General features: G+C 58.5%; 55 protein-coding genes, 1 tRNA gene and 1 pseudogene (1 of these 57 running past the window's edge). 36 read left to right on the forward strand and 21 right to left on the reverse strand.

What is annotated here, in order from left to right; all coding sequences use genetic code 11:
* Positions 1–153: 153 nt before the first annotated feature.
* Entirely contained in the window at positions 154–528 is a 375-nt protein-coding gene (locus J0O65_RS13620) for a hypothetical protein (protein WP_215407502.1), read from the reverse strand.
* A gap of 162 nt (positions 529–690) precedes the next feature.
* On the opposite strand from J0O65_RS13620, the gene J0O65_RS13625 reads away from it, so the two are divergent.
* The gene (locus J0O65_RS13625) at positions 691–1,002 is read left to right on the forward strand and encodes a hypothetical protein (RefSeq protein ID WP_215407504.1); all 312 of its coding nucleotides are present in this window, start codon (positions 691–693) and stop codon (positions 1,000–1,002) included.
* A 14-nt stretch (positions 1,003–1,016) separates the two neighbouring features.
* On the opposite strand, the gene J0O65_RS13630 is transcribed toward J0O65_RS13625, so the two are convergent.
* The 3 genes from J0O65_RS13630 to J0O65_RS13640 all read right to left on the reverse strand — a co-directional run bounded on the left by J0O65_RS13630 (position 1,017) and on the right by J0O65_RS13640 (position 2,969).
* On the reverse strand, positions 1,017–1,223 hold the full coding sequence (locus J0O65_RS13630; protein WP_092798646.1) for a dodecin: 207 nt from the start codon (positions 1,221–1,223) through the stop codon (positions 1,017–1,019).
* A gap of 133 nt (positions 1,224–1,356) precedes the next feature.
* Positions 1,357–2,703, reverse strand: coding sequence for a type II toxin-antitoxin system HipA family toxin (locus J0O65_RS13635; RefSeq protein ID WP_215407506.1), 1,347 nt, complete (start codon positions 2,701–2,703; stop codon positions 1,357–1,359).
* A 2-nt stretch (positions 2,704–2,705) separates the two neighbouring features.
* Complete coding sequence (locus tag J0O65_RS13640; protein WP_215407507.1) at positions 2,706–2,969, reverse strand: helix-turn-helix domain-containing protein; 264 nt, start codon at positions 2,967–2,969, stop codon at positions 2,706–2,708.
* A gap of 421 nt (positions 2,970–3,390) precedes the next feature.
* On the opposite strand from J0O65_RS13640, the pseudogene J0O65_RS28360 reads away from it, so the two are divergent.
* The 5 genes and pseudogenes from J0O65_RS28360 to J0O65_RS13660 form a co-directional block, all read left to right on the forward strand.
* Positions 3,391–3,815 (forward strand): annotated as a pseudogene (locus J0O65_RS28360) (IS6 family transposase); the annotation flags it as partial.
* 254 nt (positions 3,816–4,069) lie between these two features.
* Positions 4,070–5,437 (forward strand): HlyD family secretion protein, encoded by a 1,368-nt coding sequence (locus J0O65_RS13645; protein WP_215407509.1) that lies wholly within the window; start codon positions 4,070–4,072, stop codon positions 5,435–5,437.
* 123 nt (positions 5,438–5,560) lie between these two features.
* On the forward strand, positions 5,561–7,660 hold the full coding sequence (locus J0O65_RS13650) for a peptidase domain-containing ABC transporter (RefSeq protein ID WP_215407511.1): 2,100 nt from the start codon (positions 5,561–5,563) through the stop codon (positions 7,658–7,660).
* Between the two features lie 108 nt (positions 7,661–7,768).
* Positions 7,769–8,119 carry a hypothetical protein gene (locus J0O65_RS13655; protein WP_215407512.1) on the forward strand — a complete coding sequence of 117 codons (351 nt, stop codon included), beginning with the start codon at positions 7,769–7,771 and terminating at the stop codon, positions 8,117–8,119.
* Between the two features lie 301 nt (positions 8,120–8,420).
* The gene (locus J0O65_RS13660; RefSeq protein ID WP_215407513.1) at positions 8,421–9,920 is read left to right on the forward strand and encodes a tRNA nucleotidyltransferase/poly(A) polymerase-related protein; all 1,500 of its coding nucleotides are present in this window, start codon (positions 8,421–8,423) and stop codon (positions 9,918–9,920) included.
* On the opposite strand, the gene J0O65_RS13665 is transcribed toward J0O65_RS13660, so the two are convergent.
* Positions 9,866–10,963, reverse strand: a complete 1,098-nt coding sequence (locus tag J0O65_RS13665; protein ID WP_215407514.1) for a Fic family protein — start codon at positions 10,961–10,963, stop codon at positions 9,866–9,868. The genes J0O65_RS13660 and J0O65_RS13665 overlap by 55 nt on opposite strands.
* A gap of 593 nt (positions 10,964–11,556) precedes the next feature.
* On the opposite strand from J0O65_RS13665, the gene J0O65_RS13670 reads away from it, so the two are divergent.
* Positions 11,557–12,090 (forward strand): hypothetical protein, encoded by a 534-nt coding sequence (locus J0O65_RS13670; RefSeq protein ID WP_215407515.1) that lies wholly within the window; start codon positions 11,557–11,559, stop codon positions 12,088–12,090.
* A gap of 1,027 nt (positions 12,091–13,117) precedes the next feature.
* Here J0O65_RS13670 and J0O65_RS13675 read toward each other — a convergent pair.
* Entirely contained in the window at positions 13,118–14,068 is a 951-nt protein-coding gene (locus J0O65_RS13675) for a sce7725 family protein (RefSeq protein WP_215407516.1), read from the reverse strand.
* A 44-nt stretch (positions 14,069–14,112) separates the two neighbouring features.
* On the reverse strand, positions 14,113–14,991 hold the full coding sequence (locus J0O65_RS13680; protein ID WP_215407517.1) for a sce7726 family protein: 879 nt from the start codon (positions 14,989–14,991) through the stop codon (positions 14,113–14,115).
* 1,110 nt (positions 14,992–16,101) lie between these two features.
* Here J0O65_RS13680 and J0O65_RS13685 point away from each other — a divergent pair.
* The gene (locus J0O65_RS13685) at positions 16,102–17,349 is read left to right on the forward strand and encodes a hypothetical protein (RefSeq protein WP_215407518.1); all 1,248 of its coding nucleotides are present in this window, start codon (positions 16,102–16,104) and stop codon (positions 17,347–17,349) included.
* Between the two features lie 667 nt (positions 17,350–18,016).
* Complete coding sequence (locus J0O65_RS13690) at positions 18,017–19,222, forward strand: reverse transcriptase domain-containing protein (protein WP_215407520.1); 1,206 nt, start codon at positions 18,017–18,019, stop codon at positions 19,220–19,222.
* Between the two features lie 321 nt (positions 19,223–19,543).
* Here the strand turns inward: J0O65_RS13690 and J0O65_RS13695 are convergent, their stop codons facing one another.
* Positions 19,544–19,873: a helix-turn-helix domain-containing protein gene (locus tag J0O65_RS13695; RefSeq protein ID WP_215407522.1), complete on the reverse strand. Its 330-nt coding sequence runs from the start codon at positions 19,871–19,873 to the stop codon at positions 19,544–19,546.
* Between the two features lie 71 nt (positions 19,874–19,944).
* Between J0O65_RS13695 and J0O65_RS13700 the strand changes: the two genes are divergently transcribed.
* The 6 genes from J0O65_RS13700 to J0O65_RS13725 all read left to right on the forward strand — a co-directional run bounded on the left by J0O65_RS13700 (position 19,945) and on the right by J0O65_RS13725 (position 24,978).
* Positions 19,945–20,811, forward strand: coding sequence for a hypothetical protein (locus J0O65_RS13700; protein WP_215407523.1), 867 nt, complete (start codon positions 19,945–19,947; stop codon positions 20,809–20,811).
* Between the two features lie 238 nt (positions 20,812–21,049).
* The gene (locus J0O65_RS13705) at positions 21,050–21,442 is read left to right on the forward strand and encodes a hypothetical protein (protein WP_215407525.1); all 393 of its coding nucleotides are present in this window, start codon (positions 21,050–21,052) and stop codon (positions 21,440–21,442) included.
* Positions 21,443–21,720: 278 nt separating this feature from the next.
* Positions 21,721–22,227: a hypothetical protein gene (locus J0O65_RS13710; RefSeq protein ID WP_215407527.1), complete on the forward strand. Its 507-nt coding sequence runs from the start codon at positions 21,721–21,723 to the stop codon at positions 22,225–22,227.
* A 759-nt stretch (positions 22,228–22,986) separates the two neighbouring features.
* Entirely contained in the window at positions 22,987–23,292 is a 306-nt protein-coding gene (locus J0O65_RS13715) for a helix-turn-helix transcriptional regulator (protein ID WP_215407529.1), read from the forward strand.
* Between the two features lie 89 nt (positions 23,293–23,381).
* A complete protein-coding gene (locus J0O65_RS13720) occupies positions 23,382–24,335 on the forward strand; it encodes a replication initiation protein (protein WP_215407531.1) in 954 nt (317 codons plus the stop codon).
* Positions 24,336–24,555: 220 nt separating this feature from the next.
* Positions 24,556–24,978 carry a toll/interleukin-1 receptor domain-containing protein gene (locus tag J0O65_RS13725; protein WP_285896797.1) on the forward strand — a complete coding sequence of 141 codons (423 nt, stop codon included), beginning with the start codon at positions 24,556–24,558 and terminating at the stop codon, positions 24,976–24,978.
* Between the two features lie 52 nt (positions 24,979–25,030).
* Here the strand turns inward: J0O65_RS13725 and J0O65_RS13730 are convergent, their stop codons facing one another.
* From J0O65_RS13730 to petA, 8 genes are all read right to left on the reverse strand, one after another.
* Positions 25,031–25,816, reverse strand: coding sequence for a hypothetical protein (locus J0O65_RS13730; RefSeq protein ID WP_215407533.1), 786 nt, complete (start codon positions 25,814–25,816; stop codon positions 25,031–25,033).
* Positions 25,817–26,511: 695 nt separating this feature from the next.
* Positions 26,512–27,579, reverse strand: a complete 1,068-nt coding sequence (locus tag J0O65_RS13735; protein WP_215407535.1) for a tyrosine-type recombinase/integrase — start codon at positions 27,577–27,579, stop codon at positions 26,512–26,514.
* 143 nt (positions 27,580–27,722) lie between these two features.
* Positions 27,723–27,798: transfer RNA gene (locus J0O65_RS13740), tRNA-Thr, on the reverse strand.
* Between the two features lie 26 nt (positions 27,799–27,824).
* Positions 27,825–28,337, reverse strand: a complete 513-nt coding sequence (locus tag J0O65_RS13745; protein WP_070258525.1) for a ClpXP protease specificity-enhancing factor — start codon at positions 28,335–28,337, stop codon at positions 27,825–27,827.
* Positions 28,338–28,474: 137 nt separating this feature from the next.
* On the reverse strand, positions 28,475–29,086 hold the full coding sequence (locus J0O65_RS13750) for a glutathione S-transferase N-terminal domain-containing protein (protein WP_010394154.1): 612 nt from the start codon (positions 29,084–29,086) through the stop codon (positions 28,475–28,477).
* A gap of 120 nt (positions 29,087–29,206) precedes the next feature.
* Entirely contained in the window at positions 29,207–29,971 is a 765-nt protein-coding gene (locus J0O65_RS13755) for a cytochrome c1 (RefSeq protein WP_101483497.1), read from the reverse strand.
* 36 nt (positions 29,972–30,007) lie between these two features.
* On the reverse strand, positions 30,008–31,420 hold the full coding sequence (locus J0O65_RS13760; protein ID WP_152254124.1) for a cytochrome b: 1,413 nt from the start codon (positions 31,418–31,420) through the stop codon (positions 30,008–30,010).
* A gap of 2 nt (positions 31,421–31,422) precedes the next feature.
* A complete protein-coding gene (gene petA, locus J0O65_RS13765) occupies positions 31,423–32,031 on the reverse strand; it encodes a ubiquinol-cytochrome c reductase iron-sulfur subunit (protein ID WP_215407537.1) in 609 nt (202 codons plus the stop codon).
* A 412-nt stretch (positions 32,032–32,443) separates the two neighbouring features.
* On the opposite strand from petA, the gene mscL reads away from it, so the two are divergent.
* Genes mscL through J0O65_RS13785 form a run of 4 tightly spaced genes read left to right on the forward strand, consistent with a single transcriptional unit; the run spans position 32,444 to position 35,169 of the window.
* Complete coding sequence (gene mscL, locus J0O65_RS13770; RefSeq protein ID WP_076565025.1) at positions 32,444–32,893, forward strand: large conductance mechanosensitive channel protein MscL; 450 nt, start codon at positions 32,444–32,446, stop codon at positions 32,891–32,893.
* Between the two features lie 41 nt (positions 32,894–32,934).
* The gene (locus J0O65_RS13775; RefSeq protein ID WP_215407539.1) at positions 32,935–34,095 is read left to right on the forward strand and encodes a Do family serine endopeptidase; all 1,161 of its coding nucleotides are present in this window, start codon (positions 32,935–32,937) and stop codon (positions 34,093–34,095) included.
* A gap of 21 nt (positions 34,096–34,116) precedes the next feature.
* Entirely contained in the window at positions 34,117–34,809 is a 693-nt protein-coding gene (locus J0O65_RS13780) for a DUF2461 domain-containing protein (RefSeq protein WP_215407541.1), read from the forward strand.
* Between the two features lie 15 nt (positions 34,810–34,824).
* Complete coding sequence (locus tag J0O65_RS13785; protein WP_251373742.1) at positions 34,825–35,169, forward strand: cupin domain-containing protein; 345 nt, start codon at positions 34,825–34,827, stop codon at positions 35,167–35,169.
* Positions 35,170–35,306: 137 nt separating this feature from the next.
* Here the strand turns inward: J0O65_RS13785 and J0O65_RS13790 are convergent, their stop codons facing one another.
* The 5 genes from J0O65_RS13790 to J0O65_RS13810 form a co-directional block, all read right to left on the reverse strand.
* Positions 35,307–36,359 carry an NAD(P)H-dependent glycerol-3-phosphate dehydrogenase gene (locus J0O65_RS13790; RefSeq protein WP_215407542.1) on the reverse strand — a complete coding sequence of 351 codons (1,053 nt, stop codon included), beginning with the start codon at positions 36,357–36,359 and terminating at the stop codon, positions 35,307–35,309.
* Between the two features lie 38 nt (positions 36,360–36,397).
* Complete coding sequence (locus tag J0O65_RS13795) at positions 36,398–36,859, reverse strand: SH3 domain-containing protein (protein ID WP_215407543.1); 462 nt, start codon at positions 36,857–36,859, stop codon at positions 36,398–36,400.
* Positions 36,860–36,943: 84 nt separating this feature from the next.
* Entirely contained in the window at positions 36,944–37,420 is a 477-nt protein-coding gene (secB, locus tag J0O65_RS13800; RefSeq protein WP_034753023.1) for a protein-export chaperone SecB, read from the reverse strand.
* A 160-nt stretch (positions 37,421–37,580) separates the two neighbouring features.
* The gene (gene grxC / locus J0O65_RS13805; protein ID WP_034753025.1) at positions 37,581–37,847 is read right to left on the reverse strand and encodes a glutaredoxin 3; all 267 of its coding nucleotides are present in this window, start codon (positions 37,845–37,847) and stop codon (positions 37,581–37,583) included.
* A gap of 31 nt (positions 37,848–37,878) precedes the next feature.
* Entirely contained in the window at positions 37,879–38,295 is a 417-nt protein-coding gene (locus J0O65_RS13810) for a rhodanese-like domain-containing protein (RefSeq protein WP_215407544.1), read from the reverse strand.
* A gap of 106 nt (positions 38,296–38,401) precedes the next feature.
* On the opposite strand from J0O65_RS13810, the gene gpmA reads away from it, so the two are divergent.
* From gpmA to J0O65_RS13895, 17 genes are all read left to right on the forward strand, one after another.
* Complete coding sequence (gene gpmA, locus J0O65_RS13815) at positions 38,402–39,148, forward strand: 2,3-diphosphoglycerate-dependent phosphoglycerate mutase (protein WP_215407545.1); 747 nt, start codon at positions 38,402–38,404, stop codon at positions 39,146–39,148.
* A 77-nt stretch (positions 39,149–39,225) separates the two neighbouring features.
* Entirely contained in the window at positions 39,226–40,689 is a 1,464-nt protein-coding gene (locus J0O65_RS13820) for a murein hydrolase activator EnvC family protein (RefSeq protein WP_215407668.1), read from the forward strand.
* 48 nt (positions 40,690–40,737) lie between these two features.
* The gene (locus J0O65_RS13825; protein ID WP_215407546.1) at positions 40,738–42,231 is read left to right on the forward strand and encodes a S41 family peptidase; all 1,494 of its coding nucleotides are present in this window, start codon (positions 40,738–40,740) and stop codon (positions 42,229–42,231) included.
* Between the two features lie 8 nt (positions 42,232–42,239).
* Entirely contained in the window at positions 42,240–43,001 is a 762-nt protein-coding gene (locus J0O65_RS13830; RefSeq protein ID WP_215407547.1) for a HesA/MoeB/ThiF family protein, read from the forward strand.
* Between the two features lie 93 nt (positions 43,002–43,094).
* Positions 43,095–43,547, forward strand: a complete 453-nt coding sequence (gene gspG, locus J0O65_RS13835; RefSeq protein WP_215407548.1) for a type II secretion system major pseudopilin GspG — start codon at positions 43,095–43,097, stop codon at positions 43,545–43,547.
* A gap of 12 nt (positions 43,548–43,559) precedes the next feature.
* Complete coding sequence (locus J0O65_RS13840) at positions 43,560–44,054, forward strand: GspH/FimT family pseudopilin (protein WP_046681998.1); 495 nt, start codon at positions 43,560–43,562, stop codon at positions 44,052–44,054.
* Complete coding sequence (gene gspI, locus J0O65_RS13845; protein WP_152254115.1) at positions 44,051–44,434, forward strand: type II secretion system minor pseudopilin GspI; 384 nt, start codon at positions 44,051–44,053, stop codon at positions 44,432–44,434. The genes J0O65_RS13840 and gspI overlap by 4 nt, the downstream gene beginning before the upstream one ends.
* A complete protein-coding gene (locus J0O65_RS13850; RefSeq protein WP_215407551.1) occupies positions 44,434–45,057 on the forward strand; it encodes a PulJ/GspJ family protein in 624 nt (207 codons plus the stop codon). Before gspI ends, J0O65_RS13850 begins: the two co-directional genes overlap by 1 nt.
* Entirely contained in the window at positions 45,054–46,022 is a 969-nt protein-coding gene (gene gspK / locus J0O65_RS13855; protein WP_215407552.1) for a type II secretion system minor pseudopilin GspK, read from the forward strand. Before J0O65_RS13850 ends, gspK begins: the two co-directional genes overlap by 4 nt.
* Positions 46,023–46,041: 19 nt before the next feature.
* The gene (gspL, locus tag J0O65_RS13860) at positions 46,042–47,271 is read left to right on the forward strand and encodes a type II secretion system protein GspL (protein WP_251373743.1); all 1,230 of its coding nucleotides are present in this window, start codon (positions 46,042–46,044) and stop codon (positions 47,269–47,271) included.
* Positions 47,268–47,801 (forward strand): type II secretion system protein M, encoded by a 534-nt coding sequence (locus tag J0O65_RS13865; protein WP_215407553.1) that lies wholly within the window; start codon positions 47,268–47,270, stop codon positions 47,799–47,801. Before gspL ends, J0O65_RS13865 begins: the two co-directional genes overlap by 4 nt.
* Positions 47,798–48,574, forward strand: coding sequence for a type II secretion system protein N (locus J0O65_RS13870; protein WP_215407554.1), 777 nt, complete (start codon positions 47,798–47,800; stop codon positions 48,572–48,574). The genes J0O65_RS13865 and J0O65_RS13870 overlap by 4 nt, the downstream gene beginning before the upstream one ends.
* A complete protein-coding gene (gspD, locus tag J0O65_RS13875; protein WP_215407555.1) occupies positions 48,571–50,820 on the forward strand; it encodes a type II secretion system secretin GspD in 2,250 nt (749 codons plus the stop codon). Before J0O65_RS13870 ends, gspD begins: the two co-directional genes overlap by 4 nt.
* A gap of 10 nt (positions 50,821–50,830) precedes the next feature.
* Positions 50,831–52,252, forward strand: a complete 1,422-nt coding sequence (gene gspE, locus J0O65_RS13880) for a type II secretion system ATPase GspE (RefSeq protein ID WP_215407556.1) — start codon at positions 50,831–50,833, stop codon at positions 52,250–52,252.
* Positions 52,253–52,262: 10 nt separating this feature from the next.
* Positions 52,263–53,483 (forward strand): type II secretion system inner membrane protein GspF, encoded by a 1,221-nt coding sequence (gene gspF, locus J0O65_RS13885; protein ID WP_215407557.1) that lies wholly within the window; start codon positions 52,263–52,265, stop codon positions 53,481–53,483.
* Between the two features lie 15 nt (positions 53,484–53,498).
* Positions 53,499–54,059: a type II secretion system protein N gene (locus J0O65_RS13890; protein WP_215407558.1), complete on the forward strand. Its 561-nt coding sequence runs from the start codon at positions 53,499–53,501 to the stop codon at positions 54,057–54,059.
* A 64-nt stretch (positions 54,060–54,123) separates the two neighbouring features.
* A protein-coding gene (locus J0O65_RS13895; RefSeq protein ID WP_215407560.1) for a patatin-like phospholipase family protein crosses the window boundary here: on the forward strand, positions 54,124–55,828 show its 5' portion. It continues 557 nt past the right edge of the window; 1,705 of the gene's 2,262 nt are visible here — the first part of the coding sequence; it begins with the start codon at positions 54,124–54,126; its stop codon lies beyond the right edge, outside the window.

Below are 55,828 nucleotides of genomic sequence, written 5' to 3' on the forward strand. Positions count from 1 at the left end.
CTTGCCTGGATTCATCTCGTAGACTGTGATAAGCAGTTTGCATGCCACACAAAAAAATTCAATCGAATCAACAGCTTACATAAAGCGGACTGAGTTTTCGGACGCCAGGTGTAAGAAAGGCCGACGCCGCTTGGCGGGCGCCGCCGGCCAGCCTCAGGTGCCCCGGTGATAGCCCAGGTGGCCGCCCGAATTGCGCGCGCAACCGCAACCGATGCGCGCCACTTCCTCGCCTTCCGTCAATTTCCAGTTGGTAATCGTCGTGTGTTGCCAGTCGATGTCGCTTTTCTTGACAGGTTTCACCGTCAGCGTGCGTTGCTCGACGTCCGTGTATTCCATCAGTTCCTCGTCGTCGGCGATGTCGAAATGGCGGTGGATCAGGGAAATGCCGAAACGGTCGAGCGCACCATAGCGTTGCAGCACGTCGCGCAGTTCGCGGAAGCAGGCGAGATCGTCGGGCAGCAGCGGATCGACGGCGGAAATATCGGCAACGGGCTGCCATTGCATGGCGTGGATGTTCAGGCTGTGCATGATAGGCTCCTGTGCCCCAGGATGATAGGCCCAGGCTGCCAGAGGGGCGCCGGCACGCCTGGCGAAATGCTCATCGTCGCCGCAAAAACGCTGTGGCGCTTGCGCCATATCAAAGGTGCGGCACATCGTATCTGGTCCGATCATTGCCCGGTAAAATAGGCCATGGCAAACAAAACCCCCACCTTCCCCGGCGCGCGCACGGGCCGCGGCCTGGTCCTGGCCGTGCTGCTGTCGAACCGCGACCAGTCCGGCGCCGAACCGCTGCAAGGCCGCGTCTCGCTGGCCGCCATCGTCAAGGCATTGAAACGCAAATATCACTGGCCGATCGAGACGCACAGTTTTCCAGCCAACACGCAGGACGGCCGCGCCAGCTGGGCGACCGTCTACAGCTTGCCGGACAAGGTGATTCAGGCCGCGCTGGACAACGGCGGCCGGGAGTGGCTGGAGAGCCGGGCAGTGCCTGGGCGGCGGTGAGTTGCCGACCTGCCCTATTCGAGCCGGAAGCCGACCTTGAGCGTGACCTGGAAGTGCGCCACCTTGCCATCGACGATATGCCCGCGCGATTCCGTCACTGCATACCAGTCCATGTGCTTGACCGTCAGCGCCGCCTTGGCAATGGCATCGCGTATCGCCTGATCGCTGCTCTCCGTCGACGTGCCGACCAGCTCGATCAACTTGTATGTGTGTGCGGACATGATGTTTCCCCAGGTAGGCAAGCCAGACAGCGGGAGCCTGCTTTGCGCAAGCACATGCTCATCTTGCGCCTAAATGTGCGGGACGTCATGGCGCGGTGCAGCAATGCGGCGCGCAAGCCGAGAGTCCTTCCCTTCAGGCTGGTGGCATCGATTGAAGGGTAGCTGCTGAAGCAAGCAGGCCGCCCAGAATTCTGTCGGCCACCTTTTCCGAAAACCCCACAGGCAGTTCGCCGCGCACTTTGTCGACAATGGCGGGTGTGCGGGCAATGAAATCGAGCAGGAGCGGTTCGGCGTCCGTGCCATAGCCGACCGCTTTTGCAGTGCTGTTGAAGTGTCGCCGCTGTATGCCATGCGCGAGGTAATGCCGGTTGTTTCCGAGTAGTGCCATCGCCATCTTGAGCTTGCGTTCGGCCCACTGGTTGGGTCCAGGACCGATCACAGGATAGGCGGACATCACATCATAAATGGGCGCCAGCTTGAACCGGCCGGCACCCGCGAGTAGCTGGATACTGAAGTTTTTAGCGTGACCATCGGGGGCGCGCAGCATCCAGAACAGAAGTTGGGAGGCCATCAGCGTATGCATGTCGGCAGCGCTCTGCTGCGATTGCTGCAGCAAGGTAAACATCTGTTTTAATCCCGGCCCGCCGTCATTTTCGTATTTCAGCAGCGGTGATGTTCCCGTTGCCTGGCAAAAATCCTCCTGAACCAGCCGGAACAGCTGCTTGCCATCGCTTGATCGCACGCGGTCAAAACGCTCGACGACGAGCACCCGCTGCGCGCCGAAGGTCGCAATCTGGGCATTTGCCGTGGGCAGCCCGTACTCCTTGAACAGCCGCAGGCATAGCCACTCGTTATCGACCGACGTGCTGAAGTCGGCTTTTTTTCCGCCTACCATCCCGATCGGAAGCTTGAAGATGTGCGTTGTAGGCGTAGCGCCACGCGGCTTCATCCATTTCCCATCCCACCACAAGAAGGCGTCTTTTTCTTGCGCGCCAGCCAGCGAAATGCGGAAATCATCGTTCGCGTCATCGGTGGCGCCGTGCCGCTCTGAGCTAACTACTTCGAGCAGGTGCCGCTCGATGCCTTCCTCGTCAAGGGCGATGCCATCGACCTGGGCCAGTCCTTCCGGTTTGCTGCCTTCGGGCAGCAGCTGCAAGGCGCCGACGCAGTCCCGGCCGATAGCCGCGAGCAGGTCGAACGGTTCGAGAGAGCCTGTCTTGAAGCGGGTCGCAACGCGTTTGCGAATGATGTCACTGTCCGGCAGCAAGCCCTCAAAGTAGTTTGCAACACTGGCACCCTTGAGCGGTTCGTTGCGTAGATTGAACGGCAGCGACAGCGAGATCGGTCGCCCCAGCCTTGAGCTTTGCCAGGACGCATCGTACTGGAGTTCGGAGTCGCCATTGGCCTTGACCGTCCAGCGTCCTACATAGTCGCCATTTGCCCAAAGATGGAGCGTCTGGCTGTGTGAGCGGCGGCCCATGATTACCACTCGGCCGAATTGCTTGTGGCGGAGGTATCGCGCTCGCCCAACTGCAGCTCCAGCTCGAGCGCGGAGCACCAGCTGAGTAACTGCCTGACGCTGATTTCGTCTGGATGGCTCTCCAGGTAGGAGATGCGATTCTGGCTCAAGCCGACACGCGTGCCTACAGTCGCCTGGGTGATCTTATGCCGTTTGCGCGTCGATGCGAGCAACTGGCCGAGCTGCGACGCCGTAAGGAGACGGTGGGTGGTGGGCGAGAAGGACATGTTTGGTATCCGTTATTCAGATATATCAATATTATCTGAAATGCGGATAAAGTCAAGATATCTGAATAACGGATGTATCAGAAATAGCGGAGGGACAGAGAAAGGGGGGAAGAGATAACGCACAGTTGGCCAGAAGATGCTGCAGATTCTTCTCGTGTTTCACCGAGGTATGTGAGGCACCAAGGCCGAGTATCACGGGACGGTCGGCATTGGCTGTTCAATCAGTCGTAGAAAATGTATTCAGTCTCATCCGGTTGGAGTTTCAGCAGAAGCCTGGTGTATCGTAAGTCCCGTTCGTCCTTGTGCAAGTCGAGTTTGGTACTTAAACGGAGCGTCAACTCTGGCGAATTTTATTCTGTCGCATTAGTTCTCTTCGGCGAGTCCATTAGGTAAATTACGGTATTTGAACGCTGGACGAATCGTGCTCGACGTCAAAGGGATGCGCTTTCTGAGCAAATTGATCTTTGTGTGCATTCGCTGGTACGCGGCTTGCCCACTGAGCTACCGACACTTGGAAGAGATTATGTTGGAACGAGGCGAGTCGGTCGGCCATTCGTAGATCAACCGCTGGGCTATTCGTTTCCTACCGCGTATCTAGAAGATGGCCCGCAACCACAAGCGCCTGGCCGGTGGCAACTGGCGCATGGATGATACTGAAATCAAAAACATGGGCGTCTGGAAATACCTTTCCCGCGTTTTCGACAAGCAGGACAAGATAGTCGATGTCTGCTAACGACATAGTGCGACATGGCTGCAGCGGAGCGTTTCCTATACGCGGCCATGAGAGCGAACGGTGATCCCGACAAGGTTACGATGGGGAAAAGCGACAGTAACAAGGCGCTTTTGTATTTCCTTGGTCATTGCAATCCGTAGGATCAATAGAGCGTCAAAAAGCGAAAAATTATGACAATTTGTAATAATTCTCGCAATTTTCAAATTGTAATCATTGCTTTTTCTGGCGAGAAATTTTGCAAAAAATACATTGCAAAAAATAATATTTAATTTTGCATTTTTTAATCTTTTTTCGCGGATAAATGAATTAAAATTCTTTGAAATTTCCAAATGGAAATATTGCAATAGAAAAATATTTAGGAATGGGAATGTCATTAGATTCGAGTCAGCGCGAGCAACAAGTAGAGTCGGTGCCATCAATCGCGACGCGTTCGGCATCGCAACCTCTTTTCCGACCTGAAATTCTCGCCGCGCAAGGAGCGCAGTGGCTTGGCGCGATTCGTCTCATACAACCGATTTCCAGTGGATTGATCGCTGTCGTCGCTGGTTTCATCGCCTTGTCCATGATCGGCTTTATTACGCTGGGCAGCTATGGTAAAAAAGCTCATGTTGCAGGCATGACTGTGGCTAGAGGAGGCAGCCTGAGTATCTCCGCAGCCAATGCTGGTATCGTCGTTCGAGCCATGGTGGTAGAAGGGCAGCAGGTACAGGCAGGCGAACCGCTGTTTGAGCTTTCCACAGAGCGACAGGGCAACAATGGCGAACTGAGCGCGCTGATAGCACAGCAATTGTTGGTACGTCGGGAGACATTGGAAGCGGAGCGCCGTACCCGTGTCACGCAAGGGGAGGAGAGGCGCAGAGCACTCGATGCTCGTTTAGTCAACTTACAAGCTGAATTGGAACAACTTGAAGTCGAGATGGCACTCGCCAAACGTCGCCATGGATTAGCACTTACCAGTGTCGAGAAATACGAAACGTTGCAGCGTGACGGCTTTGTGTCGGCTGCCCAAACACAGCAAAAGCAGGAGGACCTGCTTGATCTCGCTACGCGGCAAAGTGCGCTTTCCCGGTCGAAGGTTCAATTGGGAGCAAATCGACTCTCGCTGCAGGGCGAGCGCGATGATTTGTCGCGCAGTCTGGCCACAGAACTAAGCCAACTAGATCGTGCTCGAGCAGTGTTGGCGCAAGAAGTCGCGGAAAATCAAAGTCGAAAAGCAAGTCTAGTGACTGCACCGCGCAACGGCACTGTAACTACCATTACCTACCAAGCTGGCCAAGCAGTGAACGCCGGGCAAGTGCTTGCAACGCTACTTTCGGATGCTACCGACAACAGTAGCGGGGCGCTTGAGGTGCATCTGTATGCTGCTAGCCGCACCGCCGGATTTGTGGCAGCGGGGCAGCAGGTACTGATACGTTATCAGGCATTTCCATACCAAAAATTTGGGTTGCAAGACGGTGTCGTGACCGATGTGAGCAAAACGCCATTCGCACCTGCCGAGTTGCCAGCAAATATGGCTAGCACGATTCTAAGCAATGCCCAGCAAAGTATTCTCGGATTTAACGGCAATGAAGCCCTATATCGAATCAAGGTCCGGCTTGCCAAACAATCGGTCGATACCTATGGCAAGCAACAAGCATTGAAGCCAGGAATGACGCTCGAGGCCGACGTACTGCAAGACCGCCGCATGATATGGGAATGGATCGCCGAGCCGTTGCTTGCGATAGCGCATCGCTGACTGGCCCAAACATTCTTCAAACGATAAGGTAGCCATCATGTCAGTGCCTCATAAGGCTGGCAGGGACGCTGTCGTACTGAAAACTCGGAAACTGGAATGACGCTCTCATATGTCTGATATGCCATGAAATTTATCCATCAAACTGAATCGAGCGAATGCGGACTGACATGCCTTGCGATGGTGGCCAGTCACTTCGGACACCATGTCGAGATGTCGGATTTGCGACGTCGATTTTCGGTGAGTTTGAAAGGCGCTGCGCTAGCACAATTGATGCGCCACGCGGCAGCGATGCATCTCGCCACCCGACCGCTCCGGCTGGAGCTGGAGGAGCTTGGGAAGCTGCGCCGTCCTGCCATTCTGCACTGGAATTTAAACCATTTTGTTGTCCTGAAGAAAGTTCGTAAGAGCTTTAGTGGGAAACTCAGCGTGCATATCCTGGACCCCGCCGTGGGGGAACGGTGCCTTTCGCTCGACGAAGTTTCGCGTCACTTCACCGGCGTAGCGCTCGAATGTCTGCCCACCGAGAAGTTCAAAAAGAAAGACGAGACCCGCCAGATTTCGATTGGAGATCTGACCGGCAAGGTGTTCGGCCTGCGAGGCGCCATAGTCAAGGTCATTACGCTGGCGTTGGCGCTAGAAGTATTCGCCATCATGGCACCGCTGTTCAACCAGTTCGTCGTCGATGAGGTGATTGTTAGCGGAGACCGCGAGCTGCTCAAAGTCCTCGTGCTAGGTTTTGCCTTGTTGTTGATTACGCAAACCGCAATTGGTTTGGCGCGCAGCTGGTTTCTCATGCGCTGGAGTCTAGACGTTGGGTTGCAATGGACAGCCCGAATCTTCACGCATATGACACGGTTGCCTATCTCGTACTTTGAAAAGCGTCACTTAGGCGACATCGTCTCGCGCTTTGGCAGCATAGGTGCCATCCAGAGCACATTGACGAGTTTGTTTGTGGAAAGCCTACTCGACGGCTTCATGGCACTGTTCGCGCTGGCCATGATGCTCATATATAGCTGGAAGTTAACGCTGGTGGTATTGACCGGCGTAATGCTCTACGGCTTGCTGCGCTGGGTGTCATACCAGCCGCTGCGCGAGGCGTCGCATGAACGTTTGATTTTAAGTGCCAAGGAAAGCAGTAATTTCATCGAAACCATACGCGCCATCACACCATTGAAATTGTTCGGACGAGAGGCTGAGCGAACTGCGCGCTGGCAGAACCTCAAGCAGGATGTGGTGAACCGGGATGTCAAAACCCAGAAAATGGGAGTGATATTCAAAACCTTCAATACTGGAATTAGCGGTATTCAGGGACTTGTGATGTTTTACATAGGCGCCACCCAGGTCATGGAGAATTTGCTGACCGTCGGTATGTTGATGGCCTTCTCCAGTTACGCGGGCACCTTCAGCGGACGCATCACCAATTTGATCGACCTTATCGTGAACGTCAAGATGTTGGGAATGCACGCAAAACGGTTGGCTGACCTAGTTCTGGAGGAACCTGAACGCGATCCAGAAGTCAACATTGATGCCAGCAAGCTCGATCCCGGCCTCACACTGCGTAACGTTAAATTCCGGTATGCAGACGGCGAACCGTGGGTATTGAACGGTATTGATTTGCACATCCCCGCAGGCCAGCATATTGCCCTTGTCGGATCCAGTGGCGCCGGTAAGACGACGCTGTGCAAGATATTGTTGGGCTTGCTAGAACCGACTGAGGGAGAGGTCATCATAGGCCAGACCAACATCAAGCAGCTCGGTGCTCACGCCTATCGCCAACTGGTGGGTACGGTGATGCAGGACGACGTGCTACTGACAGGTTCTATCATCGACAACATTAGTTTCTTTGATGAGCAGACCAATTCTGAGCGAGTGGAACGCTGTGCGCGTATGGCGGCAATACACGAAGAAATCGCCGCTATGCCGATGGCCTATCAGACCCTGGTTGGCGACATGGGAAGCAGTTTGTCTGGCGGCCAAAAACAGCGAGTTCTTTTGGCTAGGGCGCTTTACAAACAACCAAAGATTTTGGCGCTCGACGAGGCGACTAGTCACCTTGATATACAAAATGAGAAGCTGGTCAATGCAGCGTTAGCCGCACTCAATGTGACCCGGATTATGGTCGCGCATCGGATCGAAACGATCGAATGCGCCGAGCGGGTGATCGCTATCCAAGCCGGGAAGGCGGTTGAGGTGCGAGCAGCTTTACTGGAAACCGCCGCCTGATTTCTTGCCGCATGACACGTGAAGTAATGGTGTTGGCGAATACCACTACTGCGAGAAAAAAGGACGAAAATTTATTCGCGCTTAGCGATAAAATGGTAAGGGCTAGCCATGAAAATTAGCCTGAACACTTTGGGAGTTGTTTCAATGCGTTTAATTTCTGAGATGGAAACTCAATTGGTTGGTGGCGGATCTTTTCTCGCGTCGGATAGTTTTGACGGCGGTGGAGCTGGTGGTAGCGGTGGCGGTAGCTGGAATTCGGTGGAAATCGTTGGTCATTCTTCCGGTCCCGATTGGGGTGAAGTAGGAGCGGGCGCTGGTTTCATCGGTCTCGGCGCCGCGATTGCCATCGGTGTCGCCGCGCCGGGAGCCTTGGTGGTAGGCGCAGTTGTCGCTTTGGCCTATTGGGGCGGCGTGATGATTGGCGATGGCTTTCAGGGCGACCATCCCAACTTTCCTTAATTAAGTAATGCGATGACCACCGAAATCGGTGGTCATCTTGATAATCAACTTCATTGAGCAGGAAACTCGTATGCACGAAGTGAAAATAATTCATATAGCAATTAGCGCTGTGCTGGTAGTGCTCGGTACCTTAGCAGTCAAATTTAAAGTGATTACGGTACCCCGGACTATGTCCTCGCTTTCGTCAAAAATCAGCATTTTTTTATGTCTTTTAGTGAGCGTGATATTCTCGATTCCATGGCTGATCCGTTTTCTGAGCCGTGTATGAAATTTATGCAGTACCGTATCGCAGCACACTGCGGTGCAAATTGGTATCCTTCCCGATCAATGTCCTCTTGGTCTACGCTTACTTATTGAATTAGCCATCGAAACGGCCGGCAATGTTGATGGAATTGGACAAAAAATAGGTCTTAGCGACTCACCGGTCGACCATTTTGAGCGCCAACATCGCAAAGAAAGAAAATTGATCAGCACTTCCTTAGCTGTCACTTCGTGTGAGCGATACGTCGTGGTATTGACTTTTGCGATCAAGTTACGCATAGACTACAAATTGACCATTATGAATTCGCAAAATCAGAAGCGCGCAGGTATTCCAGTACTTACACAAATCGGGGCAGGTAGTTATCATGCTAAAGGGATTATTTTCTCTGAAAACGTTATTTCAGTAGCAAGAATTTTCAACCAAGCGGGCTTTCTAGCAATGGTGGTGGGTGGCGCCGTACGCGATGTGATGCTAGGAATGCAACCGCGCGATGTTGACTTGGTAACGGATGCATCGGTCGAAGACTTGGCCTCGCTGTTTCCCCAGGCTCGGCGTAGCGGAACCCGTTTCATGGTGGTGGTGGTGAAAATGGGTGAGGAATTTATTGAAATCGCCACATTGCGGCGCAAAGACGGCACGATGGTGCTTGATGGTAGTGACGCGGCACGGGCTCCGGCGTCGTTATGGATGCTATTGAATGACGATAGTACCCAACGCGACTTTACGTTGAACGCCATATACTACGACCCCCTAGCGCAGCGCCTTTACGACCCCTGCGATGGTATAGCGGACATACGGCAGCGCTTGGTGCGCCCAATCAGTGGCCCTGTCGCATGCATAAAATATGACGCGCTCACCATGGTCCGTGCCGTGCGCTTTTCACGCTGCCGCAGGTTGGGGCTTGAGCCGCAAATGGAGGTAGCCATCCCGGCGCACGCAGCCTTGCTCGCCACCGTTTCGACCGACCGCAGGCTGTTAGAACTAATGAAGCAGCTCCGCTCGGGTCATGCGCTTACCTGCATGACACAGATTTGCCGGTTGCAACTGCATTACGGTTTGCTTCCCAGCTTGGACGCATTGCTCGAAGACAACGCTAGTGGTCGTTTCCTGACCATCGCGTTATCGGCCTTTGACGCGCAACCAGGACTCAGCTCATATGCTTCGCTCCTGGCAACCTTACTGTGGCCAGCAGTGCGAACGGCTCGCGCACTTCACGCATTGACAGGGGGCGGCCCCAATACGGCGCTAAAACGGGCTGGGCTGACGGTACTCGCCTCAGAAGGTGCTCCGCTCGATCTAGAGCGCCACTTAGGTCCGCAAATCACCTCGATATGGCAGATCCAGGGCTTGCTCGAAGACCCTATCAATCAAGACATTACAACCTTGCCTCTGCAAGCATCGTTCCGGCCAGGTCTTAATCTGTTAATGCTGCGCTGCGAAGCGGGAGAAGTGCCTGCGAATGTGGGGCAGCTATGGCTGGCTCACTATGCAGTAAGGGAGCGCACACTGTCCGAGCAGGCGATATCCGAATCGGATTGAACCACGATAGGCCCCGCCACGGGCTTCCGGCTTAGTACGTTCGCATGAAGGAGCCGTGTCAATCCTCCAAAATGCCCCTTGCTAGCGCAGCGTATCCAGTAATAGCACTCTACCCGGCTCAGCGCATGCCAATCGATATCCACACCCAGCGGTTCGAGATATTTCGAGACCAGCACCATCCCCATCCTACGATTGCCGTTAACGAACGGATGGATGCTTAAAAAATCTACCATTAATCTGCTGGCAAACTCCAGCGCTGGTTTCAGTTGCGTGGCTGGGTTGCTAAGCGCGCAGCGCAGCAACGCATCCAGCGCTTGCGGCAAGGACTTTACATCCACGAACAACGATGCACGGCGCAGGTTAATGCGACGATACACGCCGAAGTAACGTGGGAGTGACGGGCATATGGACCGATGAGAGGCCAACATGGCCTTGCATGACATGGAGGACAACGGCGCAGGGTCTGCCTGCGTCCGCTTGAGTCGAGAGAACTCGCGATTAAAATCTGTCACAACTTGGCCGGAATACGTACCAAAATAGGTCCTCTTCCAAGGAATAAGAAATAATTTTGCTGCACGATAATGTCTTCGCAGTGCTGGTCCGCCGCCTAGGTACTCGAGTGCGTGCAATGAACTCACTTGTTCCAAGATATCGGAATCAGCTGGCACTGAGTTGATCGTTTTGGGTGCTCCAGGCAACGCGGCAATAAAATCTTCGTTCTCGCGCGCCAGCAATAACAACGCATAGCCAGATTCGCGTTGTAGCAGCACTGGACCCGCCTCTAGCGCAGCTTGCAAATCGTCACGAGATAATAGGCGCATACGGATACCCAATCGGCGTCCAATAAACTGCAACATTCGGATATCTGGGCCGACTGCAGGGACGGGCGCTATGTCGACCACACTGTCCAGTCGGATGGAGGCGCCTGACCATTTTAGATATCCGCATAGGCAACTGATGGCAGCTGAATGCTTTTCACGAAATTCCAACGTACCCAGTCGCTCCCGATATAAAAGATTGCCGCTTTCAACAATTTCACGCATTAATCAGCTCACATATTATTAAGTTAGGTATGATATTATCAAATCGCCATCTTGATCGTATAGCTCGAAATTCGGTTTTATTGCGATATTTACCTGGTGTGACGACAGAAGCCGATCTACTAATGCTGCACTTGCTATAAGTCAATATATGTTGACATGCTAGAATATTTTATGTATTGTGCATCTGCCACTACGTGGCATTGCTTTTCTGCAACTTAGGCTACACGCCCGAAATTCTACAAGCACCCGGCATGGTACGGACTCTCGATGAGTGGCGCTTCCATGAACTGGCGCATTTTCCGCACCGCTTCAGCAGCCTATATTCAAAATTTTTTTGGGGTAGCCGCTTCTTTTTTCCTGTGCATCTCCCCCTTTGTGTCGACAGTTTTTCTTTCTGACGCTTCGCTTTCATACCTATCCAAAATTTCTTGCCTCTGTCTGGAGCATGCCGTGTACTGCTCCACGGCTTGTTTCGCTTGTGCATGTGCAAAGGTTTGCCCGAGTACGGCCGGGTTGAAGGGGGAGTCCCTCTTCTAGTCGCACAGAGCTTCCGTCAAATCTTAGTTAAGCCTGTATTACTAGAGAAGGAAAGCATGTTTTTTACCCCAAACCAAATAGCCCATCTTGCCGTTGCGTTTGCGCAAGAACACTGGGATCAGATCAAAGCCAAGTCGGCAAAATATGGATTGCCTTGGGAAGATGGTCGCCAAGAATTCAGTCTCATCATCCTGGAAAAAGGTAAGGAGTTCGACCCAACGAGGGGTACGCTATGCCAGTTTATTTTCGGGCATTGGGAAAAGCGAATGCGACGACAACTTGGCACTTACACGTTCGCAATCTCGCTCGACAGTGACGACATCATTGGCGAACGTACACGCGCGTTGATTGAGAATATCACTGTATCAACCGACGACGATAGCGAAGAAGGAACGTTCCTGTCGGATGAGACTACCGTAGCCAAGTTGCTATCGGTCGCACGCTTTATAAGCGGCAAGTCTACCTCTGATCTTGCGCAGATTTTGGGGGTTACATCACGACGAGTACGTCAGATGCTGCAGCAGTTACGCGAAAAGAAAACGATCCCGCAACGGCTTCAATTTTGCGTAGAGCTGGCTTGCTACAGTTAATCAACAGAGCCTGTTCTCCTCATGACAAGGTTCCTCACAGGTTTAGGCCAGTCTTGTAGCTGTCTGACACATTAGCCAGGCCAAATGGCTGGGACGATGTCTGCCGTCCCCATCTCTGAATATGAAAAACCAGTGTTGCGCCACCAGTGACTTGTCGTTTTTACCGGTAGAGCAACGCGGGAAACTGCATGAGAGTTGTGCTCGGCTCTTGAAGCCGGGTGGGGGACAAGCGCCGAAAGGCGCTTGCGTATTGACTGCACGTCATGGGCGGCGTCGATACAGAACAGTATTCTTGGGCTGGGGCAGTGCCCTGGCGTTGTCGGACATGTGCTGGACAATGTGGCGCTGACCATTGAAGGTTGGCCTGTTGTCCGGCGCTTAAATTTCGAGGCGATGGATGGATCAGCAACAACCGCAAGCAGTACAACACCAGATGGCAGGTTCTCAATCTTGGCTGGGCTTCATGCCGCTTGAGCTGGAACGGCGAACACATGTCGACACCGCATGTGCTGCTTACCACCTTGGGAGAAAACCGCAGACATTGCGGGTATGGGCGTCCGCCGAAAATGGGCCTCTGCGGCCGGTTCGTGTGAACGGCCGTCTGGCCTGGCCGGTAGAGGGTATCCGGCGCGTTCTTGGCGCTTGAGAGAAGGGTGTCGCACCTGTGCATGGTGCGACAGGCCGCTGGTTAGTCCGGCTTGATTGATCAAGCCGGGTTACACAGGGGTTACATGGCGTCCAGAAAGCAAAAAGCCCAATCCTGAGGATTGGGCTAAGTGCTTGAATTTATTGGTGCCGACTGCCGGTTTCGAACTGGCCACCTGATGATTACAAATCGACTTCAATGCCCTGTAATCAATAGAAGTTTTCAATAAAATCAATGACTTAACATACTCTGCTGTACCGCATTTTACTACTATTTACCGCAGTCACTGCAGCAAAATTGCAGCAAAAATAGTAAGTAGAAGGTAGTAAAGGTAAGCTTTGCTGGACTTGCTGTTACCAACGATTGGATAGTTGGGCGTAGTCAGTTTCCTGTTAGTAAAAAATCATGAATGCGTGCGATGTGGTGCTGAATTTGCCGCTCTTTGTTCTTGGGCAAGCCGGGAAAATGGGAGCCATTGTGGTCTTTCATGTAATCATTGACGGCTGCGTTTGCCCCGAACTCTGCTACGCGACTTCGATATTGACTAGCGAATTTCGAGATGGCTTGCAGAAATTTTTCCCCAGTTGTACCGATGTTTACATCAGTATCATCAGATACAAAGTGCTGGACCCAGAGGTTCCCGTCAGTTGCCTTTTTGTAAGTGATGTGAACCGCTACTGCACCAGGAGGGCCGCCTCCGAGTTGCACTTCTGGACCAGTAATCGTGTAGTCGCCAAACCCGGCTCCATGTTCGTTGAATGACCTGTGCCGGTCGGTGAAGAGTTCTTCCCCACCGTAGTCAGCGTTGCGCGGTTGTTTATTGAAGTGGTCGAAAACATGCACCTTCTTGGCATGAGGAAGCAATGCTAATTGAGAACTTAGCACTTTGCCCTGCAGTGCGATATGGTAGGCCACGTGTGGGATAGCTGCTAGCGAGTTAAAAGCGGCATCGGGAAGACCTGAGTTCAGGTAAAGCAGGGCGGTGTCACGTTGACCATATTTTGCTAAGAAGCTCAATACTGCCGAGTGCGTTACTCCTGGGCGACATAAAAATCCGGGTATGAGCGTTGGGTGCGTGGCAAGCGCGCCATCAATACTCGTTACCCATGTCGGCGGCGGCCCTCCCTTTAACTCGCCTTGCGATGGATTCGTAATTACGATAGCTTTCTGCGCTCTATTACCGACTTCCTCAATAGCTCTGATGAGTGCTGCTGGCTTGGCGACTACAGGTTCAATAATTGGCACAACCAACCCGGACGACAGGTAATTTTTACTACTGCTGCGAATGGCAAGCAATTCTGACGCACGACCAAAAACGTATGGAAAGTACATTGGATGACTCCGGACGGTTTAGTGAACTCACCACCAGACTCTCATCAGTTTATGGGTAGCTGAACCGGTTTCGCCAGAGATTCTAAGAGCGAAATTCGTTGACGTCCGGAGAGCGGAGTCGCATACCCTAAAGCGCGTAGAGACGACGGTAATCTGGAAACAAAGTCTACATGACATTTGCCAGTTGTACGAGCTTTAAGAGCTTTGACAAAGGATGCGTGAGCTTGCTTAGCCGTTAGCTGTTTAAACAACTCTTCACAATAACCAGCAATTAGCCCATTTGGCATCGTAGGGACCTCGCCAATATATGATTCAATAGCGCGGATATACTCATCTCGGCGCATACAGCGGAAAATGGTTCGGGGGTCAACGTTTTCGGCATTAGGACTTGCTTTGCGATAAGGCGTAAGAGCATGTTTATCTGAAAGTATTATTAGTCCGATGCGTGGGTCAAGTTCACCTTCATAGCGGCTAATATGACCAGGGTGAGTAACCACGTAAACCTTGTCAAAGGCCTTGAGATAGTCACTGGTCTGCGAGGAAAGGCGTCTACTGGAATCGAATTCGGTTTTGATTTCATAAGCAGTTGTCGTGCCATTCGCGACCACGACATCGGCGATTGAGCTGCCGATGCGCAGCTCAACCTGAAAGCTTGCTGTACGGGGGCTGTGACGCTTAAAGACCAGTCGCGTTGCTAGCTCATTCTTGTAGACATACTCGTTTCGGTAATTGGCCGAAAGCCTGCTCCATCCGCGCTCAAACAATTCACCCAACCGCAGGGCGGCGACATCATCACCGACCTGTACATGAGTAAGTAGCAAGTCCGTCAACGCCCGTGCGTCTCCTGTTCTGGCAAGCTGAGTAAGCATTGGTCGGGTATAAGCTCGGGAGAGCAGGCGAAGGGAGTCGAGCGTTGTGGTCATGTTTGAAGGGGGTAACGAATGTATCCAATCCCACAAATTGTTGATAAGCAATCGACATCAATGCACTGTAATCAACAGGAATTTTCAATAAAATCAGTGGCTTAACATGCACTGCTATGTTGAATTTTACCACGCTTTACCGCCCTCACTGCAGCAGATTTTCCGCAAACGTGGCATGCACGGTACCTAGTGGTAAGGTGCTCGAGCGGGTAGTGAGTTACTGCGTTGTCGCAAGCGCGGCGCATACCTACTTTTGAGGTTGCTGTGGCTGCAGTACAGGTTTTCCTAAATTTCCCCCACCAGCACTTGAATGGTTTTCAACGGTACTTTTGAATGTAACGATTCACATCGGCAGCAAATTGAGCCGTTTCTTGAGGCAATAAATTGGCTAGATTTTTACCGTGCACCCTGTTTACATATTCGTCGCATCGACTCTGTCTTTAACTGTTCAGCTTCGTCTTTCGGGAAACCGAGGTCAACGAACACATTTCCCACTGCTGGAGTGATGTGACCGCAAGCTGTATCGACAGCGATTCCCAATTTCATATCATCCGCGCTTATTGTTAACTGCCCTTCGGCAGGGAGTCCCCAGGAAGGACTCTCGCAGAATACTCCACTAGCCGCTGGTGGCGTGGCGCGAACATCAATTTTTTTCGTCATATCCTACCCAGTGAAAAGTCATCTCTGCTACATGCCCTTAAACCATCAGGTACCATATTTTTTCCTGCGTATTTTGGAGTGTAATTTTCAGATTTGATAATGAAAAAACGGCCTTTCACCCCAAGGCTTAGAGTACTCGACTTGGCCTTTCTGCTGTGCCAGCTGCATTGAAGCCGGGAATTTCGGGACATTGGTATCAGGGATGTTTGGTCACGGGAACTTCCTCGGTTTTGAATGTGAACCAAGTATCGCTTGTGATGACCCTCAGGTCAACGCTTGCTTAGCAATCGACCTATACTCTCTGCAGTCGCCGTCATTGCATATAGTATGTGTGGGTCGAAATTCTTCAATCTTATGAGGAGCCCTTAGAAAACTCAGAACAGGTGCTCAAGGGGTAGTGGTTTGAGCTTCCGGTGTTATGCCTTGATTGTTAAAAATTTAAAGGATGATATGTTTACAATACTTTATCCGGAAATTGTCGATGAAGTTCTTAGTATGCCGGGTGGTATTCACGGATTTCAAATGAAAGATGAGCCTGTGCCATTTTTCATAGTAAAGATGTTGCACCAGTACCTCCTGACCGCAAAGATGAATAGTGGCTTTAAGGTTTATGTTATTCCGTTAAAGGTTTCGGGTATGGCGACTGTTGGTTTAATGACTGCGTTCTTTGATGACCCAGACAATCCGTTGACGATTTGGACTGCTTTGGCGGACGACCGCGCTTCCAAGGAGATTGTGGCTGCCCTATTGAGTGGGAACTTGCGGGTTTATCTTTTTGATGAGCATAATCGTGAATTTCTCGGCTACGCAGCTTCTGTTGAAGTCCCAGTCAAGACACGGGAACTTCTTGGCGGTTCGGGGTTTTATGTGCTTTCCCACCAGATTATTCACGAGCTGACCAATGATGCCGCTACTTGGTTCGGTATTCGCTCAAATCTGGATGATGCTGACGCTATTTCGATAAATTTCGATGAGCCACTCTATCCTGATGCCGTCGATGTAATAGATGCACGTCGAGTGAATTATGCTTTTCACGGAGCGAAAGGTTTCGGTCACACGACACTAATAAAAACAGAGCCCGGTCAATTTCAAGAAATTGACATAATTCTTTCTCTGCAACGAATATTTTCCCCATCGCAAATTTATCACGCTCCGAAGAGAGTTTACGACAAGGAAGAGATTGCAGACATAATCGTCATAACTGACGAAGTCTGCATCATAATCCAAGCGAAGGATTCACCTAACACCGAAAAAATGCTTAGAAATAGTTTAGATAGAAAGCGACTTAAGGCAATAAAGCAAATAAAAGAAGGTGTCAGCCAAGCATCAGGTGCGATAGGGTACCTCGATAAAATTCAGCCACTTAAGATGATTATTGACGATGAAGAGATAACTATCGATTTGGCTAAGAGAAGCATTCTATCTTTAGTAATAGTTCGTGAATTGTTTAATGATAGTTTTGAGGAATATAGTAAGAGTCTTTTCGAATTATTCGACAAAATTAATTTGCCATGTGTCGCGTTAGATTATGCGGAGCTTAATAGGTATACGTCTTATTGTGAGGATGCGAACGAGTTTGTAAATGCCTATTTCGAAGTTTTTAACTTTGCTCTTGATAATGGAATATTTCCTCGGCTACGGTTTGGAAAAAATGACTTGTTTAAACGAGACGGCGCTTTTAAATTTGGCACTGTGTGAGCAGTGGTGTGAACTGGGATGGATTTGAACCGTTCGCAGCATAGTTGAGATACAATCTAGTGGTGGTAGCGGCCAAAGGCATCTCTGCGGCTTGCACTGCACGTTTCCGGTATGCAAAATGGCGCCAATGCGAGCAATCGCGTTATCGTCAGCGGCGGTGTCAGGTTCAGGGTGGACTCGCAAGAGGCGCACTGCGAATCGGATGTCGTCGACATATCGGTGGATTCGTCTTCTACTCCCGGTTCATTTGGGAAGGCGAATAACGAACGTGTGGAGCGGGCGAGAAGCAGGGGGGCGGTCGCGCCGCGAGCGCAAAACGCTCCCCAGCCGTTGAGTTCGAGGTTTATTAACCGCGCGTGGCGGAAAGTCGCTGCGAGCATCGCGCTAGTCATTGCTTTAGGCTTGCGCGCCGACCTGGATTGTGGTATTATGGTAATGGGTGAAAATTTAACCGTTTCGTGCGGTTTGGTTTTGGGGCCAAAGGCATCTCTGCGGCTTGCACTGCACGTTTCCGGTATGCAAAATGGCGCCAATGCGAGCAATCGCGTTATCGTCAGCGGCGGTGTCAGGTTCAGGGTGGACTCGCAAGAGGCGCACTGCGAATCGGATGTCGTCGACGCCTCGTCAAGCCGCTGGTCCGGGAGAGTCAATACCAGCGTGAGAGCTGATGTCCAGTAACGCCCGTCTTCAAACCCTATCGTTGGCCGCTCTGAGCCAAGCGTGGTCCGATATCCTCCGCAATACTCGACCTCTATCCAGAAACACGGCTGGCGTAGACGGCGTCACTGTGAATGACTTTGCAGAAAACCCCAAGTATTCTCTCCAAGGCCTGGCGCGAACCCTCGCAAGAGGAAATTTTCAGTTCAGTGAGCTACGACCAGTTTTAATTAAAAAGCCGAATGGGAAGGACAGGCTTATCTGCGTCCCGACCGTCAAGGATAGGGTGGTGCAGAAAGCGCTTCTCAATTTCTTGTCGGAAAAGTACCACGGCAAGCTTGCAAATTCCATAAGCTACGGTTTTATCAAGGACCGTTCTGTGAAGGATGCCGCAGCGATTGCTTGTGTAGAACGCGCGCGAAACGCATGGGTTTTTAAAACTGACATTACGGCCTTCTTTGACACGGTCGATAGGGGCATTCTCGAAAGCGTGCTTACAAAGGTGATTCGCGAACGCAGCTTGCATGGATTACTCATCGACGCAATGCACTGTGAGGTACGGCCGCCGTCAAGCGGTGCAAGCCAGCGCAGGATAGCGACACTCGGAATTAAACTTGGTAAGGGACTCCGCCAAGGTATGCCATTGTCACCTTTTTTTTCCAATCTGTTGTTAGGTGCATTTGACAACCAGGTTGTGAAGGCTGGTATTCCAGCTGTGCGATACGCCGATGACCTGATATTCTTTAGTAGTAGCTGGGCGGACTGCGTGCGTATCGCTGATTTTTGCCACAAGCAATTTGCGAAAATCAACTTGACCATTCCTCCTCTTGACTCCCCTGCGAGCAAGTCCGTTATTTATGCACCGCATGAGCCGGCGGAATTTTTAGGATTGGAACTTGCCCCGTGCATACATGGATTTGAGTTAAGGTTGTCCGAAAAGCAACGAGAGCGAATCAGGGATGAGATGCTTTGCTACGGGTCAATAAAAGAGCTGCTGAGTAGGAAAGTCACATTACGAACTCTTGGCGCGGTATTGGTTGCTAAACGTAATGGATATCTTGCCGCGTATGAGAACTGCGCGAATATCTCGGATGTTGAAGCACAGCTGAAAGGCCTCGAACGTAAATGTCTTGTGAAAATTTATCAAAACGAATTGAAGATGGACTTGCCTAAGCTCGGCGCCGAGGCTCATACTTTTTTGGGGCTTGGAACGTAAGCACGGTAGCGATTCGATGTGTAGTCAACATCGTCGCGGTCAAATAGAAAAAGAGAGAAAGGCTCGCTTTTAGGGTCTCGGGACTAAGCAATCGTCAAGCTGGGATTATTTTTCCATGCGGCAATATTTTTCGCAACTGGTGGATTGAGAGGAGCTGTTGCGGTAGGCGCATTAATTATTGAAATGATAAAAAATGTCCTACTAGGACACTTCTCATGACGTTTTCGCTCGGGTGAGGGGATGCTGCAATTGTGAGTACCCGGTCGCTAAACCGTGTGAAAGATTGGCAAACAGCGCTGGCGCCCTGGTTGCCGAGAAAGTTTACTGCGCCGCTTCGATGTGGGACATGACCCGCATGCGGTCGTCTTCATTCAATCGGTGCCACGCCATCACCCACTCAGCCAGCTCGGGACTCTCGCAGTAAAAATAGGCGGTGGGCACGTCTAATACCTTCGCAAGCAAGGCTGCAGTCCCAAAAGGAGGCTCATGCACTCCGGTCTCGTAACGACTAATGCGCGCGCTTGCCGTAGTCTCATCTAAACCGATGGCGACCCCTAGCTTATCTTGTGGAATCTGAGCGCGCAATCGGGCCTCCCGTAATCGGACCCCGAACAACGACTTACTCCACTCAAACTTACCTATCTTGCGCATTCTTCGATAATCGTAGAATGCGCTTGCGATTTCTCTACGAAATACGTAGAATTTTCCTGCAGGAAATTTTGGTGACTGAATTCATAACTGCTTTGGTTGAGCAGTCTCATGCGGGGAGTTATATGCAACTAAAGAATTTATTGGGTATTTCAGCGGTGGCCGCAGCTCTGGCCGGCTGTGCGAGTGGACCTGACTTGACCAAGGTGTCCGACCTAAAGGTTTATCCTGACAATCGTATCGGCTATACGTTGCTGAGTAACGGCACTCAGCCGGCCAGGGTTTGGTCGACAGGCGAGACGATTCTGGCTCTCCGGTTTGGTTCGCGGATTATCAACGCTAAGGATTTGGATTACGTCACCGCGCAGCGGACGAACAAGAAGTACGTACCGTTGCACATCACGGCCCAATTGAAATCGGGTGAGGCCATGGTTGCCGATGTTTCCGATTGGGGGATGAGCGCCTATTCCGATATGACCGTGGAGTGGCTGGCATGTGGTAAAGAGAAAAAGTGCGTACCCCTCTTCCCTGGAGCTGGCTCTGTCAAATTTACTCGGCCAAGCAATTTCCTGGCGTTCTTTAGTGAAAACGGGTTTGAATCACTTCTCATGCCGGGCACCAAATTGCAGGACCTTGTAACCTACGAACATAGCAAGGCATTGCCGCCCCATTCCGACTATCGGCTGAACTTTGTGGACGTGAGCCAAGCCATGGACCTGAGCGCGGGCATCGAGGCCGCGCGAGCTAATAAGGAGAAGCTCGATAAATGTAATGCTGCAGCCGTCGCAGCCAGGAATCGCGAGCGAAAGCTAACGGAAGAAAAAATCATCGCCACGACGCCGCCTGCGGATGTCCAGAAAAAGCTGGCCGAATGGCGCGCTACTTTGCGCAACCAGACTTCGGATATGGTCGGCTGGGACGCCGGATGTACCTCTCAATAGGAGTGGTGTCGCTATCTAACCGTCATGGTTCTGCACTGCTGGGAACCTGGCCCGGTTCGCATCATTAGAAAGAAAACCATGAAAGAAACTTTTCGCAGTATTCATCGTTTCAGTGTCTTTGAAGGCATCTTTTTGACTGATGACGGCGTCAGGTTCAGTGTCTCTCGCCACCTGCTCGAAGAGCCGCCGCATCTAGGCAAGGTCATTACTTCGTAGAACTGGCATAGGGAAATCAAACATGGCGCAGCTAGTCGTCACAGACATTGAACTGAACGGGCTTTCCGCAGCAGGCGTAGTGGTCTTGAAAGCCGTTATAGCCTACGCCGGCGCGCGCAAAGATGTCAGAGGCCATCGTTTATCGGTCGACGACTTCTGCACGATGGTTGGCATGGGAGCGCTTTCTGCTGAGGCAATACGATTGCTGCTCGATGATGTCCGGAAAGCGCGAGCAATTGTGGAGGTCATCGACACCGATAGCCGAAGCGGTGAGGCTGTCGCGCGGAAGACATCGCCAATGCTGGACTGGACATCGGTGAGTGATTCGGCGGTAGTCTTTGAGTTTTACGATTTTGTTCTTCTTCAACCCGTCGTGGACCAGGTGTTGAACTTGGCTGCGCCTCAGCGACGATAACGAACGCGACCACGTCGCGGTCGTCAACAGCGACATTCCCAGTGCCCAGGTTCGCGGCCTCAGCAAGCGCGCCAGCGTGGTGCCTGCGCAACCGACCGTATAGTCCACAACGTCGAATCTGCCAACCTCAGTTCGAAAGCCGTTGACCGCACATACTCGCGGCTGCTACGGTCAGAAGGGTGTTGCTTCCTCCTGCCAATAGAATGCCCCTGGTCCCCCGCCAGGTTACAGAAGAAGTTGAAGGAGAGCACTTTCTGATACTCATGGAAAAATGCCTTATGTCCGAACCTTCGAATTCAAGACCACGTGAGCTACACCCGGATTTTCCGAACGAGCCGATTATCGCCGCCGTGGGCGGCGCCCAACTCAAGCTGGCCCTTTGCCGCGGTGATGATGGCATGTATCGAAGCCCGCGCCGGTCGCCAGAAGAAGTCATGCATCGATTTGAAGTTGCCGACGACCTCGCAGACCAGCTCGTGACCTACTTCAAGCGCAAGAAGAGCGAATATCCGGGGTGGACTGCCGAGAAGAACTTTGAGCGGATTCGCCTCGCGTTGATAAACAAAGCCAGTGAGGGGAAGTGGCCTTTCACTGATGCCGAGCAAGCGTGGATTATGTGCCGCTTACGCGAGCGCAGCGTCGAACGTGAGTTACCGATTTTTTCGGCGTCTCAAATCCGTATTACTCCGCGGCGGACACCGGAAGATATCAAACGGGCAAAGGAAGAGGGCCGATTTGCAGAGATGACCCCGGGCCAATCTGGATATGACGACAATAAGAACTAAGCGTAATGCACAGTGAGTATTTTAGCGTGCATATGGCCGACACTGTGATACCGCATAGGTGAGCATTGAATACGGTGGCGAGGCCGCCTCACAGCTTTAACTTGGTGAAATAAATTTTAAATCTGAGATTCAAACATGAAATTGGCTCATTATACCGAGCGGGGATAATACGGGATAACGGTCGTTTTCACGCTATCCCATAGTAAGGACTGATTGCACGCAGCACAATTTTTTCGGAGTTGTACAAGGGCTTCGTGGCAAGCACAACCTAAGATACAAGTTACTTCCAGTCGAGCTTATATCCGTGGACATAGGTGTTTTGAGGGCATGCAACCAAGTAAAAGCTGGCGCATTGCATGCGCGGCGACAGGTCATATGCGCCTTCCAGAGGACGCATCATCGCTTAAGTTTTCCTCTTCCGTCACAGCTTGAACCGTGGCTGGGCCACTTTAATGAGTGACCTGCTCTGGGGCAGGCCACTTACCCCGAAAACTACGTTGCCGACCTGTAAGCCAAAGTGGACCTGGCCTTCAATTTCTGGAATCGTTCACCAGGGGATGCCTGTCGACACCCGGTTCGCTGGCGGACATTTTGGGCGAAAAGAAGGCAGGCACACGGTTTGATTTTCTATGGCAGCCATCACGGTAAGCCAAGTGATGGGCATTAGCGGCAACCAATCAGCGGTAAAGTGCAGAAATATGGGGTAGCTATCGAGATATACTATCTGCAGTCGTCGTGATTGCATACTCTCGCTGACACATGAACCAACTAATCACCCCGCGTGAACTCGCAAGTCTTTTGTCTCTTAAAGAGCAGACCATCTACAACCGCCATAGCAATGGCGCTAGTCTGCCCCCAGCCGTCAAGATTGGTAGCCGACTGCGGTTCCGACAATCTGATGTCGACGCATGGATTTCTGACCAGGTGGAACTGCCTCCCAAGGCACCGAAGGCCGAGCCAGCAGCAACTTTAACCCGTTCCCGCGGTAGGCCAACGAAGGCTCAGCAAATAGCAGCACGCCAACTAGGTATGGCTGCACCGCGTCAAAACACTCGTATCGACTAACTCGCGCCGCGCGCAGCGCGAGGACATACACGTAATCTGAGGACATCATTTTTTAGCTGCAAGCGGCACGCCCACTTCTGGAGCGTGCCATGGCATCTGCCGCCCTTGTTGCGCTTGTTCAAGCGCATGCACCTAAGCGCCCGTACTGCGCTTTTGTTAAAAATCATGCAATCGTTCGGCGACGTGAAGTCGCGCTCGAGGCACCGTACCTGCAGCTTAACCCTCCGGCACATCGTTCCTGGATAATCTTGGACCTGGACCGGAGGGGAGCTGTTCATGCATGGGAAGACGCCGGCCTTCCCGTGCCGACTTATTGCTCAATCAATCGGGAAAACGGCCATGTCCATATTGGCTACGCGTTGGCTGCACCGGTTTGTACGTCCGCCGCTGCACGATTCGCGCCACTGCGCTATCTTGCCGCAATCGAGTATGCCTACACCGCTAAGGTGAGGGCTGATGCCGCCTTTACGGGGCCGTTGGCGAAGAACCCCTTGCACCCTGCTTGGCAACTGTGGGAGCCGGCCAACGCGCCCGTGTATGAGCTTGGCTATCTGGCGGAATTCGTGGACCTCTCTACTAAAAGGCTTCCCAGGGTTGCTGGAGTTGGGCGCAACTGCGACTTGTTTGAAACGCTACGCTATTGGGCCTACAGTGCTGTACGTGAGTTCTGGCGTCCACGCGGGCTGGAGCAGTGGATGGCAGCCGCCCGCCTTCAAGCGGAATCACTGAACACGTTCAAGGAGCCTTTGAGTTCGTCAGAGGTTGCGGGAATTGCCCGCAGCGTTGCCCGATACGTCTGGCGGCATAACACCCCCGCCACGTTTCGGGAAGTTCAGTCAGCACGCGGACGCCTTGGTGGCGTGGCTTCCGGTGCTGCTCGTCTTGTACGCAACGAGGATAAGCGCGCCAGTGCACGGTTAATGGCCGTCAAAGGCATGAGCATCCGTGCGATAGCTGAAGAGCTCAATGTTGGCAAATCTACAGTGGCGAGATGGGTGTCCCACGAAGCCATATCAGGTAACAGCACCCATGCAGGCGAGTAGTGCTAAATGCGGGAGGGGCGGGGGAGGCTCGCGAAGAGCTCTTGGCGCTGGCAAGTGCATCAAGTGCGAGGGGCGTAGCCCAACAACAAAAGCGCGGCGTGTCTCATAGTATAGGTGCCGATTCCAAAGTATTGCACTGGGCTGTTTCCAGCTCGAGTCATTCGGAGACGCTACGGAAATCACGGCGTAAAGGGAAACGCGAGCAGCGCAGCAACCTGACCTGCGTGACGTTTTCTTATGTCACGCTTGGGACGACCGACAGGGGGCAGCCAAAGAGTTGCACAAATTGCTCGTGGAGGCTGGTGTAAAAGTTTGGTTCAGCGAGAATGACCTGGCGCTTGGCGTGCCGATGATGCGCGCCATTGACAAGGGCTTAGCGAACTCGCGAATCGGGCTTGTCCTTGTGACCCCAGCGCTGCTGGCCAGCCTTCCAAGAGAGGGCGTCGCCGACAAGGAGCTTGCGGTACTGCTGATGCGTAATCAGCTCGTTCCAATCGTGCACAACACGACGTATGGTGCCCTCCTCAATGTTAGCCCTATGCTCGCCTCCCGAAGCGGCCTGAGCACTGAAGAAGATTCAATGGCGGTGGTCGCAGCAAAAATCGCCGAGCTGGTGGCTGTCCAGTTGCCAGGCTCTTGCTGAAATTGCAGAAAGTGTCCTAGTAGGGCACTTTCTGCACCATGATGCGAAATTTTCAGAATGCGACGGTAGACAGCTCCAGGGTTTCGGTGTTGAGTGTGAAAACCTTCATGAACCCGTGAAGGATTTGTGAGTCTAGTTCCTTCACTTGTCGAGGCCATCCTGATTCCGCATCGTGAGTGAATGCCTTGCGAAGTCGAGCGCCGATGGTTTTTGCACCTGGTGCTGTAATGACAAAGTAGACTTGCACAATGCGTTTGTCGACGAACATGGTCCGCATACTGGCCACCACTTTGGCGAGGTCTTTGTCGCTGCGCCAACTGTTTTCTACTTCGACCCAAGCTAAGCCTGTTGTCAGCTGTAGAAGTACATCAGGTACTTTTCCCTGTACGACGCCTTCATGGCTGTAGGCTAGTTGTCTCAATGGTGCCAAGCCGGCTCGAATCTCCAGTTCGGACCATGCGCACGTGTCTGAGAGCAGGCCGGCAGCAGCGGCATACACTGAATTGCAAGCTGTGCGGTGGCTATGCGCATGGCGCAGCCAATCACGAGCGTGCGCCTTGCCAAACGGGAGAGGGTCTCCGTTCTTGGCCAGCCATTCGGCTCCAGCGGCAGTGACGGCTGTTAGCTGCTCCCCATTGACGCTATCACCATCTCGCTTGGTGACGATGTAGCCGCGTTGATGAAGCCAGCGAAGTGTCCGACCTGCCATCTTCTTCGTGCTTCCATCACATTGCCTCCAAACTATTTTTGCAATTTGCCGCGTCGTTGCGTAGCCCAGGTGTGCCAGCGCCCTTAGTGTTAGTGCCCGATACAGCATTCCCTGCTCTCGTTTGTTCATTTCCCGCTCCAGAGTGTATGTATCTCCGTATAGCGCCACCAGCGGGAACATGAGCGAAACAGCTTTTCGGTGAGTTCTCCGACCTCACCCTACGCCCACTGACGTGGGCTGCGCGGGGGGATAAATCCCCCCTTGCGGCGGGACGAATTCGGCTTCACGGGCTGGACGCCCTACCGAATTCTTGGACCTAGGGGTCCACCACGCCTGCGGTCCCTCGCGCGCTCGGGCAACCATCTACAGCCGGCGCTCCACCTGTGGGTGTCGCGGTCCTGGCGGACGCACCTCCTTCCCCATTTGCCGTCAAGCCGGCAACGGGGGCCCTGGTCGGTTCCCGTCTGTAGGTGGTTGCCCGACCGCGTCGGGACCGGGGCTGTACGCCCCCGAACTCAAGGTCGGCGCCGGGGCGCCTAGCGGCCGAGGGCCGCTCCCTGTCGTCGGCTCCCCCAGAGAGCATGCTTGGCCGTGGGCGGCCAGGCACCACTCCGCGCGAGAGCGCTCCGTGGCCCTTTCGGGTGCTGCTTCGGCGCATGGCGCCTGCGCGTGCCCAGGCCTTCGGCCTGGCACTTGCGCTCCTGCCGAGGTCTCCGTATGTCCTACAGCACTGCAACTACTCAAGACGGCTTTGTAGGCCGTCCAACTACGCCGCTCACTTCGCTTTCTGACAGCCGCCGGATGCGGGCTAAAGCTGTGCGGATTCAGCAGCGACCTGCTTCCAGGAGTTTGCCCCTGGCTGCCTTGTCAGCGGAAGCTATGTTGTTCGTGCGAGCAACCTCTGCCTCTCGACGTAGCGTCACAAGCTCTTCTTCGGTCGGGTTGTAGTACCGCATGGCCATCTGTATTGTTTTCCACCCCATCAGCTTTGCTAAGGTGGGCGCCGTGACTAGCGGGGCCAGTCGGGTCGCTGCATCGTGACGCAAATCGTGAAAATTCAAACCTTTGATACCCGCCTTCTTGCAGGCGACGCGGAATGCGGCACCCAGAGCCGCAGAATCGTAGAAACTGGTAATTCTTCCGGTTTTTCTTGAGCACGGGTAGGATCTCAGTGCGGTTTCCGCTTTTTCTGAAAGTGGAACGACCAGGCCTGCACCGTTCTTCGTTCTCGCCACATATATCACGTGGCGGTCGAAGTCGATGTCCTCCCAGCGTAGTTGGATAAGATTCCCAGCGCGCATGCCGGTCTCAATAGCCAAAATAATGCACAAATCAAAGGCGGGCGCTTTGGATGTACGAGCCGCCGCTAGCAGACGGGATTCTTCGTCCTCGACTAGGCGGCGGTTTCGGCCAGGTGTCGTAGGCGGCATACGCACCAGTTGGATGAAGTTACGGACCTCAATTGACCATTCCTTGCGAGCAGTTGTGAACACAGCGGAAAGGTAGGCCAGCTCAAGTCGGACGCTGTTGTTGGCGGCGCCCTCTGATAACCGCTGTTTCCTGTAACGTGCAAAATCGACGCTGCGCAGCGTAGAAAGCGGCCGGAGTGCAAGGGAATGGCGCAACAATCTACGCGCTGTCACCAGTTCCGTGCGGCACGAGCGTTTGGTTGGCGACATCTCATCTCGATAACGTTCAACTAGGTCGCCCAATGTGGTGCGCTCAACTTCAGTCCGGTCAGTGAAGACCCCGCGCGCCATTTCGGATTCGACGATAGCGGCCCAGGCTTCAGCTTCTCTCTTCGTCTCTAACGTCTTCGTTTGGGATGGGTACCCCTTCCGACGAATGGTGACTTGCCATTGATGGGGGCCGCGGTTCAGAATACTTGCCATGTCATGCTCCTATGTTGAGGTTGGAGCAGAGGTATAGCTTTGCCGGAGGGGCATGATTGCAGCAAAAATGCAGCAAATATCCCAGAAACGGCAAAGGGCTATAGATGAGATATCTATAACCCTTTGATTTTACTGAATATTCTTGGTGCCGACTGCCGGTTTCGAACTGGCCACCTGATGATTACAAATCAACTGCTCTACCAAATGAGCTAAGTCGGCAAAAACTGCGCGTTGCGAATTATACGCTATTTAATGCGTGTCAGGGTCGGGCGGCCGCCTTTTTTTGGTGGCTCGTCGTCGCCGGGCGTGGCGTTGTCGCGTTGTTCGGGGGAGCCGGTCGGCACGGACGACAGGGTGGGACCGCTGGCGGCGGGGGCGAGCACCGGTGGCGGGACGTCGGCGGAGGCCGGGCTGTCCGTCGGTTGCGCGTCCGGGTCATCGTTGCCCAGCACGGGCTCGAAAGCCATGCCCTGGCCGTTTTCGTTGGCGTAGATGGCCATCACGTTGTCGACCGGCACGTAGATTTCGCGCGAGACGCCGCCAAAGCGGGCGTGGAAGCGGATGGCGTCGTTGTCCATCTTCAGGCCGCTGGTGGCGCCGAAGCTGATGTTGAGCACGATTTCGCCCTTTTTCACGTATTCCATCGGTACCGTGGTGCGCGAATCGACTTTGACCGCGAGATAAGGCGTGTAGCCGCTGTCGGTGCACCACTCGTAGATGGCGCGCAGCATATAAGGTTTGGTTGAGATTTCAGACATGGTAGGCACGGTGAGGCGGGAGCGCCCCCGTCAGCATGAGGCGGGCGCACCGGTAGTTCAATGAGGCAGAGCAACTAGCCAAACGGCGCGCTAATTGACTCAAGATGTCCCGGCAAGCGTTGCTTGCCGGGAATATCTTAACGACGCATCACTTTTTCGGATGGCGTCAGCGCTTCGATATAGGCAGGACGCGAGAAGATGCGTTCGGCGTATTTCATCAGCGGTGCGGCCGTCTTCGACAGTTCGATGCCGTAGTGGTCCAGGCGCCACAGCAGCGGCGCGACAGCCACGTCGAGCATCGAGAATTCGTCGCCCAGCATGTACTTGTTTTTCAGGAACAGCGGCGCCAGGGTCGTCAGGCGGTCGCGGATTTCCGCGCGTGCCTTGTCGTGGGCCTTGTCGTTGCTCTTGGCGCGTTCGCTTTCCAGCACGTGCACGTGCACGAACAGTTCTTTTTCGAAATTGAACAGCATCAGGCGCGCGCGGGCACGCATCAGCGGATCGGCCGGCATCAGTTGCGGATGCGGGAAGCGCTCATCGATGTACTCGTTGATGATGTTCGATTCATACAGGATCAGTTCGCGCTCGACCAGGATAGGCACCTGGCCATACGGATTCATGGTCGAAATGTCTTCCGGTTTGTTGAACAGGTCGACGTCGCGCACTTCGAAGTCCATGCCTTTTTCAAACAGGACCAGGCGGCAGCGTTGCGAAAATGGGCAGGTTGTACCCGAATAGAGAACCATCATTTTTTATAGTTCCTTAGAAACAAAGGGGGTGAAGCCGCGAACGGCTCACCCCAGGTCGCTTGTCCACTCATGCGGACAACGCAGAAACAGGCATAAACCGGCCTATGGCCGGCGCCTCACTTATTTGACTTCCTTCCAGAACGACGCGTTAAGGCGCCATGCCAGCAGAGCAAAGACCGACAGGAACAGCAGCACCCACACGCCCAGGCGCTTGCGTGTCTGCTGTGCCGGTTCGGCCATCCACTCCATGTAGCCGACCAGGTCGGCTACCGCATTGTCATACTCGATCTTGTTCAACGTGCCTGGCTTGACCTGCTCGAAGCCGGCAAATTTGTGAATCTTCTTGCCAGCTTCGTGCGGATCATTCTCTTCCACGAACTTGGCAGTCTGGACACCTTGCAATTCCCATAATACATGCGGCATGGCAACATTCGGCAAGACCATATTGTTCCAGCCGGTCGGCCGAGTGTCGTCTTTATAGAACGTACGCAGGTAAGTATACAGGTAGTCGCCGCCTGTGCCAGCGGAAGATGATTTTGCGCGCGAAATTACCGACAAATCCGGCGGTACGACGCCAAAGAAGGCCTTGGCGTCCTGCGGCGCCAGGCTGGTCGTCATCAAGTCGCCGACTTTATCGCCGGAGAACAACAGATTCTGCTTGATCTGGTCTTCCGTCAAGCCCAGGTCGCGCAGGCGGTTGTAGCGCATCGACACGGCGGCGTGGCAATTCAAGCAATAATTGACGAACAATTTGGCGCCATGTTGCAGCGCCGCCATGTTGGTCTGGCGGTCAGGAGCCTTGTCCAGCGGAAAGCCGCCTTCGCTGGCGAGAGCCATGGCGGGCACGAAGGCCAGGATGGCGAGCAGTTTTTTTGCAATCTTCATATGATGTATGTCCTTTGAGCGTGGCGTGAGAGCGGCTTAGTGCGGGTGGAACGTCACACGCGACGGCACGGTCTTGAACTTGCCCATGGCACTCCACCATGGCATCAGCAGGAAGAAGCTGAAGTAAATCAGGGTGCACACTTGCGACACGATGGTTTTCGTATCCGTTGGCGCCTGGGTCCCGAGGTAGCCGAGGATCAGGAACGACAGGCCGAAGATGGCATAGATGTATTTGTGCCAGGTCGGACGGTAGCGGATCGATTTCACGGGGGAATGGTCGAGCCATGGCAGGAAGGCCAGGATCACGACGGAACCGCCGAAGAACACCACGCCCCAGAATTTCGCATCGAGCACCTGCGGCAGCATGCCGATGATGGCGACGATGGCGATGCCGGCGATGATGGATTTGACGGTCGTCGACAGGCGCGACTTGAGCCAGATGAACACTACGTAGGCGGCCACGACACCCATCAGCACGTACATGAAGTCGGCCGTGGTGGCGCGCAGCACCGAGTAGAACGGCGTGAAGTACCAGGTTGGCGCGATGTGCAGCGGGGTCTTCAGCGAATCGCCTGGCAGGAAGTTGTTGTATTCCAGGAAGTAACCGCCCATTTCCGGCGCGAAGAAGACGACGGCGCTGAAGATGACGAGGAAGATCGACACGCCGAACAGGTCATGCACGGTGTAGTAGGGATGCGAAGGGATCGAATCGACCGGGTGGCCGTCGGCGCCCAGGTTTTCCTTCACTTCGATGCCGTCCGGGTTGCTCGAACCGACTTCATGCAGGGCGATCAAGTGCGCTGCAACCAAGCCCAGCAGTACCAGCGGGATGGCGATCACGTGGAAGGCGAAGAAGCGGTTCAGGGTGGCGTCGGAAACGACGTAGTCGCCGCGGATCCACAGCGACAGGTCAGGGCCGATGAAGGGGATGGCGCCAAACAGGTTGACGATCACTTGCGCGCCCCAGTACGACATCTGGCCCCATGGCAGCAGGTAGCCGAAGAACGCTTCGGCCATCAGGCACAGGAAGATGGCGAAACCGAACAGCCAGATCAGTTCACGTGGCTTGCGGTACGAGCCGTACAGCAGGCCGCGCGTCATGTGCAGGTAGACGATGATGAAGAAGGCCGAGGCGCCCGTCGAGTGCATGTAGCGCACCAGCCAGCCCCACGGCACTTCGCGCATGATGTACTCGACGGAATTGAAGGCCAGGGCCGCATCCGGTTTGTAGTGCATGGTCAGGAAGATGCCGGTGACGATCTGCAGCACCAGCACGAGCATGGCCAGCGAACCGAAGATGTACCAGAAATTGAAGTTTTTCGGGGCGTAGTACTTGCCCCATTGGTCGTTCCACAGCTTGGTCAGGGGAAAGCGGTCATCGACCCAGCCCAGCGCTTTTTCGGCGACGGGAGCGTCTGCCGGGAATTTCGTTTCTTTGAAAGCAGCCATGATCAAGCCTCGCCTTTCTCGTCTTTACCTATCAGCAATTTGGTGTCGCTCAGGTACATATGGCGCGGCACTTGCAGGTTGTCCGGCGCCGGCTTGTTCTTGAACACGCGGCCAGCCATGTCGAAGGTGGAGCCGTGGCAAGGGCAGAGGAAGCCGCCTTCCCAGTCATCGGGCAGCGACGGTTGCGGGCCGGGGGTGAATTTCGAGGAAGGGGAGCAGCCCAGGTGGGTGCAGATGCCGACGGCGACGAGAATTTCAGGCTTGATCGAGCGCGCTTCGTTCATGCAGTACGACGGCGTGAATTCGGCGGGATTGCGCTGGGAATTGGCATCGGCGACTTTGCCATCGGTCTTTTTCAGGGACGCGATCATTTCCGGCGTGCGCTTCAGGATCCAGACCGGCTTGCCGCGCCATTCGACGGTGCGCATTTCGCCGGGTTGCAAGGTGGTGATGTCTACTTCGACCGGCGCGCCAGCCGCTTTCGCGCGCTCCGACGGCTGGAAGGTGCTTACCAAGGCTCCCGCGGTTGCCAATCCAACTACACTGCCCGCCGCGCACGTGGCGACGAGCAAGCCGCGACGGCCTGAATCGACCTGCTTTTCGTTACTCATGCAAACCCCAATCAGTCAAAATGCGAATCTTTATTATGAGTGGCAGCCGCGAAAAACCGTCGCCGAAGCTCTATCCCACTGATTGCCGCAACCCGCATCTTCGTACGGTAAAGTGGCAACATCCCTGCGGAACTTCGGACTATGGCGCAGCCCGTGCCAGTTTCTTGTTGATTATCCGGAAGTGAAAAAGTCACTTCTGGCAACCGCAAATTATAAGTGAAGCAAACAACGAATAGAACAAAAACGTTGCTTGTACCATAATTTATATACTTTTGCAGGAGGTGGCTAGTTCTTTCGAACTAGATGCGCCCGGCTGTACCGGAATTGGTCTCGCCGGCAACCACAAGTTGGTGTCTCCAGGAATCAATAGTATGATCGGCATGTTTTTTATACATATCCGAAGGAGAAATTCATGGCAATGATGCAAGAATTCAAAGAATTTGCAATGAAAGGCAACGTCGTCGATCTGGCGGTCGGTGTCATTATCGGCGGCGCCTTCGGCAAGATTGTCGACTCCCTGGTGCAAGACGTGATCATGCCGCCCATCGGCCGCATTTTCGGCGGCCTCGATTTCGCCAATTACTACCTGCCCCTGAATGGCCAAGCCACGACGATGACCCTGGTGGAAGCGAAAAAGGCGGGCGCCGTGCTGGCCTACGGTAACTTCCTGACCATTCTGCTCAATTTCATCATTCTTGCCTTCATCATCTTCCAGATGGTGCGCCTGATGAACAAGGCCCGCCGCAGCGAACCGGTCGCGCCGGCGCCGGCACCGGCCACGCCGGAAGACATCGTGCTGCTGCGTGAAATCCGCGATTCGCTGCAGCAGAACGCACGCAACAGCAACAATCTGGCAAAATAAGCCGTTCCGGCACGGGCCGGCTGACCTGGGCAGAAAACTGTATGCGACGATTCTGGTTATTGTTTGCGCAAACCGTGACGATCGCGTTGGCGCTGTACTTTGTGTATGGCGCGCTGCGCCCGGCCAGCCGGGTACAGCAACTGGGCTCAGCCGCCAAGCCGGTGCCCGTGGTGGAAACGGCGTCCAGCAGCCTGGCGCCCGGTTCCTACCGCGACGCGGCGGCGCGCGCCATGCCCGCCGTCGTCAACATCCTCACCCTGCAAGTGCCCAAGCGCGGCGCCCATCCGCTGGCGCGCGATCCCTTCTTTAAACGTTTCTTCGGCGACCGCGACCCGGACGGCGAGGATGACGAGGACTTGAAAAACAGCCTAGGTTCGGGCGTCATCGTCAGCCATGAAGGCTATGTGCTGACCAACAACCACGTGGTCGAAGGCGCCGACGAAATCGAAGTGGTGCTCACCGATGGCCGCAAGGCGCCCGCCAAGGTGGTGGGCCTGGACCCGGAAACGGACTTGGCCGTGATCAAGATCAAGCTCGACAAGCTGCCCGTCATCGTACTGGGCCAGTCGGAATTGGCGCGCGTGGGCGACGTGGTGCTGGCCATCGGCAACCCGTTCGGCGTGGGCCAGACGGTGACCATGGGCATCATCTCCGCCCTGGGCCGCAACAACCTGCACATCAACAGTTTTGAAAACTTCATCCAGACGGATGCCGCCATCAACTTCGGCAATTCGGGCGGCGCGCTGGTCGACACGCGCGGCAATCTGATCGGCATCAATACGGCGATTTACTCGCAAAGCGGCGGCTCCGTCGGCATCGGCTTCGCCATTCCCGTCTCGACGGCGAAAACCGTGATGGAAGCCATCATCAAGGATGGCCACGTGGTGCGCGGCTGGATCGGCGTGGAAACGCAGGACATCACGCCCGAGCTGGCGCAAAGCTTCAACTTGCAGCGCTCAAGCGGCGCCATCATCGCCGGCGTGGTGCGCAACGGCCCGGCCGACAAGGCGGGCATCGTGCCCGGCGACATCCTGCTGACGGTGGACGGTAAGCCCGTCGGCGACACGACGGAAATGCTCAACCTGATCGCCCAACTGCCGCCCGGCGGAAAAGCTAAAATGACGGTGCTGCGCAAGAATCGCGAAGCGGCGCTCGACGTGATGGTGGGCAAGCGCCCGCTCCCGAAAGAGCTTTCCAAATAGTTGCTGATCGGAATTTGACACATGCATGTGCGTGATTTGACCCAATTTTTACGTGAACTGAGCGACAACAACAACCGTCCCTGGTTTGTCATGAACAAGCCCCGCTACGACATCCTGCGCGAGGAATTCCTCGCGCTGGTGACGTCGCTGATTGGCGAGCTCGGCAAGTTCGATCCGGCCGTGAAATACTGCAATCCGAAGAAGGCCTTGTTCCGCATCAACCGCGACGTGCGTTTCGCGCACGACAAGAGCCCGTATAAAACGCGGTTCTCGGCCGCCATCGCGCCGAACGACATGCGCCGGCCCAGCAAGGCGGGCGGTCCCACGTACTATCTGCAGATCGATGGCCAGGGCAATCTGCTGTTCGGCGCCGGCGAATACATGCCGCCGCCAGGCCGCCTGAAGGCGCTGCGCGAACACATGGTCAACGACGCGCCAGGGTTTTCCAAAGTGCTGAAAAATAAGCGCTTGAAGGCCCGTTTCGGCACCATCCAGAACGAGGGCAAGCTGCAGCGCCCGCCCAAGGGTTTCGCGGCGGACGCCGAACATATCGAATTCATCAAGCTGAAGAGCTTTTTTGTCTGGACCGAAGTGCCGCTGCCCGTGAACGAGCCCGAGAAACTGCTGCCGACCCTGGCGGAAGGCTTGAAGGATGCGTGGCCGCTGGTCGAATGGATGCGCGGCGCGAACGAGCCGGAGGACGTCACCGAGTAATTGCTGAAGGAGCACATGATGGCACTGGAGCACGCAAGTTCAGGGCAAGTGATCGAGGTGCTGCGCAGGGATGGCGACGACCTGTCGCAGTTTTCCGCCATCGCGCTGGCCAAAACGGATGAACTGGAACTGATCCGCATGTGTATGCCCAAGGGCAAGACCATGCCCGAGCATCATCTGCTCGGCGAAACCACCTTGCTGTGCCTGCAAGGGCAGGTGGCGGTGGAAGCGCATGGCGGCGTGCACCTGCTGGGGCCGGGGCAGATGCTGTATCTGCTCGGCGGCCAGGCGCACGCCCTGGAAGCGCGCGAAGACAGCCTGGTGCTGTTGACGATATTGATGGCCAAGGCGGGACGCTAGGTACACTTAACCAAACCTACTGCGCGGCGCGGGTCGCGGCCTGCGATGCTCACTGTGCTAAAGCACAGCTCCGCTTCTCAGCCACAACTCATCCCGCTCGCTACGGTTTTGTTAGGCCTTATTACTCGTACACGTGCTCAGGCCGCCTCGGCGCGCGGATCGCGCGACAGCAGCTGCTGCACCATCACCTGCGGCACATCGCCATCGAACAGCACGCCGGCCACCGCGTTGGTGATCGGCATGTCGACGCCCATGCGGCGCGCCAGTTCGCGCACGGCCTTGGCGCAGGGCACGCCTTCGGCCACGTGACCGAGTTCGGCCACGATGGTCTCCAGCGCCTTGCCTTGCGCCAGGCCCAGGCCGACGCGGCGGTTGCGCGACAGGTCGCCCGTGCACGTCAGGATCAAGTCGCCCATGCCCGTCAAGCCCATGAACGTTTCCGTCTGGCCACCCAGGGCCGTGCCCAGGCGTGTGATTTCCGCCAGGCCGCGCGTGATCAGCGCGGCGCGCGCGTTCAAGCCCAGGCCCAGGCCGTCGGCCACGCCGGTGGCGATGGCCAGCACGTTCTTGACGGCGCCGCCCACTTCCACGCCCACCAGGTCTTCGCTCGCATACACGCGGATGCCGCCGCCATGCAAGGCCGAGACGACGCTGGCGCGCAAGGCCGCGCTGTGCGAGGCGATGGTCAGCGCGCACGGCAAGCCGCGCGCCACTTCCTGCGCGAACGAGGGGCCGGACAGGGCGCCGCCGGGGATGGCATCTCCCAGCACTTCCTGCACGATCTGGTGCGGCAGCAGGCCCGTGCCGCCTTCAAAGCCCTTGCACAGCCACACGAGGTTGGGGATGGCCTTGTCTTTCAATTGATGCAGCATGGGCCGCAAGCCCGCCACGGGGCAGGCGGCGATCAGGAGACCGTGTTCGCCAGCGGCATGCGCGACGGCGGCGTCAAAATCGGCGCCGATGCGCAGTTGCGGCGGCAGGGGGAAACCGGGCAGGTAGGCGTTTTCGCCGCTGGCGGCCATGGCGGCCATGGCCTCGCCATTGCGGCCCCACAGCAGCACGTCGTGGCGGCCGGCCAGGGCCATGGCCACGGCCGTGCCCCAGGCGCCGGCGCCCAGCACGGTGATCTGGCGGGGAGCAGCCTTGGCGGCCGGGACGGAATCGGGGGTGACTTCAGGGGAAACTTGCATGCAACCTCAAACGGGACGGTGGGTGGCGCGGGACAGCGTTACAGGCCCCACACTTCGCTGGTCTTGACGTAGCCGCTCTGGCCATCCTTGTGGCGCACCTTGACCCAGCCGGAGCTCGGTTGCTCGCTCATTTCCAGCAGCACGCCCTTGTCGACGAGGATGAGGGGGGAGGCGTTGTCGTCGGGGCTGGCGCGTACCTTGAGGTTCGCGGCGCGCGCCACGACGTTGCGCTTGGCCGACAGGCCTTTCGCTTCCGTCCAGGCCATTTCGCCGCTGGCGTCGCGTACCTTGACCCATTCGCCGTAGCTGAGCACGACTTCCAGCGGCATGCCGCGCGGCGCCACGTACAGCTTGCCGCCCTTGGCCGATGGCGCGTCGTACAGGATCACGGGCGTTGCGCCCACCGTTTTGAAATCGACGGCATGGCTGGCGGCCGTGGCCAGCAGCAGCACGGCGCCGGCCATCCAGCGGAACTTGCTCAAGAGCGCACTTTTCAACATGATATTTTTGAACCTTAACGAAACACGGCGGCCAGGCCGCCGTGTCAGGCCAGCCTTGATGGCTGGCGGGGTCTTGCTTGAAGCTTAGTGCGTCGTCGCGTCGGCTGCCGGGGCAGCTGCAGCGGCGTCAGCAATAGCTTGCAGACGTTGTTGGTAGAACACTTCGAAGTTGATCTCGGCCAGGTGCACTGGCGGGAAGCCGGCACGGGTGATCACGTCGGCGATGTTGGCGCGCAGGTAAGGGTAGATGATGTTCGGGCAGCCGATTCCCAGCAGTGGATCGAGTTGATCAGCAGGAATGTTGCGTGCTTCGAAGATACCGGCTTGCTTGCCTTCAACCAGGAAAGCGACCTTGTCGCCGACTTTGGCCGTCACGGTGATGGTCACGGTGGCTTCGAAGATGCCGTCGGCCAGAGGCGCGGCGCCCACGTCCAGTGCCACTTCGATCGCTGGTGCTTCTTGTTCCAGGAAAATAGCTGGGGAATTTGGTTGTTCCAGCGACATGTCTTTCAGGTAGACGCGTTGGATTTGGAAGACTGGTTGCAGATTTTCGTCAGACATGGAACGCTTTCGTTGTAAAGGACAAGAACGGCACACCGTTCAAATATGGTGCTTGCGGTATTCAAACCGCGCCGGATAGGCGCGGCCAGATCAGGTGCGAGGGCAATTGTATCAAAACAATACGACAAAAAACCAAGCAATTTCTCGAACCCGCTTTATATCAGGCTGCCGTGCCATTTAACAAGGGGTCGAGCTTGCCAGCTTGATCGAGCGCATACAAATCGTCGAATCCGCCCACGTGGGTATCGCCCACATAGATCTGCGGCACGGTGCGGCGGCCCGTGCGTTCCATCATCTTGATGCGCTCTTCCGGGTCGAGGTCGACGCGGATCTTTTGCACTGCCACGCCTTTCGATTCCAACAGGCGCTCGGCGCGCACGCAATACGGGCACACGGCGGTGCTATACACAATTACTGGGACGGTCATGATGCTTCCTTATGTGAGTGCTGGCGCAGGCTTATTTCGCCAGCGACAAGGTTTTCAATGGCAAACCCTGCTTTTTCCATTCGTCGAGGCCGCCTTCCAGGCTCGTTGCCTCAGCGAAACCGGCTTTGCCCAGCAGGCCGACGGCGGTTGCCGAACGCGAACCTTTCTGGCAAACCACTACAATGGGGCGCGTTTTGAATTTTTCCAGCTCACCCAGGCGTTTTGCCAGTTCCGGCAGCGGAATATTTTTGGCGTCAGGCAAGTGGCCCGAGGCGAATTCTTCCGCGCTGCGCACGTCGACGATGATGGTCTTGCCACGGTTGATCAGTTGCGTGACTTCCAGCACGGTCGCGCGCTTGCCGCGCATCGACAGCAGTGGCCAGAGGAGGGCGCCGCCGGAAATAATGACGATGGCAAACAGAAAAATGTGGTCGATAATGAATTTCACGTAGGGTCCAATGGTTTAAGTCAATCCGCGCATTATAAAATAGAAGCTGGACGAGGTCTTTTTACGTTTTGCTTTTTTGATTTGAACCCCTTGAGAAGATAGAACTATGTACAAAATCGTTTTCATGCGTCACGGCGAGTCCACCTGGAACCTCGATAACCGCTTCACCGGCTGGACCGACGTCGATCTGACGGAAAAGGGCGTCAACGAAGCCAAGGCCGCCGGCCAGATCCTCAAGCAGGAAGGTTTTACGTTCGACGTGGCCTACACTTCCGTCCTGAAGCGCGCCATCCGCACCCTGTGGCTGGCGCTCGACGAGATGGACATGATGTATTTGCCGATCAAGAATGACTGGCGCTTGAACGAGCGCCACTACGGCGCCCTGCAAGGCCTGGACAAGGGCGAGACGGCCGCCAAGTATGGCGACGAGCAAGTCCTGGTATGGCGCCGCAGCTACGACACGCCGCCGCCGCCGCTGGCGGAAGACGATGACCGCGCCTCGTTCAACGCCCCGCGCTACGCCGGCTTGCCAAAAGCATCGATTCCGTTGACCGAATGCCTGAAAGACACCGTGGCGCGCGTGATGCCGGCCTGGGATGAGGAAATCGCCCCGGCCATCCGCGCCGGCAAGAAGATCATCATTTCGGCCCACGGCAACAGCCTGCGCGCGCTGATCAAGATGCTCGATGGCATCAGCGACAGCGACATCGTCGGCCTGAACATCCCGAACGGCCAGCCGCTCGTGTATGAACTGGACGCCGACCTGAAACCGATCCGCCATTACTACCTGGGCGACCCGGCAGCGATTGCGGCAGCGCAAGCGGCCGTGGCGAACCAAGGGAAGGCCAAGTAATTTTGTTGTCTTTCTTCCGCGGCACAGCCATCGCCCCCTCTGCTGAACGACCCCTGCCGGCGTGGCGCGCCGGTGCCATGCTGTGCGCAGCGCTGCTGTTGTCCAGCGGTGCCGCGCAGGGTGCCAAGCCCACCGAACGCAGCAAGCAGAAGGCGGCCGCGGAAGCACAACGTGCTGGATTGCAACAAAAACTGACGGCGCTCAAGCGCGACATCAGCCGCACGGAAAGCGCCAAGGATGACGCGGCCGATACCCTGGCCGAGTCGGAAGAGGCCATTTCCAACGCCAACCGCGCCTTGCGCGACCTGGCGCAGGAACAAAGCGAGACGGGCGTGAAACTCAATGCGCTGGGGCAAGAGCACCAGCAATTGACGGCCACCGTCGAGAAACAAAAAGCGCAGCTGTCAAAGTTGCTGCGTGAGCAATATGTCGCCGGCAATGAAGACCGCATCAAGCTGCTCTTGTCGGGCGACAACCCGAACCGCATCAACCGCGACTTGCAATTGATGGCGTATGTGTCGCAGGCGCAGGCGCGCCTGCTGGAAGCCTTGCGCGCCAACTTGCTGGCGGTGGAGAAAAACCAGGCGGACGTGCAGAACGCCAAGGATGAACTGGAAGAAATCGCGCAGGAAGAGCGCGACCAGAAGGCTTTGCTGGTGCAGGAGAAGGCGCGCCGCGCCGCCTTGCTGACGAGCTTGTCGCAGCGCCTGGTGGCGCAGCGCAAGGAAGTGGGCAATGTCGAGCGCGACGAACAGCGCATGGGCAACCTGGTCGACAAGCTGGCGAAACTGATCGAAGAGCAGGCGGCGGCCGCCGCGGCCGAAAAGAAACGCCAGCAATTGCTGGCCGAACAGCGCGCCGCCGCCAAAGCGGCCGCCGACGCCAAGATCGCGGCGGAAAAACGCGAACGCCAGCTGGCCGCGCGCGCCAAGGCCGCCCAGGCGCAGGCCGAACGGGAACGGCTGGCGAAAGAACAACAAAACAAATCGGGCAAGATCAAGCCGCAAACGCCGCCACCGCCGCCCGTGAAGCTGGAACCGATCGACGACGACGCACCGCCGCAAGTGGCCAAGGTGGCGCCGAAACCGGAACCCAAGCCGGAACCGGAGCCGGAACGCCCAAGCCTGGGCCCGGCCGCGCCGGCCGGCGCCTTTGCCAGCCTGAAGGGCCAGCTGCGCGCGCCCGTGGCGGGCAAGATCGCCGCCCGCTTCGGCAGCAAGCGCGGTGACGGCCCCAGCTGGAAGGGCGTGTTCATCCGCACGGGCGAAGGCAGCGAAATCCACGCCATCGCCGGCGGCAGGGTCGTGTTTTCCGACTGGCTGCGCGGTTTCGGCAATTTGATCATCGTCGACCACGGCGGCCAGTACATGAGTATTTATGGCAATAACCAGTCCTTGCTGAAAAGAGTGGGTGACGCCGTCAAGGGCGGCGACGCCATCGCCAGCGCGGGCAACAGCGGCGGCAACGAGGAATCGGGGCTATACTTTGAACTGCGTCATCAGGGCCGCGCCTTCGACCCCGCCACCTGGGTGAAGTTTTAAGTTCCCCACCATTGCTGCGGCAGCGAATTTGTAGATTGCGAAGAATACATGGGTATCAAAGTCAAAAGTATCGGCCTGATCGGTCTGGGCGTACTGGCGGGCATCGGCATGTCGCTGCAGTTCCCGGCCGTGGCGCAAAAAATCACGAATGCCCCGCTGCCGCTCGACGAGCTGCGCCAGTTGTCCGACGTCTTTGGCCTGATCAAGACCGATTATGTCGAGAAGGTGGAAGACAAGAAACTCTTGACGGAAGCCATCTCCGGCATGGTCTCGTCGCTGGACCCGCATTCCGTGTACCTGGATAAAAATGCCTTCAAGGAAATGCGCGAAAGCGTGCAGGGCAAGTTTGTCGGCATCGGCATCGAAGTGAGCATGGAAGACGGCTACGTGAAAGTCGTCTCGCCCATCGAGGACAGCCCTGCCGCCAAGGCCGGCATCCTGGCGGGCGATTTGATCACCCGCCTCGACAACATCCCGCTGAAAGGCTTGCAGCTGGAAGAAGTCATCAAGAAGATGCGCGGCCAGCCGGGCACCAAGCTGGTGCTGACGATGTCGCGCAAGGGCGAAAGCAAGCCGCTGGTGTTCCCCATCGTGCGCGAGGAAATCCGCGTGCAGAGCGTCAAGGCCAAGATGGTCGCGCCCGGCTATGCCTGGCTGCGCATCGCCCAGTTCCAGGAACCGACCGTCGATGACATGGTCAAAAAGATCAACGCGCTGTATGCGCAAGACCCCAAGCTCAAGGGCCTGGTGCTGGACTTGCGCAACGATCCCGGTGGCGTCGTGCCGGGCGCCATCGGCGTGGCGACCGCATTCCTTCCGGGTAACTCCGTCATCGTCTCGACCAAGGGCCAGTTGCCCGAGTCGAAACAGGTGTTTTATGGCCGCCGCGAATTCTATGCGCCGCCGGGCGCCAAGGCCGACCCGTTGGCCAGGCTGCCGGCCGCGCTGAAAACCGTGCCGCTGGTGGTGCTGGTCAACGCCGGTTCCGCGTCCGCCTCGGAAATCGTCGCCGGCGCCTTGCAGGATTACCAGCGCGCCACCGTCATCGGCACGCAGACCTTCGGCAAGGGTTCCGTGCAAACCTTGCGCCAGATCACGGCCGACACGGCCGTCAAGCTGACGACGGCGCGCTACTACACGCCGAAAGGCCGGGCCATCCAGGCGCGCGGCATCGTGCCCGATCTGCTGGTCGATGAAACGGCCGAAGGCGACGGCTGGAACAGCCTGCGCGTGCGCGAGGCGGACCTGGAAAAACACTTGAGCAGCGACGATGGCAAGCCGGAAGCGGCCAGGCCGACCATGGAAGGCATGCAGGATCAGCTGGAAGAAGAGCAGCGCCTGATCGCCACGGCGAAAAAGCGCAAGCCGCTCGAATACGGCGCCAAGGATGACTTCCAGCTGCAACAAGCCTTGAACCACTTCCAGGGCTTGCCGGTGCAGCTTGCCAAGGCCGATGCCAAGGTGGACAAGATCGGCGCCAAGCCGGAAATCGCTTCCGACATCAAGGCCGATGACAAGAAGATTCCTGTGCAAAAACCGTAGCCGCCGCCATGAACGACGCTCAACTGCTGCGCTACTCGCGCCACATCCTGCTGGACCAGATCGGCATCGAAGGCCAGCAAGCCTTGCTCGACGCGCATGTGCTGGTGATCGGCGCGGGTGGGCTCGGCTCGCCGGCGGCCATGTATCTGGCCGCCAGCGGCGTCGGCAAGCTGACCCTGGTCGATGACGACACGGTCGATCTGACCAATCTGCAGCGCCAGATCGCTCACACGACACAGCGCGTGGGCCAGCCGAAAGTGCTGTCGGCGCGCGAGACCTTGAGCGGCATCAATCCCGAGATCGACATCGTCGCCTTGCAGGAGCGTCTCGACGGCGCGCGCCTGGCCGAACTGGTCTGCTCCGCCACGGTGGTGCTCGACTGCACCGACAACTTCGCCACGCGCCACGCCGTCAACCGCGCCTGCGTGGCGGCCAAGGTGCCGCTGGTGTCGGGCGCCGTGATCCGTTTCGACGGGCAAGTGAGCGTGTTCGACCCGCGCACCGGCACCCAGCCCTGCTATTGCTGCCTGTTTCCGCAGGAGCAGCAGTTCACGGACGAGGCGTGCTCGACCATGGGAGTGTTCGCGCCGCTGGTCGGCGTGGTGGGCGCCATGCAGGCGGCCGAGGCCTTGAAACTGATCATGGGCGCGGGCGAGTCCTTGGCGGGACGCCTGCTCTTGCTCGACGGCTTGCACATGGAATGGAGCAGCATGCGCGTGGCGCGCGACCCCGGCTGCGCCGTTTGCGGCGAAGTGGTCTTGCCGGCCTGACAGCCGCCGCACAAATTTTTCCCTATATGACAGGCATTGTCATATTTCCGCTTTATACTCTGCTCTCATTACTCACCTTCTTCTCTCTTTCTTATGCAAAACGCAGCAAACCATCCGACACGCCAGCGCCGCGTGCGCGGCTTCACTTTGATCGAAATCATGGTCGTGGTGGTGATCATGGGTATCCTCGCGTCGCTGGTGGTGCCCAAGCTGATCGCCCGCACGGGCGAGTCGAAAGTGGCGGCGGCGAAAGTCGACATCGCCACCGTGATGCAAGCCTTGAAACTGTATCGCCTGGATAACCAGCGCTACCCGACCACCGAGCAGGGCTTGCAGGCGCTGATCGAGAAACCGACCACGGGACCGGCCGCGAACGGCTGGAAGGCGGGCGGCTACCTGGAAAAGATGCCGAAAGACCCATGGGGCAACCCGTACCAATACCTGTCGCCGGGCGTGAAGGGCGAAGTCGACCTGATCTCGCTGGGCGCCGACGGCCAGCCTGGCGGTAGCGGCGACGATGCCGATATCGGCTCCTGGGAACTGTAAGTTTTCCATTGCATGCCTGCCATGACCACCGGTCGCGCACTGCCCCGGCCACGCGCCAGCGGCTTCACGCTGATCGAATTGCTGGTGGTGATGGTGATCATCGGCGTCACCCTGGGCCTGGTGTCGCTGAACGCCATGCCGAATGGCCAGCAAGCGCTGCAGAAGGAAGCCGAGCGCATCGCCCTGCTGCTGCAGCTGGCGCGCGATGAAGCCATCGTGCGCAGCCGGCAGGTGGCGTTCGAGGCTGACGAAAATCAATACCGTTTCCTGGTCCTCAATGAAAAGCTGTGGCAACCCGTGACGCAGGACGATTTGCTGCGCGAGCGGGCGTTTGCCAACACGCCCATGCTGCTCAGCGTGCAGCCCTCGAACAGCGTGGCCCAGCCGCTGCGCATCATCTTCGGCCGCGAACCGGTCGACAAGCCTTTCGTGCTGACCCTGGCCAGCGGCGAGCGCAGCGTGGCCATCCGCGCCGACGGCATCGGCCACTTCACGGTCGAGCAATGATGCGGCTCCCACGTCATGGTCGCCAGCGCGGCTTCACTTTGCTGGAAGTCCTGGTCGCCCTCGTCATCGTCGGCACGGCCCTGGGCGCGTCCTTGCGCGCCGTCGGCAGCCTGACGCAGAACAGCGACGGCTTGCGCAGCGCCATGATGGCCACCTGGTCGGCGGAAAACCACCTGGTGCGCCTGCGCCTGGCGAAGACGTTTCCGCAGACGGGCAAGCGCACGGTCGACTGCCCGCAGGGCGATCTAAAGCTGATCTGTGAAGAGGAAGTGGTGGCCACGCCGAATCCCCGCATCCGGCAAGTGCGCGTCAACGTGTATGACGTGCAATATCCGGCCCGGCGCATCGTGCGCCTGGTGTTACTTTCCTTTAACGACTGATGGCGCGCCGTCACCTTCCCGCCAAGGGGTTCACCCTGATCGAGCTGCTCGTGGCGATCGGCATCCTGGCCATGGTCGCCGTGCTGGGCTGGCGCGGCCTGGACAGCATCATGCGTTCGCGTGAAGTGCTGACCAGCCAGCTCGAGCAGGCGCGCGGCATGCAACTGGCGTTTGCCCAGATGCAGAGCGATTGCGACCACCTGGCCGGCGCCGGCCAGAACAATACCTTGCTGAATGGCCGCATCAACCTGTTGGCGGAGAATGACCGCCTGACCCTGGTGCGCCTGGCCGCGTCGGAGCAGGAGCCGCAGCAGTTGCAAGTGGTCACTTACCGCCTGCGCGGCGGCGTGCTGACGCGGCGCGAGTCGAACGGCACGCGCGACCTGGCCGTGCTCGACACCCTGTGGCAGGCGGCGCGCGACGATACCGATACCTCCGGCGCCGACGTGGCCCTGATGCAGGGCGTTGACAGCATGGTCATGCGCGGCTGGAGCAATGGCGCCTGGAACGTGCTGACGGCCGGCGCCACCATTTCCACGCAGGTGCCGGGCCTGGAAGTGACCTTGCAGATGCCGGGCCAGGACGCGGGCCTGTCGAAAGTCTTTTTATTGGGGCCGGGATGAAGCGTTTTTCGCTCCCCGCGCGCCAGCGCGGCGTGGCCGTCATCACGGCCTTGCTGCTGACGGCGCTGGCCATCACGGTCGTCGCCAGCCTGTTCTGGCAGCAGCAGGTGCAGGTGCGTTCGATGGAAAACCAGCGCCTGCGCCTGCAGACGCAGTGGGCCATGCGCGGCATGGTCGACTTCGCCCGCTTCTGGCTGCGCCAGGACAATCCCATGCTGACGGCGCTCGACGGCGTGTGGGCCACGCCCATCGAGGAAGCGCGGCTCGACGATTACGTGGACCGCGAAAAGGTCGACACGGAAAAATTCGACGCCACCGTCTCGGGCCGCGCGCTCGACGCGCAGGCGCGTTTCAATATCACCAACCTGGCCACGGCCACGGGCATCGTCAGCCAGCCCTACGTGCAGGCCTACCAGCGCTTGCTGTCCAATTTGCAGCTCGATAGTTCCCTGGCGCAGGCGACGGCCGATGCCGTGCTGCGCGCCCGGCCGAAACCGCGCGCCGCCGGCAGCGATGGCAAGACGCCCGCCGCCCCCGCGACCACGGGCGGCGGCAGCGAGCCGGTGGCGTTCACGCAAGTCGAGGACTTGCTGGCCGTGCCCGGCTATACGCCGCAAATCATCGAAAAGCTGCGCGATTTCATCATCGTGCTGCCGGAAATCACGCCCGTGAATGTGAATACGGCGCCTGCCGAGGTGCTGGCGGCCGTGACGATGCTGTCGCTGTCCGAAGCCAGCGCGCTGACCTTGAGCAATCCGCGTAAAAAGTTTGTCGATTTTGCAAACTTCAAGAATAATATCAATGGCAGTGTGATTGAGGGCGTCGAGCTGGACGTGAAGAGCCGCTACTTCCTCACCGTCATCCGCGTGCGGCTGGACCGCGCCGCCCTCGATGCCGTGGCGCTCGTCAATCGTAAAACGGATCCGCAGCGCACCACCAGCCTGGTCTGGTTGCGGGAAAATTAACAGCTGAAAGCGAGTCACTTTGACAATATTGTATATCCGTCACCCTGCCAAGGCGTCCACCGACAGCGCGCCTGCCTGTTCCTTCGCCTTGGCCGGCGACGGCGGCGCCCTGTTGCAGCAGGGTAGCGCGCCGCTGGGCAGCCTGGGCCAGCTGATCGCCGGCGCGAAGCAGGTGGTGCTGCTGCTGACGGCGGCCGACGTGACCCTGCTGCGCCTGAAAACGCCGCCGCTGGCCGGCGCCCGCCTGCGCGCGGCCTTGCCGGGCCTGGTGGAAGAACACATCCTCGGCGACACCCAGGATTGCCTGCTGGCCGCCGGCGCGCCCGATGCGAACGGCATGCGCACGGTGGCCGTGGCGCAGCGCGCCTGGGCCGAGGTACTCGTGAAGGCTTTGTTGGCGCAGGGTGCGCGCAAGGTGGCGCTGCTGCCGTCGCAGCTGTGCCTGCCCTTGCAGCCGGGCGGCGTGACGGCCGCCCTGCAGGCGGCCGGCGACGCCCTGGAGCTGGCCTTGCGCCAGGCGCCGCAGGAAGGGCTGGGCCTGGTGCTGCCGCCCCAGCCGCAGCAGGCGCTGCTGACGACGCGCGCGTTTGCCGGCGACGTGCCGCTGACGGTGTATGTGGCGCAGGCCGAGCTGGCGCCATATCAGCAGCTGGCCGCCGGCATGGCGGGCGTGACGGTGGAAGCGGACCATTGGGCGCACTGGATCGCCGGCGCCAAGGGCGCGGGACTGGACCTGGCCGCCGCGCTGGGCACGGCGACGGGATCGGCCACCGAATGGCGCCGCTGGCGCTGGCCGCTGCGCCTGGCGCTGCTGGCCGTCATCGTCAACCTGGTGGGCATGAACATCGAATGGATGCGCTTGAAGCGCGAGGCGGCCACCGTGCGCACCTCGATGCAGCAAACCTTCAAGGCCGCGTATCCGAATGAAGCGCCCGTGTATGGGCTGGAAGCGGAACAGATGCGGCGCAATATCGCCGCCGCCCGCCTGCAGGGCGGCCAGGCCAGCATGGATGACTTCACCAGCATGAGCGCGGCGCTGGGCGAGGCGCTGGGCGGCCTGGCCGGGCGCGGCGTGGTGGCGTCGCTGGAATACCGCGAGCGCAGCCTGATCGTCAGGCTGAAGCCGGACATGGTCGACGCCAGCGCCCAGGCGCAGGTGCGCGACGGCCTGGCCGCGCGCAAGCTGGCCTTGAATGAAACGGCGCCGGGCGTGTGGAAGATCACGCCGGCCACGGGAGCAAAAGCATGAGTGCAGCAGTCAACAAGGCGCGCGCCGCGCTGACGGGCCAGCAGCAGAACCTGCAGGCCTTCTGGGCCGAGCGCACGCCGCAGGAACGCAAGCTGCTGGCCATCGGCGGCGTGGTGGCGGGGCTGGCCCTCGTCTACGCGGTGTGCTTCGAGCCGGCGTGGACGGGCCGCATCGCCCTGCAAAAGAGCTTGCCCGAGCTGCGCCAGAACGCGGCCCAGCTGCAGGCGCTGGCGCGCGAAGCGGGCGAACTGGCGCGCCAGGCGCCCGTGCAGGTGGCCCCCATGAGCCGTGACAGCCTTGACGCGTCGCTGAAGGCGCGCGGCCTGGCGCCACAATCGCTGTCGCTGACGGGAGAGTATGCGCGCGTGCAATTGAATGGCGTGCCGTTCGCCAGCGTCATGCTGTGGCTGGACGGCTTGCGCCGCGAAGGCCGCGTGGCGGTGCAGGAAGCGAAGATCACGGCGCAGGGCAAGGCGGGGCTGGTCGATGCCAGCCTGACCCTGCACCAGAGCCCGGGCGCGGCAAGATGATGCGCGTGCTTGGCTGGCTGCTGGCCATCTGCGTCAGCGTCTGCGTCACCCTGCTGGTGTTTTTCCCGGCCGGCTGGGTGGCCGGTATCGTGGAAAAGCAGACGGGCGGACGTTTGACCTTGGGCGACGCGCAAGGTACCCTGTGGCGCGGCTCGGCCTTTATCGGCGGGGCGGCCAGCGCGAACGGCGCCGTGACGCCGCTGCTGCCGGGGCGCTTCAGCTGGCGCATTTCGCCGTCCGTGCTATGGGGGTCGGTCGACGTGGAATTGCAGAATGCGCAGGCGCTGTCGCAGGCGGTGAACCTGCGCGGCTCGTGGTCGCAATGGCAGGTCAGTCCGGCGGCGCTGCTGCTGCCGGCCGATGGCCTGGGCGGCCTCGGTGCGCCGTTGAATACCGTGGCGCCGACGGGCAGCATGCGCCTGTCGTGGAGCACCCTGCAGCTGGCACTGGAAAAACAGCAGTTTTCCGCCGTCGGGCGCACCACCTTGCAGATGACGGACATGGCGTCGCGCCTGTCGTCCCTGCGTCCGCTGGGCAGCTACGAATTGGATTTCGATTGGCAGGGGCAGCAGGCGACGTTGACGCTGCGCTCCATCAAGGGACCGCTGCTGCTCGACGGCAGCGGCAGCCTGCAACAGGGGCGCATGCAGTTTTCCGGCCAGGCCCAGGCCGCAGCAGGATATGAAGAGACCTTGGCGAGTTTGTTGAATTTGCTGGGACAGCGCCGTAGCAATAGCGAAAAAAACATCATCGCCTTAGAGTTCAGACAATGAAAAAACCATCCGTGAGCCCCCATACCTTCTCCTTTTCGCTGCGCCGCCTGTCGGCCGCCGCCTTGCTGTGCTGTTCCGTGGCCGGCATGCCGGCGCCCGTCTGGGCCGCGCCCGGCGATGAAGCGGCGCTCAATTTCGTCGGCGCCGACATCGAATCCGTGATCAAGGCGGTGGGCCATTACACCAACATCAATTTCGTCATCGACCCGCGCGTCAAGGGCACGATCACCCTGGTGTCGGAAAAATCGATCAGCAAGACGCAGGCTTTCGCGCTGCTGGCCTCGGCCTTGCGCCTGCAGGGCTATGCGGTGGTCTCCGGCGACGGCTACGCGAAAGTGGTGCCGGAAGCGGACGCCAAGCTGCAGTCCGTGCCGACCCAGGTGGGCAACGGCGCCAGCCAGGTGAAGGGCGACCAGATCGCCACCCAGGTGTTTTACCTGAACTACGAATCGTCGGCCAACCTGCTGGCCGTGCTGCGCCCGCTCATTTCGCCGAACAACACGATCAACGCCAACCCGGGCAACAATTCGCTGGTGATCACCGATTACGCGGATAATCTCAAGCGCCTGGCGAAGATCATCGCCGCGCTCGACGTGCCCGCCTCGACGGACCTGGACGTGATCCCCGTGCGCTATGCCATCGCTTCCGACCTGGCTTCGATGGTGAACAAGCTGATGGAAGGCGGCAATGCGGGCGCCGGCGCGGCGGGCGATACGGGCAAGGTGTCCGTGCTGGCCGACCCGCGCACCAATTCGCTGGTGCTGCGCGCGCCGTCGGCGGCGCGCGCCAACCTGGCCAAGTCGCTGATCTCGAAGCTGGACCAGCCCACCACGCAGCTGGGCAATGTGCACGTGGTGTACCTGAAAAATGCGGACGCCACCAAGCTGGCGCAGACCCTGCGCTCGGTGGTGACGTCGGACGGCACGGCCGCCTCGGCGCAGCAGGGTACCAGCAACCTCGCCACGAACAACCAGATCAGCCAGAATAACAGCGGCATGAACAGCACTGGCCTGGGCGGCAATACGCAAAGCGGCACCACGGGCGGCGCTTCGCTGAGCAACGGGCCGCAGCAGCTGTCATCGGGCGGCGCGGCCGGCTTCATCCAGGCCGACGCTTCCACCAACACCCTGATCCTGACCTGCAACGAGGCCGTCTACCGCAACCTGCGCGCCGTGATCGACCAGCTCGACGTGCGCCGCGCCCAGGTCTACATCGAGGCGCTGATCGTCGAAGTGACGTCGGCCAAGGCATCCGAGTTCGGCGTGCAGTGGCTGGGGCTGTCCGGCGACAGCAGCAGCAGCTACCGCGTGGGCGCGCTGCAGTCGTTCGCCGGCGGCACCGACAACAATATCGCCAAGCTGGCGCTGGGCGGCGGCAAGGTGCTGCCGACGGGCGGCCTGACCCTGGGCATCTTCAAGCAGATCAACGGCGCGCTGGGCCTGGGCGCCGTGGCGCATGCGCTGGAATCGGACGGCAACGCGAACATCCTGTCGACGCCGAACCTGATCACCCTGGACAACGAGCTGGCGACCATCAAGGTGGGCCAGAACGTGCCTATCCTGACGGGCCAGTACACCAGCACGGCCGGCACCAACACCAACCCGTTCCAGACCATCGACCGCAAGGAAGTGGGCCTGACCCTGAAGGTGCGTCCGCAGATTTCCGAGGGCGGCACCATCAAGCTGGGCATCTATCACGAGACGTCGAGCGTGGACAAATCCACGTCGACGGCCGTCAGCGGCATCACCATCAACAACCGCGTGATCGAAAACAATGTGCTGGCCGACGATGGCCAGATCATCGTCCTGGGCGGCCTGATCGAGGACAGCACGGGCGACAACGCGGAAAAAGTGCGCGGCCTGGGCGACATCCCCTTGCTCGGCAACCTGTTCAAGTACCAGACGCGCGAGCGCAAGAAAACGAATCTGATGATCTTCCTGCGCCCCGTCATCGTGCGCAACAAGGAGCAGAGCGGCAGCCTGGCGGCCGACCGCTACGACTACATGCGTTCGGCCGAGACGGCCGCCGTGCCGGCCTCGGGCAATCTGATGCTGAAAGACCTGGGCACGCCGGTGCTGCCGGCCCTGCAGGATGGCCAGCCCGTGGGCGGCAACATGGTGACGCGTCCCGTGCCGCCGGCGCCGACGCCGCCGCCAGGCGCGCCGGCCAACGCGGCCACCCCGCCGCAGTCGCTGCTGCAGCAGTATCAGCAACAACCGCAGCAACAGCCGCAGCCGCAGAAGTGATGGGACAGTCATGAGTAATCTGCTTCCCTATGCCTATGCGCGCGATTTCGGCTTGCTGGCCCGGCCCGGCGCCGTCGACGGCGCTCCCGTCGAGGTGCTGGTGGCCGCATCGACGGCGCCGGCGGCGATTGCCGAAGTGTCGCGCCGTTTCGGCCAGATTCAATTGACGGTGCTGCCGCGCGGCGACCTCGATGCGGCCATCGCCGGCGCCTATGCGGGCGGCGGCGGCGACGCGTCGCAGATGGCCGACGAATTCGACGCCGACCTCGATCTGACCAAGCTGCTGCAGGACGTGCCGGCCATCGAGGATTTGCTCGAATCGTCCGACGACGCGCCCGTCATCCGCATGATCAACGCGCTGCTCACGCAGGCGCTGCGCGAAGGCGCGTCCGACATCCACATCGAGCCGTTCGAGCAGACCTCCGTCGTGCGCTTCCGCATCGACGGCAGCCTGCGCGACGTGGTGCGCCCGCGCAAGGCCATCCACGGTTCGCTGATCTCGCGCATCAAGATCATGGCGCAGCTCGACATCGCCGAAAAGCGCTTGCCGCAGGACGGCCGCATCACCCTGCGCGTGGGCGGCAAGCCCGTCGACGTGCGCGTCTCGACCCTGCCCACCGGGCATGGCGAACGGGCCGTCTTGCGTTTGCTGGACAAGGAAGCGGGCCGCCTCGACCTGCAGCACCTGGGCATGAGCGCGCCCATGCTGGCGCAGTTCGACGGCCTGATCACGCAGCCGCACGGCATCGTGCTCGTCACGGGCCCCACCGGCTCGGGCAAGACCACCACCCTGTACGCGGCGCTGTCGATGCTCAACGCCACCACCACGAATATCCTCACGGTGGAAGACCCGATCGAATACGACCTGGCGGGCGTGGGCCAGACCCAGGTCAACCCGCGCATCGACATGACGTTCGCCAAGGCGCTGCGGGCGATCCTGCGGCAAGACCCGGACGTGATCATGATCGGCGAGATCCGCGACCTGGAAACGGCGCAGATCGCCGTGCAGGCATCCTTGACGGGCCACCTGGTGCTGGCGACCCTGCACACCAACGACGCCTCGGCGGCCGTCACGCGATTGCTGGACATGGGCATCGAGCCGTTCCTGCTGTCGTCGTCCTTGCTGGGCGTGCTGGCGCAGCGCCTGGTGCGCAAGCTGTGCGGCTCCTGCAAGACCTTCGACGGGCAGTACTGGCAGGCGGTCGGCTGCGAGCATTGCGGCCAGACGGGCTACCAGGGCCGCGTGGGCGTGTACGAGCTGCTGCGCACGACGGAGCAGATCCGCGCGCAGATCCACAATCGCGCCTCCGAGGCGGAGGTGCGCGCCGTGGCCCTGCATGACGGCATGACGAGCATGCGCGACGACGGCGAACGCTGGCTGCGCGACGGCACCACCACGCAGGCCGAATTGCTGCGCGTGACCAAAGACTAGGCCCGCCACCATGCCCGCATTCCGCTATGAAGCCGTCGACGCCCAGGGCGCCACCCGCAAGGGCGTGCTCAACGCCGACAGTCCCCGTTCCGCGCGCGCCGAGCTGCGCGTGCAAGGCCTGGTGCCGCTGGCCGTCGAGCCGATCGCCGCGCAGGTCGACGCCGCCGGCGTCACCAAACGGCGCGGCTTCGGCGAACGCCTGTCCAGCACCGAGCTGGCCCTGTTTACGCGCCAGCTGGCCAGTTTGCTGGAAGCGGGCCTGCCGCTGGAGCAGGCCTTTTCCGCGCTGCTGGAACAGGCCGAGCGGCCGTATCTGCGCGACCTGATCGCCTCGATCCGTTCGGAAGTGATCGGCGGCGCCGCGTTTTCCGACGTGCTGGCGCGCCATCCGCGCGATTTCGCGGAAATTTACCGGGCGCTGGTGGCGTCGGGCGAGCAGATCGGCCATTTGTCGCGCGTGCTCTCGCGCCTGGCCGACTACATCGAGCGGCGCAACGCGCTGGTGCAGAAGGTCAAGCTGGCATTCACGTATCCGGCCATCGTCACGGTGGTGGCGTTTTCCATCGTCATTTTCCTGCTCACCTATGTGGTGCCGCAGATCGTCTCGGTGTTCGCCAATACCAAGCAGAAGCTGCCCATGCTGACCGTGATCATGCTGGCGCTGTCGGACTTCGTGCGCCACTACGGCGTCGTCGTGGCAATCGTGCTCGCCGGCGCCTGGTTCGCCTGGCGCCGCGCGCTGCAGCAGCCGGCCCTGAAGCGGCGCTGGCATACCTGGCTGCTGACGGCGCCCCTGTACGGCAAGTTCGAGCGCAGCCTGAACACGGCGCGTTTCGCCAGCACGCTGGCCATCACCACGGGGTCCGGCGTGCCGATCCTGCGCGCGCTCGACACCAGCCGCGACACGCTCACCAACGTGGCGATGCAGGAACTGGTGGCCGACGCCAGCGGCGCCGTGCGCGAGGGCGTCAGCCTGGCGCGCGCGCTGTCGGCGCAAAAGCACTTTCCGCCCATGCTGATCCACATGATACGCGCCGGCGAAATCACGGGCGAGCTGCCGGCCATGCTGGAACGGGCCGCCAGCGCGCAGGAGCAGGACCTGGAACGCCGCACCCTGACGATTGCCGGCCTGCTGGAGCCTGCCCTGATCCTGGCCATGGGCGTGGTGGTGCTGCTGATCGTGCTGGCCGTGCTGATGCCGATTATCGAAATCAATCAGCTCGTAAGATAAGAATCCAAGGAAGCCATGAAGCGTTTGCCTCAAGTTACAAGTTTGTTCGCCGTCGTGGCGCTGTCCGTGTCGCTGGCCTATTGGGCCATGCAGCTGTTCAAGGCGCCGCAGCGTCCCATCAATCCACCGGCCGTGCCGGTGGTGCAGGATGCCAGCGTGGAGGCGGGCGCTTCGCTGTTCGGCGGCCAGGTCAGCGTGGCCACGGCCAGCAACTACCAGCTCAAGGGCGTGGTCGCCGCCGGCAATGGCCGCGGCAGCGTGGCCATCATCTCGACCGATGGCAAGCCGTCAGTGGCCCTGCCGGAAGGCGCCGAGGTGGTGCCCGGCGTGACGGTGCAGGAAGTGCATGCGCGCCACGTGCTGTTGCGCGATGGCGGCGTGAGCAAGCGCATCGACCTGGTGGCCGACGACAAGGCGCTGGCCTTGCCGGGGCAGGTGTCCGCCACCCCAACGCCGGCCGCGGCCCCTGCGCCGGCCACGAACCTGGTGCCGCCGCCGCTGCCGATGGAGCAGCAGCGGCCGGCGACCATGATGCCGGCGCCGCAAGTGAGCAGCAACCCGCCGCCGCCGAATTAACGCTGTCCCTGTCCTTATCGTATTTTGCCGATGGCGCCGTGTCGCCATCGCCCCAGGAGTTTTCATGTTCTCGATCCGTGCCGTCCTGGCGGGCTGCGTGGCGGCGCTGTGCGCCTTGCCGCCGGCTGCCGCCGCCGATGTCCCCGCCGCCGCCACTGCCCCTACCTCCGTTGCCGCGCTGGCCGTCCCCGCGCCCGTCGCGGCGCGCCCGCGCATCGCCCTGGTGCTGTCGGGCGGCGGCGCGCGCGGCCTGGCGCATATCGGCGTACTGAAAGTGCTGCAGGAGCTGCATGTGCCGGTCGACATGGTGGTCGGCACCAGCATGGGCGGCGTGGTGGGCGGCGCGTATGCGGCTGGCGCTTCCGTGGCGGACCTGGAAAAGATGGCGCGCGAAACCAACTGGGCGCGCGTGGTGGCCGACCGGCCGCCGCGCGACGAGCTGGCGTTCCGCCGCCGCGAGGAAGATTTGTTGCTGCCGTCGCGCATCGAATTTGGCGTGAGCCGCAACGGCATCTCCACGCCGCCGGCCGCAGCCAGCAATGCGGCGCTGGAGATGGCCCTGAGCCGGCTGCTGCCGGCCGGCATGCGCGACCGTCCCGCCAGCCAGCTGCCGCTGCCTTTCCGCTCGGTGGCGTCTGACCTGGTCAATGGCGAGCTGGTGGAACTGGTCGATACGCCATTGTTCCTGTCGATGCGCGCCTCGCTGGCCGTGCCGGGCGTGTTCGCCCCCGTGCGCGTGAACAACCGGCTGGTGGTCGATGGGGGCCTGGTGCGCAACCTGCCCGTCGACATGGCGCGCGCCATGGGCGCCGACATCATCATCGCCGTCAACGTGGGCACGCCGCTGGCGCCCGAAAAAGACCTGGGCAGCGCCATCGGCGTGGCGCAGCAGATGCTGCAGATCCTCACGGAGCAGAACGTGCAGCGTTCGCTCAAGGAGCTGCGCGCGCAGGATATCCTGGTGGCGCCGGATTTGACGGGCGTCAGTTTCCTCGACTTTGAAAACTATGCGCGCGCCATGCGCGCCGGCGAGCAGGCCGCGCAGGCGCTGGCCGCCCGCCTGGCGCCGCTGGCGCTGCCGCCGGAGCAGTATGCGGCGCGCGAGCAGCTGCGCCTGGCGGCGCCGGCCCTGCTGGACGTGGCCCTGCCGCTCACGCGGCTGGCCGTGGAGAGCGAAGGCGAGATCAATCCGCGCATCCTGCAGGCGCAATCGGGCCTGGTGGAGGGGCAGGCGGTCAGCCAGGAAGATGTGCTCGCGGCGGTGGCCAGGCTGTATGGCCGCGGCGACGTGGCGCGCGTGGAGACGGAAGTGGTCGACGCGGGCGACCAGCGCGCGGTCACCATCAAGGCCGTCGAAGCGCCATGGGCCAGCAACCGCCTGCGCGTGGGCCTGGAGCTGTCCAGCGATTTCAGGGACAGCAACAGCTTCGCCCTGAAGCTGCTGCACGTGCGCTCGAACCTGAACAGCTGGGGCGGCGAGTTGCGCAGCACGGCGCAGATCGGCAACGCGCGCGGCTATGGCGTGCAGTTCTGGCAGCCGCTGGGCGCCGGCAATCCGTGGTACATCGCGCCGCAGCTGCAGTACGCCTCGTCGGCGGTGGATGTCTTCGACAAGGGCCGGCGCAGCGCACGCGTGGCGTATAACGGCCAGACGGCGGCGCTGGTGCTGGGACGCGAGTTCGGCACCTGGGGCGATCTGCAGTTCGGTGTCACGCGCACGGAGATCAAGGGCAAGCTGGCGATACCGGCCGATCCCACGCTGCCCGAGT

This window comes from Janthinobacterium sp. JC611 (assembly GCF_018682595.1).
Classification (GTDB): Bacteria; Pseudomonadota; Gammaproteobacteria; order Burkholderiales; family Burkholderiaceae_D; genus Janthinobacterium.

What these genes read in the sequence shown, in the direction of transcription:
- J0O65_RS13620 (WP_215407502.1), bottom strand. Translation starts at nt 528, where the DNA reads ATGCACAGCCTGAACATCCACGCCATGCAATGGCAGCCCGTTGCCGAT.
- J0O65_RS13625 (WP_215407504.1), top strand. Translation starts at nt 691, where the DNA reads ATGGCAAACAAAACCCCCACCTTCCCCGGCGCGCGCACGGGCCGCGGC.
- J0O65_RS13630 (WP_092798646.1), bottom strand. Translation starts at nt 1,223, where the DNA reads ATGTCCGCACACACATACAAGTTGATCGAGCTGGTCGGCACGTCGACG.
- J0O65_RS13635 (WP_215407506.1), bottom strand. Translation starts at nt 2,703, where the DNA reads ATGGGCCGCCGCTCACACAGCCAGACGCTCCATCTTTGGGCAAATGGC.
- J0O65_RS13640 (WP_215407507.1), bottom strand. Translation starts at nt 2,969, where the DNA reads ATGTCCTTCTCGCCCACCACCCACCGTCTCCTTACGGCGTCGCAGCTC.
- J0O65_RS13645 (WP_215407509.1), top strand. Translation starts at nt 4,070, where the DNA reads ATGTCATTAGATTCGAGTCAGCGCGAGCAACAAGTAGAGTCGGTGCCA.
- J0O65_RS13650 (WP_215407511.1), top strand. Translation starts at nt 5,561, where the DNA reads ATGAAATTTATCCATCAAACTGAATCGAGCGAATGCGGACTGACATGC.
- J0O65_RS13655 (WP_215407512.1), top strand. Translation starts at nt 7,769, where the DNA reads ATGAAAATTAGCCTGAACACTTTGGGAGTTGTTTCAATGCGTTTAATT.
- J0O65_RS13665 (WP_215407514.1), bottom strand. Translation starts at nt 10,963, where the DNA reads ATGCGTGAAATTGTTGAAAGCGGCAATCTTTTATATCGGGAGCGACTG.
- J0O65_RS13670 (WP_215407515.1), top strand. Translation starts at nt 11,557, where the DNA reads ATGTTTTTTACCCCAAACCAAATAGCCCATCTTGCCGTTGCGTTTGCG.
- J0O65_RS13675 (WP_215407516.1), bottom strand. Translation starts at nt 14,068, where the DNA reads ATGTACTTTCCATACGTTTTTGGTCGTGCGTCAGAATTGCTTGCCATT.
- J0O65_RS13680 (WP_215407517.1), bottom strand. Translation starts at nt 14,991, where the DNA reads ATGACCACAACGCTCGACTCCCTTCGCCTGCTCTCCCGAGCTTATACC.
- J0O65_RS13685 (WP_215407518.1), top strand. Translation starts at nt 16,102, where the DNA reads ATGTTTACAATACTTTATCCGGAAATTGTCGATGAAGTTCTTAGTATG.
- J0O65_RS13690 (WP_215407520.1), top strand. Translation starts at nt 18,017, where the DNA reads ATGTCCAGTAACGCCCGTCTTCAAACCCTATCGTTGGCCGCTCTGAGC.
- J0O65_RS13695 (WP_215407522.1), bottom strand. Translation starts at nt 19,873, where the DNA reads ATGCGCAAGATAGGTAAGTTTGAGTGGAGTAAGTCGTTGTTCGGGGTC.
- J0O65_RS13705 (WP_215407525.1), top strand. Translation starts at nt 21,050, where the DNA reads ATGGCGCAGCTAGTCGTCACAGACATTGAACTGAACGGGCTTTCCGCA.
- J0O65_RS13710 (WP_215407527.1), top strand. Translation starts at nt 21,721, where the DNA reads ATGTCCGAACCTTCGAATTCAAGACCACGTGAGCTACACCCGGATTTT.
- J0O65_RS13715 (WP_215407529.1), top strand. Translation starts at nt 22,987, where the DNA reads ATGAACCAACTAATCACCCCGCGTGAACTCGCAAGTCTTTTGTCTCTT.
- J0O65_RS13720 (WP_215407531.1), top strand. Translation starts at nt 23,382, where the DNA reads ATGGCATCTGCCGCCCTTGTTGCGCTTGTTCAAGCGCATGCACCTAAG.
- J0O65_RS13730 (WP_215407533.1), bottom strand. Translation starts at nt 25,816, where the DNA reads ATGAACAAACGAGAGCAGGGAATGCTGTATCGGGCACTAACACTAAGG.
- J0O65_RS13735 (WP_215407535.1), bottom strand. Translation starts at nt 27,579, where the DNA reads ATGGCAAGTATTCTGAACCGCGGCCCCCATCAATGGCAAGTCACCATT.
- J0O65_RS13745 (WP_070258525.1), bottom strand. Translation starts at nt 28,337, where the DNA reads ATGTCTGAAATCTCAACCAAACCTTATATGCTGCGCGCCATCTACGAG.
- J0O65_RS13750 (WP_010394154.1), bottom strand. Translation starts at nt 29,086, where the DNA reads ATGATGGTTCTCTATTCGGGTACAACCTGCCCATTTTCGCAACGCTGC.
- J0O65_RS13755 (WP_101483497.1), bottom strand. Translation starts at nt 29,971, where the DNA reads ATGAAGATTGCAAAAAAACTGCTCGCCATCCTGGCCTTCGTGCCCGCC.
- J0O65_RS13760 (WP_152254124.1), bottom strand. Translation starts at nt 31,420, where the DNA reads ATGGCTGCTTTCAAAGAAACGAAATTCCCGGCAGACGCTCCCGTCGCC.
- petA (WP_215407537.1), bottom strand. Translation starts at nt 32,031, where the DNA reads ATGAGTAACGAAAAGCAGGTCGATTCAGGCCGTCGCGGCTTGCTCGTC.
- mscL (WP_076565025.1), top strand. Translation starts at nt 32,444, where the DNA reads ATGGCAATGATGCAAGAATTCAAAGAATTTGCAATGAAAGGCAACGTC.
- J0O65_RS13775 (WP_215407539.1), top strand. Translation starts at nt 32,935, where the DNA reads ATGCGACGATTCTGGTTATTGTTTGCGCAAACCGTGACGATCGCGTTG.
- J0O65_RS13780 (WP_215407541.1), top strand. Translation starts at nt 34,117, where the DNA reads ATGCATGTGCGTGATTTGACCCAATTTTTACGTGAACTGAGCGACAAC.
- J0O65_RS13785 (WP_251373742.1), top strand. Translation starts at nt 34,825, where the DNA reads ATGATGGCACTGGAGCACGCAAGTTCAGGGCAAGTGATCGAGGTGCTG.
- J0O65_RS13790 (WP_215407542.1), bottom strand. Translation starts at nt 36,359, where the DNA reads ATGCAAGTTTCCCCTGAAGTCACCCCCGATTCCGTCCCGGCCGCCAAG.
- J0O65_RS13795 (WP_215407543.1), bottom strand. Translation starts at nt 36,859, where the DNA reads ATGTTGAAAAGTGCGCTCTTGAGCAAGTTCCGCTGGATGGCCGGCGCC.
- secB (WP_034753023.1), bottom strand. Translation starts at nt 37,420, where the DNA reads ATGTCTGACGAAAATCTGCAACCAGTCTTCCAAATCCAACGCGTCTAC.
- grxC (WP_034753025.1), bottom strand. Translation starts at nt 37,847, where the DNA reads ATGACCGTCCCAGTAATTGTGTATAGCACCGCCGTGTGCCCGTATTGC.
- gpmA (WP_215407545.1), top strand. Translation starts at nt 38,402, where the DNA reads ATGTACAAAATCGTTTTCATGCGTCACGGCGAGTCCACCTGGAACCTC.
- J0O65_RS13820 (WP_215407668.1), top strand. Translation starts at nt 39,226, where the DNA reads ATGCTGTGCGCAGCGCTGCTGTTGTCCAGCGGTGCCGCGCAGGGTGCC.
- J0O65_RS13825 (WP_215407546.1), top strand. Translation starts at nt 40,738, where the DNA reads ATGGGTATCAAAGTCAAAAGTATCGGCCTGATCGGTCTGGGCGTACTG.
- J0O65_RS13830 (WP_215407547.1), top strand. Translation starts at nt 42,240, where the DNA reads ATGAACGACGCTCAACTGCTGCGCTACTCGCGCCACATCCTGCTGGAC.
- gspG (WP_215407548.1), top strand. Translation starts at nt 43,095, where the DNA reads ATGCAAAACGCAGCAAACCATCCGACACGCCAGCGCCGCGTGCGCGGC.
- J0O65_RS13840 (WP_046681998.1), top strand. Translation starts at nt 43,560, where the DNA reads ATGCCTGCCATGACCACCGGTCGCGCACTGCCCCGGCCACGCGCCAGC.
- gspI (WP_152254115.1), top strand. Translation starts at nt 44,051, where the DNA reads ATGATGCGGCTCCCACGTCATGGTCGCCAGCGCGGCTTCACTTTGCTG.
- J0O65_RS13850 (WP_215407551.1), top strand. Translation starts at nt 44,434, where the DNA reads ATGGCGCGCCGTCACCTTCCCGCCAAGGGGTTCACCCTGATCGAGCTG.
- gspK (WP_215407552.1), top strand. Translation starts at nt 45,054, where the DNA reads ATGAAGCGTTTTTCGCTCCCCGCGCGCCAGCGCGGCGTGGCCGTCATC.
- J0O65_RS13865 (WP_215407553.1), top strand. Translation starts at nt 47,268, where the DNA reads ATGAGTGCAGCAGTCAACAAGGCGCGCGCCGCGCTGACGGGCCAGCAG.
- J0O65_RS13870 (WP_215407554.1), top strand. Translation starts at nt 47,798, where the DNA reads ATGATGCGCGTGCTTGGCTGGCTGCTGGCCATCTGCGTCAGCGTCTGC.
- gspD (WP_215407555.1), top strand. Translation starts at nt 48,571, where the DNA reads ATGAAAAAACCATCCGTGAGCCCCCATACCTTCTCCTTTTCGCTGCGC.
- gspE (WP_215407556.1), top strand. Translation starts at nt 50,831, where the DNA reads ATGAGTAATCTGCTTCCCTATGCCTATGCGCGCGATTTCGGCTTGCTG.
- gspF (WP_215407557.1), top strand. Translation starts at nt 52,263, where the DNA reads ATGCCCGCATTCCGCTATGAAGCCGTCGACGCCCAGGGCGCCACCCGC.
- J0O65_RS13890 (WP_215407558.1), top strand. Translation starts at nt 53,499, where the DNA reads ATGAAGCGTTTGCCTCAAGTTACAAGTTTGTTCGCCGTCGTGGCGCTG.